39 protein-coding genes, 2 tRNA genes and 1 riboswitch are annotated in these 46,004 nt (G+C 58.2%); of the genes, 16 read left to right on the forward strand and 25 right to left on the reverse strand.

From position 1 onward, the window contains the following. Positions 1-120: 120 nt before the first annotated feature. The 6 genes from D8U18_RS17035 to ltaE all read right to left on the reverse strand — a co-directional run bounded on the left by D8U18_RS17035 (position 121) and on the right by ltaE (position 5,938). Positions 121-197 (reverse strand) — tRNA-Arg (locus tag D8U18_RS17035). A 107-nt stretch (positions 198-304) separates the two neighbouring features. Further along, positions 305-395: transfer RNA gene (locus tag D8U18_RS17040), tRNA-Ser, on the reverse strand. 62 nt (positions 396-457) lie between these two features. Beyond that, on the reverse strand, positions 458-646 hold the full coding sequence (gene csrA / locus D8U18_RS17045; RefSeq protein ID WP_002554426.1) for a carbon storage regulator CsrA: 189 nt from the start codon (positions 644-646) through the stop codon (positions 458-460). A gap of 186 nt (positions 647-832) precedes the next feature. Further along, entirely contained in the window at positions 833-2,074 is a 1,242-nt protein-coding gene (locus tag D8U18_RS17050) for an aspartate kinase (RefSeq protein WP_056852735.1), read from the reverse strand. A gap of 91 nt (positions 2,075-2,165) precedes the next feature. Continuing rightward, positions 2,166-4,787 carry an alanine--tRNA ligase gene (gene alaS / locus D8U18_RS17055; RefSeq protein ID WP_131108057.1) on the reverse strand — a complete coding sequence of 874 codons (2,622 nt, stop codon included), beginning with the start codon at positions 4,785-4,787 and terminating at the stop codon, positions 2,166-2,168. A 146-nt stretch (positions 4,788-4,933) separates the two neighbouring features. Then, complete coding sequence (gene ltaE / locus D8U18_RS17060) at positions 4,934-5,938, reverse strand: low-specificity L-threonine aldolase (RefSeq protein WP_130930486.1); 1,005 nt, start codon at positions 5,936-5,938, stop codon at positions 4,934-4,936. Positions 5,939-6,134: 196 nt separating this feature from the next. Continuing rightward, a riboswitch (FMN riboswitch) is annotated at positions 6,135-6,305 on the forward strand. Between the two features lie 102 nt (positions 6,306-6,407). On the opposite strand from ltaE, the gene D8U18_RS17065 reads away from it, so the two are divergent. Continuing rightward, a complete protein-coding gene (locus D8U18_RS17065; RefSeq protein WP_056852552.1) occupies positions 6,408-6,920 on the forward strand; it encodes a 6,7-dimethyl-8-ribityllumazine synthase in 513 nt (170 codons plus the stop codon). A 134-nt stretch (positions 6,921-7,054) separates the two neighbouring features. Here the strand turns inward: D8U18_RS17065 and astE are convergent, their stop codons facing one another. From astE to D8U18_RS17105, 7 genes are all read right to left on the reverse strand, one after another. After that, positions 7,055-8,065, reverse strand: coding sequence for a succinylglutamate desuccinylase (gene astE / locus D8U18_RS17070; protein ID WP_056852553.1), 1,011 nt, complete (start codon positions 8,063-8,065; stop codon positions 7,055-7,057). 12 nt (positions 8,066-8,077) lie between these two features. Beyond that, positions 8,078-8,368 (reverse strand): topoisomerase II, encoded by a 291-nt coding sequence (locus tag D8U18_RS17075; RefSeq protein ID WP_131108058.1) that lies wholly within the window; start codon positions 8,366-8,368, stop codon positions 8,078-8,080. A gap of 61 nt (positions 8,369-8,429) precedes the next feature. Then, complete coding sequence (astB, locus tag D8U18_RS17080; RefSeq protein WP_131108059.1) at positions 8,430-9,776, reverse strand: N-succinylarginine dihydrolase; 1,347 nt, start codon at positions 9,774-9,776, stop codon at positions 8,430-8,432. 160 nt (positions 9,777-9,936) lie between these two features. After that, positions 9,937-11,403, reverse strand: coding sequence for a succinylglutamate-semialdehyde dehydrogenase (gene astD, locus D8U18_RS17085; protein ID WP_131108060.1), 1,467 nt, complete (start codon positions 11,401-11,403; stop codon positions 9,937-9,939). After that, positions 11,400-12,428, reverse strand: a complete 1,029-nt coding sequence (astA, locus tag D8U18_RS17090) for an arginine N-succinyltransferase (protein WP_130907634.1) — start codon at positions 12,426-12,428, stop codon at positions 11,400-11,402. The genes astD and astA overlap by 4 nt, the downstream gene beginning before the upstream one ends. Before the next feature lie 79 nt (positions 12,429-12,507). Beyond that, a complete protein-coding gene (aruF, locus tag D8U18_RS17095; protein WP_056852558.1) occupies positions 12,508-13,527 on the reverse strand; it encodes an arginine/ornithine succinyltransferase subunit alpha in 1,020 nt (339 codons plus the stop codon). A 203-nt stretch (positions 13,528-13,730) separates the two neighbouring features. After that, entirely contained in the window at positions 13,731-14,951 is a 1,221-nt protein-coding gene (locus tag D8U18_RS17105) for an aspartate aminotransferase family protein (RefSeq protein WP_056852559.1), read from the reverse strand. A gap of 468 nt (positions 14,952-15,419) precedes the next feature. Between D8U18_RS17105 and D8U18_RS17110 the strand changes: the two genes are divergently transcribed. Continuing rightward, positions 15,420-20,297 carry a DUF6543 domain-containing protein gene (locus D8U18_RS17110; protein ID WP_241664334.1) on the forward strand — a complete coding sequence of 1,626 codons (4,878 nt, stop codon included), beginning with the start codon at positions 15,420-15,422 and terminating at the stop codon, positions 20,295-20,297. A 48-nt stretch (positions 20,298-20,345) separates the two neighbouring features. Here the strand turns inward: D8U18_RS17110 and argR are convergent, their stop codons facing one another. The 7 genes from argR to acs all read right to left on the reverse strand — a co-directional run bounded on the left by argR (position 20,346) and on the right by acs (position 28,352). After that, positions 20,346-21,326: a transcriptional regulator ArgR gene (gene argR, locus D8U18_RS17115; RefSeq protein ID WP_131108062.1), complete on the reverse strand. Its 981-nt coding sequence runs from the start codon at positions 21,324-21,326 to the stop codon at positions 20,346-20,348. A 245-nt stretch (positions 21,327-21,571) separates the two neighbouring features. Beyond that, positions 21,572-22,336, reverse strand: a complete 765-nt coding sequence (locus D8U18_RS17120; RefSeq protein ID WP_007971015.1) for an ATP-binding cassette domain-containing protein — start codon at positions 22,334-22,336, stop codon at positions 21,572-21,574. A 23-nt stretch (positions 22,337-22,359) separates the two neighbouring features. Next, positions 22,360-23,472 carry a M14 family metallopeptidase gene (locus tag D8U18_RS17125; protein ID WP_131108063.1) on the reverse strand — a complete coding sequence of 371 codons (1,113 nt, stop codon included), beginning with the start codon at positions 23,470-23,472 and terminating at the stop codon, positions 22,360-22,362. Position 23,473: 1 nt separating this feature from the next. Then, positions 23,474-24,172 carry an ABC transporter permease gene (locus D8U18_RS17130; protein WP_056852563.1) on the reverse strand — a complete coding sequence of 233 codons (699 nt, stop codon included), beginning with the start codon at positions 24,170-24,172 and terminating at the stop codon, positions 23,474-23,476. Next, a complete protein-coding gene (locus D8U18_RS17135; RefSeq protein WP_007934894.1) occupies positions 24,169-24,858 on the reverse strand; it encodes an ABC transporter permease in 690 nt (229 codons plus the stop codon). Before D8U18_RS17135 ends, D8U18_RS17130 begins: the two co-directional genes overlap by 4 nt. A 91-nt stretch (positions 24,859-24,949) precedes the next feature. Then, positions 24,950-25,726: an ABC transporter substrate-binding protein gene (locus D8U18_RS17140; RefSeq protein WP_056852564.1), complete on the reverse strand. Its 777-nt coding sequence runs from the start codon at positions 25,724-25,726 to the stop codon at positions 24,950-24,952. A gap of 670 nt (positions 25,727-26,396) precedes the next feature. Continuing rightward, complete coding sequence (acs, locus tag D8U18_RS17145) at positions 26,397-28,352, reverse strand: acetate--CoA ligase (RefSeq protein WP_131108064.1); 1,956 nt, start codon at positions 28,350-28,352, stop codon at positions 26,397-26,399. A 495-nt stretch (positions 28,353-28,847) separates the two neighbouring features. On the opposite strand from acs, the gene D8U18_RS17150 reads away from it, so the two are divergent. From D8U18_RS17150 to D8U18_RS17180, 7 genes are all read left to right on the forward strand, one after another. Beyond that, on the forward strand, positions 28,848-29,111 hold the full coding sequence (locus D8U18_RS17150) for a DUF2790 domain-containing protein (protein WP_131108065.1): 264 nt from the start codon (positions 28,848-28,850) through the stop codon (positions 29,109-29,111). Positions 29,112-29,657: 546 nt separating this feature from the next. Then, positions 29,658-30,905: a ribonucleotide-diphosphate reductase subunit beta gene (locus D8U18_RS17155; RefSeq protein ID WP_007992761.1), complete on the forward strand. Its 1,248-nt coding sequence runs from the start codon at positions 29,658-29,660 to the stop codon at positions 30,903-30,905. Between the two features lie 384 nt (positions 30,906-31,289). Continuing rightward, the gene (locus tag D8U18_RS17160) at positions 31,290-31,823 is read left to right on the forward strand and encodes a Bro-N domain-containing protein (RefSeq protein WP_130905168.1); all 534 of its coding nucleotides are present in this window, start codon (positions 31,290-31,292) and stop codon (positions 31,821-31,823) included. Between the two features lie 113 nt (positions 31,824-31,936). Beyond that, the gene (locus D8U18_RS17165; protein ID WP_130907631.1) at positions 31,937-32,650 is read left to right on the forward strand and encodes an HNH endonuclease; all 714 of its coding nucleotides are present in this window, start codon (positions 31,937-31,939) and stop codon (positions 32,648-32,650) included. 128 nt (positions 32,651-32,778) lie between these two features. Then, positions 32,779-33,981, forward strand: a complete 1,203-nt coding sequence (locus D8U18_RS17170) for an S-type pyocin domain-containing protein (RefSeq protein ID WP_131108066.1) — start codon at positions 32,779-32,781, stop codon at positions 33,979-33,981. Positions 33,982-33,991: 10 nt separating this feature from the next. Next, positions 33,992-34,243: a pyocin S6 family toxin immunity protein gene (locus tag D8U18_RS17175; RefSeq protein ID WP_130905149.1), complete on the forward strand. Its 252-nt coding sequence runs from the start codon at positions 33,992-33,994 to the stop codon at positions 34,241-34,243. A gap of 99 nt (positions 34,244-34,342) precedes the next feature. Beyond that, complete coding sequence (locus D8U18_RS17180) at positions 34,343-35,308, forward strand: hypothetical protein (protein ID WP_131108067.1); 966 nt, start codon at positions 34,343-34,345, stop codon at positions 35,306-35,308. A 1-nt stretch (position 35,309) separates the two neighbouring features. Here D8U18_RS17180 and D8U18_RS17185 read toward each other — a convergent pair whose 3' ends face one another. Next, positions 35,310-35,960, reverse strand: coding sequence for a hypothetical protein (locus D8U18_RS17185; RefSeq protein ID WP_241664335.1), 651 nt, complete (start codon positions 35,958-35,960; stop codon positions 35,310-35,312). Between the two features lie 202 nt (positions 35,961-36,162). On the opposite strand from D8U18_RS17185, the gene D8U18_RS17190 reads away from it, so the two are divergent. From D8U18_RS17190 to D8U18_RS17200, 3 genes are all read left to right on the forward strand, one after another. Next, complete coding sequence (locus D8U18_RS17190; protein WP_130905152.1) at positions 36,163-36,480, forward strand: helix-turn-helix transcriptional regulator; 318 nt, start codon at positions 36,163-36,165, stop codon at positions 36,478-36,480. A gap of 69 nt (positions 36,481-36,549) precedes the next feature. Next, entirely contained in the window at positions 36,550-36,888 is a 339-nt protein-coding gene (locus D8U18_RS17195) for a type II toxin-antitoxin system RelE/ParE family toxin (protein WP_131108069.1), read from the forward strand. Beyond that, positions 36,881-37,204 carry a helix-turn-helix transcriptional regulator gene (locus tag D8U18_RS17200; RefSeq protein WP_131108070.1) on the forward strand — a complete coding sequence of 108 codons (324 nt, stop codon included), beginning with the start codon at positions 36,881-36,883 and terminating at the stop codon, positions 37,202-37,204. The genes D8U18_RS17195 and D8U18_RS17200 overlap by 8 nt, the downstream gene beginning before the upstream one ends. Positions 37,205-37,208: 4 nt before the next feature. Here D8U18_RS17200 and D8U18_RS17205 read toward each other — a convergent pair whose 3' ends face one another. After that, a complete protein-coding gene (locus D8U18_RS17205) occupies positions 37,209-38,762 on the reverse strand; it encodes an amidase family protein (RefSeq protein WP_330219569.1) in 1,554 nt (517 codons plus the stop codon). 98 nt (positions 38,763-38,860) lie between these two features. Continuing rightward, positions 38,861-39,919 carry an MBL fold metallo-hydrolase gene (locus D8U18_RS17210; RefSeq protein WP_131108071.1) on the reverse strand — a complete coding sequence of 353 codons (1,059 nt, stop codon included), beginning with the start codon at positions 39,917-39,919 and terminating at the stop codon, positions 38,861-38,863. 214 nt (positions 39,920-40,133) lie between these two features. Here D8U18_RS17210 and D8U18_RS17215 point away from each other — a divergent pair, with 214 nt between their 5' ends. Then, the gene (locus D8U18_RS17215; protein ID WP_056852580.1) at positions 40,134-40,745 is read left to right on the forward strand and encodes a TetR/AcrR family transcriptional regulator; all 612 of its coding nucleotides are present in this window, start codon (positions 40,134-40,136) and stop codon (positions 40,743-40,745) included. A gap of 57 nt (positions 40,746-40,802) precedes the next feature. On the opposite strand, the gene D8U18_RS17220 is transcribed toward D8U18_RS17215, so the two are convergent. Then, entirely contained in the window at positions 40,803-41,129 is a 327-nt protein-coding gene (locus tag D8U18_RS17220; protein ID WP_056852581.1) for a DUF2025 family protein, read from the reverse strand. Between the two features lie 218 nt (positions 41,130-41,347). On the opposite strand from D8U18_RS17220, the gene D8U18_RS17225 reads away from it, so the two are divergent. Together D8U18_RS17225 and D8U18_RS17230 are read left to right on the forward strand one after the other, a co-directional pair. Beyond that, positions 41,348-42,475, forward strand: a complete 1,128-nt coding sequence (locus tag D8U18_RS17225) for a glycerophosphodiester phosphodiesterase (protein ID WP_130905158.1) — start codon at positions 41,348-41,350, stop codon at positions 42,473-42,475. A 189-nt stretch (positions 42,476-42,664) separates the two neighbouring features. Then, positions 42,665-42,970 (forward strand): PepSY domain-containing protein, encoded by a 306-nt coding sequence (locus D8U18_RS17230; RefSeq protein WP_130905159.1) that lies wholly within the window; start codon positions 42,665-42,667, stop codon positions 42,968-42,970. Between the two features lie 84 nt (positions 42,971-43,054). Here D8U18_RS17230 and D8U18_RS17235 read toward each other — a convergent pair whose 3' ends face one another. Further along, positions 43,055-44,680 (reverse strand): methyl-accepting chemotaxis protein, encoded by a 1,626-nt coding sequence (locus D8U18_RS17235; RefSeq protein ID WP_131108072.1) that lies wholly within the window; start codon positions 44,678-44,680, stop codon positions 43,055-43,057. 272 nt (positions 44,681-44,952) lie between these two features. Between D8U18_RS17235 and D8U18_RS17240 the strand changes: the two genes are divergently transcribed. After that, on the forward strand, positions 44,953-45,975 hold the full coding sequence (locus D8U18_RS17240) for a transporter (RefSeq protein WP_131108073.1): 1,023 nt from the start codon (positions 44,953-44,955) through the stop codon (positions 45,973-45,975). Positions 45,976-46,004 lie beyond the last annotated feature (29 nt).

Below are 46,004 nucleotides of genomic sequence, written 5' to 3' on the forward strand. Positions count from 1 at the left end.
GACCGCTCGGTTCGTAGCCGAGTACTCTATCCAGCTGAGCTACGAGTGCATTTGTGTTTTTATACCAGATCACAACTGGTTGAAGCCAAGTTATTCACATCACTGCAAACAACCCTTAAATGGTGCACTCGACAGGATTCGAACCTGTGACCGCTCGGTTCGTAGCCGAGTACTCTATCCAGCTGAGCTACGAGTGCATTTGTTGCCGCGCATTATAGGCCGTTCAATCTGTTTGTAAAGCGCTTTTTCTAGTAATTTCAACAACTTACCGAAGAAGCCAGATTACAACGTACTACGCAAATAATGGCGGAGAACGGGGGATTCGAACCCCCGACACCCTTTTGAGGTGTACTCCCTTAGCAGGGGAGCGCCTTCGGCCACTCGGCCAGCTCTCCGCAACACGGGGCGTATATTAACCAGCTTCTTCCCCGTTTGCAAACATAAAAAACGATAAAAATTAATGGCTTGGTTCTTCGTCCTTCTCTTTCTTTATACGCAGGTAAATTTCTTCACGGTGCACAGCAACCTCTTTCGGGGCGTTGACCCCAATACGCACTTGATTTCCTTTGACGCCGAGCACCGTCACGGTGATTTCGCCATCACCAATAATCAGGCTTTCTGCGCACCGACGAGTCAGAATCAACATACCTTTCTCCTCACGCCTTACATTTCAGGGACAACAGTCTGCAAAAAAAAGGCACTCGACCTACAACCCAAAACGGTCGTGGCCTACATGCCTGAGTATTGACTAGCGCGAGCAAAAGAACAGCCTCGGGGTCACGCCATTCAAAAAACAAAAGGCGCGGTCAGACCGCGCCTTTTGGCAAACGCATCACTCGCCCTGGCGGGCCGGTGCGTCCAGTTCGAAAGCCGTGTGCAGAGCGCGCACAGCCAGTTCCAGGTATTTCTCTTCGATCACTACGGAGACTTTGATTTCCGAAGTCGAGATCATCTGGATGTTGATGCTTTCCTTGGCCAGAGCTTCGAACATGCGACTGGCGACGCCCGCATGAGAGCGCATGCCAACGCCGACAATCGACACCTTGGCGATCTTGGTGTCGCCGATGACTTCACGGGCACCGATCTCGGCAGCGGTCTTTTCCAGTACGGTTTGCGCCGCCTGGTAGTCGTTGCGGTGTACGGTGAAGGTGAAGTCGGTGGTGTTATCGTGCGCTACGTTCTGCACGATCATGTCGACTTCGATGTTCGCGGCACTGATCGGGCCGAGAATCTTGAACGCCACGCCCGGGGTGTCTGGCACGCCACGGATGGTCAGCTTGGCTTCATCGCGGTTGAAAGCGATGCCGGAAATGATCGGCTGTTCCATGGTTTCCTCTTCATCAATAGTAATGAGGGTGCCCGGACCCTCCTTGAAGCTGTGCAGTACGCGCAGCGGAACGTTGTACTTGCCGGCGAATTCCACCGCACGGATCTGCAACACCTTGGAACCGAGGCTGGCCATTTCCAGCATCTCTTCAAAGGTGATCTTGTCCAGGCGCTGAGCCACGGAGACCACGCGCGGATCGGTGGTGTAGACGCCGTCGACGTCGGTGTAGATCTGGCATTCGTCAGCCTTCAAGGCTGCTGCCAGTGCCACGCCGGTGGTATCGGAACCGCCACGACCGAGGGTGGTAATGTTGCCGTGCTCATCGACGCCCTGGAAACCGGCGACAACCACCACACGACCGGCTTTCAGATCACCGCGGATCTTCTGGTCATCAATCTGCAAGATACGCGCTTTGTTGTGCGCGCTATCCGTGAGAATCCGCACCTGGTTGCCGGTATAGGACACCGCAGGCACACCGCGCTTGATCAATGCCATGGCCAACAGGGCAATCGTCACCTGCTCACCGGTGGAAACGATCACATCCAGCTCGCGCGGAACCGGTTGATCGCCGCCACTGATTTGCTTGGCCAGATCGATCAGACGGTTGGTTTCGCCGCTCATTGCAGACAGCACAACCACCAGGTCATCGCCGGCATCGCGGAATTTCTTAACCTTGTCGGCGACCTGCTCGATTCTCTCGACAGTGCCGACCGAGGTGCCTCCAAATTTCTGTACGATCAAAGCCATTTCAAAGCCGCCTCTGCCCATGAAGGGCGCCCAAATAATCACTCAAACAGCGTTCCGGCCCGCCACTAGACTGCGAGCCGGAGGCGCTGCCTTATAGACCCTGCTCTACAAACGGAACGGTCAGAGCCAGTGCCGCATCCAGAGCGCCGGCGTCGGTACCGCCGCCTTGCGCCATATCCGGACGACCACCACCCTTCCCGCCCACTGCCGCAGCGGCTTGCTTCATCAAATCACCGGCTTTGAGTTGGCCAGTCAGGTCTTTGGTTACGCCTGCAACCAGAACGACCTTTTCCTCATGGACACTGCCGAGCAGGATCACTGCGCGGCCGAGTTTGTTTTTCAGCTGATCGACCAGCGCCAGCAGCGCTTTGCCGTCCTGACCGTCCAAACGCACGGACAGCACCTTCACGCCTTTGACATCCAGAGCCGAAGCCGACAGATCGTCGCCTGCCGCGCTGGCTGCCTTGGCCTGCAACTGCTCGAGTTGCTTTTCCAGCTGACGGTTGCGCTCCAGCACAGCCGACAGCTTGTCGATCAGGTTGTCGCGGCTGCCCTTGACCAGGTTGGCCGCTTCCTTGAGTTGTTCTTCTGCCGCGTTCAAGTAGGCCAGCGCCGCAGCACCGGTGACTGCCTCGATACGACGTACACCAGACGCAACACCGCCCTCGCTGATGATTTTCAGCAGGCCGATGTCGCCGGTACGGTTGGCGTGGATACCGCCGCACAGCTCGACGGAGAAATCACCCATGCTCAGCACGCGAACGTTGTCGCCGTACTTCTCGCCGAACAACGCCATGGCGCCTTTCTGCTTGGCGGTTTCGATGTCGGTTTCTTCGGTTTCAACGGCGGAGTTCTTGCGAATCTCGGCGTTGACGATTTCTTCCAGCGCTTTCAGCTGTTCAGGCTTGATCGCTTCGAAGTGGCTGAAGTCGAAGCGCAGGCGCTGACTGTCGACCAACGAACCTTTCTGCTGAACGTGATCGCCCAGCACTTGACGCAGCGCGGCGTGCAGCAAGTGAGTGGCCGAGTGGTTCAGCGAAGTCGCGTGACGCACTTCGGCGTCGACATGAGTCTCCACCGGAGCGCCCACGATCAGGCTGCCCGAATCCAGCACGCCGTGGTGCAGGAACGCACCGCCGGTCTTGGTGGTGTCGCGCACGTCGAAACGCGCAGCGCCAGCCTGGAGGAAGCCGCAATCACCAATCTGACCACCGGATTCCGCATAGAACGGCGTCTGATTGAGAACGACCACGCCCTCTTCGCCTTCGCTCAGTACGTCAACCGATTGCCCGTCTTTATAGATAGCAACGATTTTGGCGGAACCGCTGTGAGCGGTATAACCGGTGAACTCGGTATCGACATCAACCTTGACCAGGCTGTTGTAGTCCATGCCGAAGGAACTGGCGGAACGCGCACGCACGCGCTGGGCTTCCATTTCACGCTCGAAACCTGCCTCGTCGAGGGTCAGGTTGCGCTCACGGGCGATGTCGCCGGTCAGGTCCATCGGGAAACCGTAGGTGTCGTAGAGTTTGAACACCACATCGCCCGGCACCACGTCGCCTTTGAGTTCAGCCAGATCCTGTTCAAGGATTTTCAGGCCCTGTTCCAGGGTCTTGGCGAATTGCTCTTCTTCGGCTTTCAGCACGCGCTCGATGTGCGCCTGCTGGGATTTCAGTTCCGGGAACGCTTCGCCCATCTCGGCGACCAGGGCCGCAACGATCTGGTAGAAGAAGCTGCCCTTGGCGCCCAGCTTGTTGCCGTGACGGCAAGCGCGACGGATGATCCGGCGAAGTACATAACCACGACCTTCGTTGGACGGCAATACGCCATCAGCGATCAGGAAACCGCAGGAACGGATGTGGTCAGCCACCACTTTCAACGAAGCCTGGGCGTCGTTGGTGCAGCCGATGGCCTTGGCCGAAGCGCTCAGCAGGCTCTGGAACAGGTCGATTTCATAGTTCGAGTGAACGTGCTGCAGTACGGCACTGATCCGCTCCAGGCCCATGCCGGTGTCCACCGACGGTGCTGGCAGCGGGTGCAACACGCCATCGGCGGTGCGGTTGAACTGCATGAACACGTTGTTCCAGATTTCAATGTAGCGGTCGCCGTCTTCTTCCGGCGAGCCCGGTGGGCCGCCCCAGATGTCGGCACCGTGATCGTAGAAAATCTCGGTGCAAGGACCGCACGGGCCGGTATCGCCCATGGTCCAGAAGTTGTCGGAAGCGTACGGCGCGCCCTTGTTGTCGCCGATGCGCACCATGCGCTCGGCCGGAACGCCGATTTCCTTGGTCCAGATGTCGTACGCCTCGTCATCGCTGGCGTAGACGGTGACCCAAAGCTTTTCCTTGGGCAGGTTCAGCCATTTGTCGGATGTCAGGAAGTTCCAGGCGTAAGTGATGGCGTCACGCTTGAAGTAGTCACCGAAGCTGAAGTTGCCCAGCATTTCGAAGAACGTGTGGTGACGGGCGGTATAACCGACGTTTTCCAGGTCGTTGTGCTTGCCGCCGGCGCGCACGCATTTCTGGCTGGATACCGCGCGGGTGTACGCGCGCTTTTCCTGGCCCAGGAAGCAGTCCTTGAACTGGTTCATCCCCGCGTTAGTGAACAGCAGGGTTGGGTCGTTGCCCGGAATCAAAGAGCTGGAGGCTACACGGGTGTGGCCTTGCTCTTCGAAGAAGCGAAGGAAGGCTTCACGGATTTCTGCGCTTTTCATTAGGTTCTTCCACGGAGGCTGCGGCCAAAGGCCTGTTCGAAACGTCAACAGACGAAGCGACGGCAAAGGGCCGCATTATATCGGCCCTGCGCGCGGGGTACAGCGTGTTTATACGATAGAAACAGTCAATTGGAGCGCTAACGCTATCACTTACGGGAAAAGTCGACGAATGTCGCGACGACCTGCTCGATTTGCGCCTGGCTGATATCCATGTGCGTGACCATGCGCAGACGTGCGGCGGCACTGAGCTTGATACCTCGCTCAGCAGCAAAAGACTTGATCACCTCGGCCTTGTCGCCCATCGATACGTAAACCATGTTGGTCTGAACCGGCTCGACTTCGTAACCTGCCGCGCGCAGGCCTTCGGCCAGCCATTGCGCATTGGCGTGATCGTCAGCCAAGCGCTGAACGTTGTGATCCAGGGCATACAGGCCTGCTGCCGCCAGAATCCCGGCCTGACGCATCCCGCCACCGACCATCTTGCGCAGGCGCCGGGCCTTGCCGATCAACTCGACCGAGCCGCACAACACCGAACCGACCGGCGCCCCCAAGCCTTTGGACAGGCAGACGGAGACGGAGTCGAAATGCTGAGCGATTTCCCGGGCGTCGACGCCGAGTTTGACCGCTGCGTTGTACAACCGCGCTCCGTCCAGATGCAGTTGCAGCCCATGCTCACGGGTAAAACGGCGAGCCCGAGCCAGATACTCCAGAGGCAGCACCTTGCCCTGCATGGTGTTTTCCAGCGCCAGCAAGCGAGTACGGGCGAAGTGGAAATCATCGGGTTTGATGGCGGCGGCGACCTGATTCAGATCCAGCGAGCCATCGGCCTGCACTTCCAGCGGTTGCGGCTGGATCGAACCGAGCACGGCTGCACCGCCTCCTTCGTACTTATAGGTATGGGCCTGCTGTCCGACGATGTATTCGTCGCCGCGCTCGCAATGGGCCATCAGGCCCAACAGATTGCTCATGGTGCCGGTCGGCACAAACAGGGCTGCGGCAAAACCGAGGCGCTGGGCCAGTTCGGCTTCAAGACGGTTGACGGTCGGATCTTCACCATAAACGTCATCCCCCGTGGCGGCAGTGGCCATCGCGTCGAGCATGCCGGCGGTGGGTTGGGTGACTGTGTCGCTGCGAAGATCAATAACGCTCATGAATCTGGCCTCGGTAAGCAGGGGAAATCCCTTTCAGAAAGAATTACTGCGGTCATGCCAATGAATATTCAACCCTGGCGCAAGGATATTGCCCACTAATACAGCGAAATACTCGATAACAATCATCCAAAAGCACCGATGCGCACGCAGGAAATATGTGTTAAAAACGCTGCGCCGCCAAACTTTACGGCGGCAAAAACGTTCTCAGGGCGGGGTGCAACTCCCCACCGGCGGTAATTGCGCGCAACGCGCATAGCCCGCGAGCGCTTGATGGCAGCACGGCTTCGGCGGTGCCTGTCAGCAAGGTCAGCAGACCCGGTGTGATCCCGGGGCCGACGGTCATAGTCCGGATGAAGAGAGAACGGGATTGGCGCCATAGGGCTGCCCGCAGACACTCACGTCGGCGCGCATACCCTTAAATCCCATTCGATTCATATGCCCTGTTTTTTACACAAACAGGAGTCAGAACATGCAACCCACCGCAATCGATAGCAAGAGCAAACACCATCAGGGCGAGCGCGTAGCGTTCATCCAGGCCTGCTGGCACAAGGATATTGTTGATCAGAGCCGTAAAGGCTTCGTCGCCGAAATGATTGCCCAGGGTTATCAGGAATCCGATATCGACTTCTTTGAAGTCGGCGGTGCGTTTGAAATGCCCCTGCACGCCAAATTGCTGGCCAAGACCGGTCGTTATGCTGGCATCGTTGCCGCAGCCCTGGTGGTCGATGGCGGGATCTATCGCCACGAGTTCGTTGCCCAGTCGGTGGTCAGCGGCCTGATGCAGGTTCAACTGGAAACCGAAGTGCCGGTCTTCTCCGTTTCCCTGACCCCGCACCACTTCCATGCCGGTGAAGAACTGCATCACAAGTTCTTCTTCGAGCATTTTGTGCACAAAGGCCAGGAAGCGGCGAAGACGTGTGCCGACACGTTGAGCAAGATCCGTGCATTGCGTCGTACTGAGCCGCGTGCGGTAGCTGTTTAAAGGCTAAATTGATCGTTCCTGCGCTCTGCGTGGGAATGCAGCCCGTGACGCTCCGCGTCACATGCAATGGCGGACGCAGAGCGTCCATTGAGGCATTCCCACGCGGGAGCGTGGGAACGATCATTGCGCGAACGTCAGGCGAGGTTTTCGTCGCTGGTCGGCACGATCAGGATGCCGGCGCGCAGCCCGTTCTTCACCTTGGGGTTCGGGAAGATGATCCGGGCGCCCTCTTCTTCGATGATCCAACGGGTGTTGGCGATGTCTTCGGCCAACAGGTAACCCACTTCCAGTTCCGAAAAATTCTCGATATCCGCTGGCAGGTTAAGCCGGAAGCTGTCGCTGTGCTTGATGATTTCCCGTGCCACGCTGAACAGCTGCAAACCGTCCAGCACCTGCCCCGCCAAATCAGGCTCGGTGCCTTCGATGATCTGTTTGAGACGGGTTTCCAGCCGGGAGACGTTCACCCCGTCGTTCTGCCCGAACGGCCGAGCCTTGCCCAGTTCAAGGGTGAAGGACTCGGCACCGAGTTTGTCGTAGGTATAGGAGCTGAAGACGATGGACGGCTTGTTCTGCAACAGCACCGCTTCCATGCCGGCGGCACGCAGCCGGGCCAGTTCCTGGCGCGAATGCTGGCGATCTTCCTTCCACGGATACAAGGCAAACTGCTCGATTTTCGAACCGCGAATCGCAGTGTGCAGGTCGTAGTGCAGGCGCTGGCGGTCAGGCAGGCTGAAGAAACTTGCCGCCAGCCGTTCGAGCTCACAGGCGCGCAGCGCTTCGGAGCCGCTGCTTTGTTCGTGACGACCGTTGAACAGTCGATTGACGTCCTGCTCGACGAAACGCTCGCCCTTGCGAATCGCTTCCGGGTTGCCGAACAGGAACAGAATTCTTGCACGCGGCTTTAGGTCGCCGCGGGCAATGTCGTGCAACAGGCGATCGAGCAACTCGATCGGCGCTGTTTCGTTGCCATGGATCCCCGCCGACAGCAACAGGTCCAGGCCGTTGTCGCGAGCTTCAGGGGGCCGGACTTCCAGCGCCCCTTCGCTCAGCCAGCGCATGCGCACGCCTTCGACAGTCAGTTGAGTCTTCTCCGCCGGTTCGCGGCCGGCGAGGGTCAGTTCAAGCAGTTTGCCGAGGGCGAGCATAGAGCTGTTTCCTTAGTGGTCGTGATTGCAATCCGGGCCGTGAACATGATCCTCGTCGTCGCCAGGTTCAGCCGGTTCCATTTCCAGTTGCAGACTTACCAGATTAGTCGCCAATGGGCGCAGCAGCAGGTTGGCGTATTCAGCGTCACCTTCTTCGACGTCCACGCCGATCAGCAACTGGCCGCGGCCGTCCTGCTGGATCCACAGCTCTTTGCCTTGCCACATGACCGCGACGCGGGTGCAGGAAGTTTCCAGTTGCGTGCCGTCGGTGTCTTCAAGGATCAGCTGCAGGGTATCGCTCATGTGTTTTCGCTCTCGTTTGAGATGAAGCGGCGCGCCGTCATGCGCGGCAGCGCGCCGTCGATCAATTGATCTGGAATGGATAAACCGCGCCCAGTTTAAGGATTTGCGTCAGTTCATCCAGTGCCGTCCGGCACTCAAGCAGCAATTGCGGGTCCGCCAGATCGTTTTCGGTCATGCGGTCGCGGTAGTGCTTCTCGACCCATTCGGTCAGAGTGCCGTACAACGGTGCCGTCATGATAACGCCTGGATTGACCGCCGCCAGTTCGGTTTCGTTGAGTGCGACACGCAACCTCAGGCAAGCAGGGCCACCACCGTTCTGCATGCTTTGCTTGAGATCGAAGACTTTTACTTCGCGGATCAGGCCGCCGGAGCTGGTCAAACCCTGCAAGTACTGCCAGACGCGCTCATTGCCACGGCATTCTTCCGGCACGATCAACAGCATCGAGCCGTCAGGTCGCGACAGCAGTTGGCTATTGAACAGGTAGGACCGAACGGCGTCTTCCACGGTTACTGCGGAACGCGGAACACACACGGACTGAAATTTCCCACCGACTTTGGCGAGTTTGCTCTGCAATTCGGCGAGCATCTTGTCCGTCTCGAGGAACGCGTCCTCGTGATAGAACAGCACTTCGCCGTTGCCTACGGCGATCACGTCGTTGTGGAACACGCCCTGGTCGATCACCGATGGATTCTGCTGGGCATACACCACGCCGTCATCGCTCAAGCCATGCAAGCGGGCCACGGCCTGGGACGCTTCGAGCGTCTGGCGTGCCGGGTATTTCTGCGGTGCCGGGTAGCGGGTATCGAACGCACTGCGGCCGAACACGAAGAACTCGACGCCGGCTTCGCCGTACTCGCGGCAGAAACGCGTGTGGTTGGCCGCGCCTTCGTCACCGAACTGCGCCACGGCCGGCAACGCGGCGTGATGAGCGAAGTGGTTCTGGTCGGCGAACATCGCACCCAGCACGCGGCTGGTGGTCGGGTGTTCGATGCTGCGGTGATATTTGCAGTTGAGGTTGGCGGCGGTGAAATGCACACGACCGTCAGCCGTGTCGGCGCTCGGGCTGACGGTGGCGGCGTTGGCTACCCACATGCTCGACGCCGAGCAACTGGCGACCAGCAATGGCATGGCTTCCTTCGCAGCACGCTCAATGACCTGGGCGTCGGTACCGGCAAAACCCAGGCGACGCAATGCCGCCACGTCCGGGCGCTCTTGTGGCGCCAGCACGCCCTGCTGGAAACCCATTTCCATCAGCGCTTTCATCTTCGCCAGGCCTTGCAGCGCGGCTTCCTTGGGATTGGAAGACTGCTGGCTGTTGCTCTGGGACGCGACGTTGCCGTAGGACAGGCCGCCGTAGTTATGGGTCGGCCCCACTAGACCGTCAAAATTGACTTCATAGGATTTCATCAGCGAGGCTCCACGAGAATCTGTTGTTATGGCTTCAGTACATTCTTTGAGACCGAGGTGTGGCCATCGCTGGCAAGCCAGCTCCCACAGTGACTGCGTCGTACACAAGATGTGTGAACGCCACCGAACTTGTGGGAGCGGGCTTGCCCGCGATTGGGCGTTACACCATCTTCACGCCAGGCGTGAGAGCGGCAGGCAACACCAGGCTCGGGGTTTCCAGCGAGGCCACCGGGAACGCGCAGTAATCCGCCGCGTAATAGGCGCTCGCGCGGTGGTTGCCCGAGGCGCCGACGCCGCCGAATGGCGCGCTGCTCGCGGCGCCGGTCAGTTGCTTGTTCCAGTTGACGATACCGGCGCGGCTTTCCAGCCAGAACTGCTGGTAACGCGCTTCGGAGTCCGACAACAGGCCGGCGGCCAGACCGTAGGCGGTGTCGTTGGCTTCAGCGATCGCCGCTTCAAAATCAGCGTAGCGGATCACTTGCAGCAACGGGCCAAACAGCTCTTCGTCAGGACGATCGGCCACAGCGCTCACATCGAGGATGCCGGGGGTCAACAACGCCGACTGCGCCTGTGGCTGAGTCATTTCCAACAGTGCCACGGCGCCATTGGCCAGCAGATGTTCTTGTGCATCCATCAACGCTTTCGCGGCAGCGAGGGAAACCACCGAGCCCATGAATGGCGCCGGTTGCTGATCGAATGCGCCGACTTCAATCGTCGAACTGACGGCCACCAGGCGCGCCAGCAACGAGTCGCCCCAGGCGCTTTGCGGCACCAGCAAGCGGCGCGCGCAGGTGCAGCGTTGACCGGCGGAAATGAAAGCCGATTGAATGATGGTGTACACCGCAGCATCGAGGTCGGCGACCTGATCAACCACCAGCGGGTTGTTGCCGCCCATTTCCAGCGCAAGAATCTTGTCCGGACGACCGGCGAATTGCTGATGCAGGTGATTGCCGGTGCGGCTGGAACCGGTGAAGAACAGCCCGTCGATGCCCGGGTTCGCCGCCAGGGCGATACCGGTTTCGCGTGCGCCTTGCAGCAGGTTCAACACGCCGGCCGGCAAACCGGCCTCGATCCAGCACTTGACCGTCAGTTCGGCGACTTTAGGGGTCAGTTCGCTTGGCTTGAACAGCACCGTGTTACCGGCCAGCAGCGCCGGCACGATGTGACCATTGGGCAAGTGACCGGGGAAGTTGTAAGGACCGAACACCGCCACCACACCGTGTGGCTTGTGACGCAGTACAGCGGTGGCATCGCCCAGCGGGCCGCTCTTTTCGCCAGTGCGCTCGCGATAGCTCTGCACCGAGATCGCGATCTTGTTGACCATGCTGGTGACTTCGGTCGCGGCTTCCCACAGCGGTTTGCCGGTTTCTTCACCGATGGTGCGCGCGAGTTCGTCGGCGTTGTTTTTCAACGCAGCGGCGAAGGCTTCCAGCACCGAGATACGTTCCTGCAACGTGCGACGCGCCCAATCCGGGAACGCCTGACGTGCGGCTTGCACGGCCGATTCCACTTGATCAACGGTGGCGCTGCTGCCCGACCACAGCACTTGCTGGGTCACCGGGTTGAGCGACTCAAAGGTTTCCCCCTGGCCTGCCAGCCATTCACCTGCGATGTATAGCGACTTCATTGTTTCGACTCCCGGGCAGCGGACAACGCCACGGCGCGCACTTGATCGCCTGCGTTGAGTTGAAGACGTTTGGCGGTCTGCGGATCGACCACCAGCGTACCGGCGGCCAGACGTGCCGGCGCGGCCGTGATCCGACAGTCTTCGCGTTTGCGGTTGTGAATGATGAACGGCGTGGCGTCGTCACCCGGCGTGCCGATGGCCAGCACCAGCGCCTGGCTGTCGCGCACGGCGCGGATCTTGCCGGTTTCGCATTCGATGGCCGGGCCGGCGTCGAAGATGTCGACGTAGCCCTGGTAGCTGAAACCTTCGCTCTTGAGCATCGACAATGCAGGCTCGGTGTCGGGGTGAACCTGACCGATCACGTTGCGCGCATCCGGCGACAGGAAGCAGGTGTACAGCGGGAATTTCGGCATCAGTTCGGCGATGAACGCTTTGTTGCCCACGCCGGTCAGGTAGTCCGCCTGGCTGAACTCCATTTTGAAGAAGTGTCGACCCAGGCTTTCCCAGAACGGCGAACGCCCGGCTTCATCGGAAACGCCACGCATCTCGGCGATGATCTTGTTGCCGAACAGTTGCGGGAATTCGGCGATGAACAGCATCCGCGCCTTGGACAGCATGCGACCGTTGAGGCCACTGCGGTAATCGGCGTGCAGGAACAGCGAGCACAGCTCGGAGTTACCCGTCAGGTCGTTGGCCAGGAACAACGTCGGGATCTCACGATAGATGTTCAGCTCTTGCGAGGCGCTCACCGTCAGACCGACGCGGAAGTTGTACCACGGCTCGCGCAGACCGACGGCACCGGCGATGGCGGAAATACCCACCACGCGGCCGTCGTCGTCTTCGAGCACGAACAGGTAGTCCGCATCGCCCCGCCCTGCTTCGCCGCGGAACGTCTTTTCGGCCCAGCCGACACGATGGGCCAGACGTTCTTCGTTGGCCGGCAAAGTGGTCAGGCCGGTGCCAGTGCTGCGGGCCAGGTCGATCAGAGCGGGTAAATCGCTGCTGCGTACGGGACGAACGATCATGCTATCTCCTCAAACGGGCCGCTTGCGCCACCCGTGAAACTTCGCTGCTTTTCTTGCAAGCATTCAGGCCAGGCAGGCGTTAAACCGCCACCAGGCGCACGCTCGCACCTTCGCCGACGCCCAGGGCTTCGGCCGCTTCCAGATCCAGGGTCACGGGTTTGCCCGGCGCGTAGTCGAGCTCGAGCATCACGGCGCGGTAATCCTGCAACTGGGCATTGGCCACCAGGTACTGACGACCGACACCTTTGACCGGCTCGCCGATTTTCACCGGCACGACGCGGCTCTGGGCGATCGAACGGATCCCCGAGACGCGGGCATGCAGGGTCGGGCCGCCGTCGAAAATGTCGATGTAGTGATCGGTCTCGAAGCCTTCGCGCATCAGGATGTCGAAGGTGATCTGCGCCCGTGGGTGCACCTGGCCCATCGCTTCTTGCGCGGAGTCCGGCAGCAGCGGCACATAGATCGGGTAATGCGGCATCAGTTCGGCGAGGAACGTACGGCTCTTCAAGCCGCACAAGCGCTCGGCCTCAGCGTAGTTGAGGTCGAAGAAGTTGCGACCGATGGCGTCCCAGAATGGCGAGTCGCCGTTTTCATCGCTGTAACCGACGATTTCGGTTACCACTGAATCGGCAAAACGCTCCGGGTGACTGGCGACAAACAGCAAGCGGCCACGGGAATTGAGCTCGGCCCAAGGCGAACCCACCAGTTCACGCTGCACGTAGAAACTGGTCAGCAAGCTGTTGCCGGTCAGGTCGTGGCACTGCGAGAGCACATGGATCTTGTTGTGGATCTTCAGCTCGCGAGAGGCGTGTACGAACGTTTCGTTGCGGAAGCTGTAGAACGGCTCGGAATAACCGGCCGAAGCCACGATGGCCGAGCAGCCGACCAGTTTTGCGGTGGCACTGTCTTCGAGAACGAAGAAATAGCTTTCTTCACCGTTGAAGCTCACTTCGGCAGCGAACGAGGCTTCGCTCGCGGCGATCTTGTCGCTCAGGCGTTCAACGTCATCCGGCAAGGAAGTGACACCAATCGGGCTGTCCGCAGCCAGACGCTGTACCTCGCCCAGATCAGCCATTTGCGCGGGGCGCATCACCAGCATGGTGTCACTCCTTTTCTCTTAAGATATCTATAGAAAACATGCCCGAATCCTGTGGGAGCGGGCTTGCCCGCGATGGCGTCCTGTCAGATAACAATGAAGTCGGCTGCCAGGCCCTCATCGCGGGCAAGCCCGCTCCCACAGGGAATGTGCCCGGCATATAAAATTGGGTTCGACGCCTGAATCGTCAGGCGTCGAAGGGTCTATCAGGCTTGCGTCAGTTTTGCCGCGGCACGTTCGAAGCGGTCCAGGCCGGCATCGATATCGGCGTCTTCGACCACCAGGCTCGGGGCGAAACGCACCACGTCCGGGCCGGCTTGCAGGACCATCAGGCCTTCTTGTTCAGCGGCGTTGAAAATGTCCTTGGCCTTGCCTTTCCAGGCATCGCTCAGCACGCAACCGATCAACAGGCCCATGCCGCGGACTTTGGTGAACAGGCCGTACTTTTCGCCGATCTGTTCAAGGCGTGCCTTGAACTTGTCGTGCTTGGCCTTGACGCCGGCCAGCACTTGCGGGGTGTTGATCACGTCGATCACCGCTTCCGCGACAGCGCAAGCCAGCGGGTTACCGCCGTAAGTGGTGCCGTGGGTGCCGACAACCAAGTGTTTGGCCAGGTCTTCGGTGGTCAGCATGGCCGCGATCGGGAACCCGCCGCCCAGGCTCTTGGCGCTGGTGAGGATGTCCGGAATCACGCCGTAATGCTGGTAGGCGAACAGGTGGCCAGTACGGCCCATGCCGGTTTGCACTTCGTCAAAGATCAGCAGTGCGTTATGCGCGGTGCAGAGGTCGCGGGCACCTTGCAGGTATTCGAGTTCGGCCGGGATCACACCGCTCTCGCCCTGGATCGGCTCCAGCACCACAGCGCAAGTCTTGTCGGAAATGGCGGCTTTCAGCGCCGCCAAATCGTTGTACGGCACATGGGTGATACCGGTGATTTTCGGACCGAACCCGTCGGAGTACTTCGACTGGCCACCGACGTTAACGGTGAACAGGGTACGGCCGTGGAAGCTGTTGAGCGCGGCGATGATTTCGTACTTCTCGCTGCCGAAACGGTCGAAACCGACACGACGGGCCAGCTTGAAGGCGGCCTCGTTGGCTTCGGCGCCCGAGTTGCAGAAGAAAGCACGCTCGGCAAATGTGGCGTTGACCAACTTATGGGCCAGGCGCAGGGCCGGCTCATTGGTGAACACGTTGGACACGTGCCACAGTTTGTTCGCCTGCTCGGTCAAGGCACCGACCAGCGCCGGGTGCGCATGGCCCAATACGTTCACGGCAATCCCGCCGGCGAAGTCGATCAGCTCGCGACCGGACTGGTCCCAAACGCGGGAACCGGCGCCACGCACAGGAATGAATGCGGCAGGCGCATAGTTGGGAACCATTACCTGATCGAAATCGGCGCGTTGTACCGCAGCGTGCTCAACGGACATCGGAGTCTCCTGAAGAGAAAACACTCGCCTGAAACTGGCGAGCTTGGTGAGGATTGTAAGGACAGTTTTCAGCCCGGCCTTGCCGCCAAGCGACAACTTCTTATAGCGCAAACCCCGGATTTTCCCGGGTTTACGGCAATGCGACATATAGGGTCGCAAAGGCGCAGTTTAAACTGCTGGCGCCGATTTGCGGCAGGCTTGGCGAGAGATGAATGCCTGCGCAATAAATATGTACCGCACCGGGAACGATGCAGCCTGTTTCCCTTGACGCTCTTTGAGCGCTAATGGACCTGCAAGATGCAATTACCCGACGAGCAAACGCGGACAGCCTCAGCTGACGCAACGTATATCGCCCACACCGACACTCACTACCCGCCTCTCACTCATACGATTCCCCACTGGCTCGGGAACGCATCATCGGCCAGACGCCTGGCGCTGAAGAGCGCACGCCCGATACTGACGAGTGGTTTGCGCGCGGCGCCGGCTGCGCAACACGCTGAACTCGGACGGCTGAATGCCGCGCACTGGACCGCACAAAACCGAGTCGACCGCACACTGGAAAACCTGCAGGACGCCTACGCTTTTGCTGAACCACTGCTCAAAAACGCTCTGAAAGCGCGATTCGGCCTGGACGTGGACGTCAAAGGCACGTTCTTGCGCCTGTACATTCCCGCGACCATTCCCTGGTTTCCGATCAAGTCAGGCGCCGCTCGCACCTGGACCGTGTCGCTGTTGAATGCGGCACTGCATAACTTTGAAGAACAGGAAACCCACAAGGATGCCTACGAGCCCGACTCGACGTTCATCACTGAGCCGTCCTCGACCGGGCAGTTCGATACCTTGCCCGCGCTCAAGCAGACGATCACGGTGCAGGCCTTTACCCGGTTATGCCGTGAACTGGACATCGGCGGCCAATACCGCACCTACCTTGAGGATAATCTTGGGGTTTCCAACCCGCTGGCGGCGACTGTGCTGCGCTCCAGGGTCGAGGCCAGCCAGAAAGCCGCATTGAAGGCCGCGCTGCATCTGGCTCGCATGAACGGCGACATTCAGGACGACTTCTTTCAACTGATCCAGGCGCTGGCTGAAGGCAAGCAAGGTATCAAACTTGGAAACGAGCCCCTGCTGTGCCACGACTTGACGATCATGTCCGCCAGGCTGACCGGCATCGTCGTGTTTGCACCTAACCTTGAACGCGCACGCAATGTCGCACGGGTCGTGGCCTACATCCCCGATGACCCGGAGCACCCGATCAAGGAGTACACCTCGACGGCCGAGCTGATGCAAACCCTCACTCGTCAACTGCGCACCCCGGATTACCAACAATTTTTCAGTCGTTTTGTCGCTCACGAAGACCGCGGATATTTCTTTGGCAACCTGGCCGATCGCCTGAGCCATGTGACCTGGCATCAACGCCACTACGGTGAAGCGCTGCCATCATGGCGTGAAACGCCGACAGAGCGGCCCAATCTGCAATTTTCTGTCACGCCGATCCATCGCGGCCCATGGCCCCATCTCTACCGCGCGCAGTTGAACAAAATTCTCAACGACGCCCGGGTCATCGCGGTGTCTACCGCAATGGCGGACCAAAAGGCTCGCTGGGCACTCTGGGACTCCTTTACCGGCGTGCTGTCCGCCATTGTGCAGCTCGCCGCTTTCGTCGCCCTGCCTTTTGTGCCGTTTGTGGGCGAATTGATGCTGGCTTACATGGCTTATCAATTGGTCAACGATGCCTTTGAAGGGATTATCGACTGGGCGCAAGGGCAGACCACCGAAGCCTTCGAGCACCTGATGACAGTGGTTGAGACATTGATCCAGTTGGGGGCCTTCGCCGCAGGTGGGGTCGTTGCCGCAGGCGAGTTTCGCAAGGCACTGCCCGCAGAGGTCATCGCCTTCATTGACCGGTTCAAACCGGTGCAGGCAGCCAATGGAAAGACCCTTTACTGGAAACCCGACCTGAGCCCTTATGAACAGGCCGCGCCGCTGCCCCGGCAATCGGTTCCCGACACGTCAGGCCTGCATCAACACAACGGCAAAACCATCGCCCGCATCGAGGGCAAACGCTTCGCCGTCAGACAGGAGCCAACCGGCGACTACCGTATCGAGCATCCCAGCCGCCCCGATGCCTACAGCCCCGCGCTCAAGCACAACGGCAGCGGCGCCTGGCAGACAGAACTCGACCGACCACTGGAGTGGGACAAAAACACCCTATTGCAGCGCTTGGGTCACCTGAGCGAAAAGCTGTCTCCCGCCGAACGCGAACGCGCACTCAAGGCCAGCGGTTTACATGAGAACACCCTGCGCAGAATGCATGTCGAGCACGAACCCATTCCGTCCTTGCTGGCCGATACCCTCAAGCGCCTCAACCTCGATAAGGACCTGCAAACGTTTATCGACCGCCTCAACAGCGGGCGTCACGAACAGTATTCAAAGGCTGATTCCCAAACCCAACTGCAATTGCTCACCGAGCATTTCCTGTGGCCCGACAGCATAGGCATCAGCCTGCTCGATGCCCGGGGCAACATCGTCTGGGAAACCACAACGGCGGCACGCTCAGGCATTGAGGTTCAGGAAGGTCGCTTGATCGAGGGTGACGTGCTCAAAAGCGTGCTTGCCCAACTGAATGAAAGCGAGCAAAAAACCCTTCTGGAAGAACATCGACATGCGCCCTCTCTCTCGCTTGACGCACGCGCCACTTCATTGAGACAGAAACTCGCCCAGACCGCCGCCCGACAACGAGCATCACTGTTCGACAGTCGATACCGCGCTCTTGAACGCCCCCAGAATGCCTTGATTCAAAAACTGATCGACACCACCACGGGGCTGCCGCTGAGCGTGGCGAGCGAATTGATCGATAGCGCCACGAGCCCCGAACTGCAACTGCTGAAAACCGGCGAAGTACCCAAACGCCTCAAGGACCTTGCCCGCTGGGCGATGCAAGAAGTACGGCTGACGCGAGCCTACGAAGGACTTGATCTGCCATCGCTTGATAATCCTGACACCGATCTGCTGCGCCTCCATTCACTTGAGCGCCTGCCAGGCTGGACATCCGAAATCCGTATAGACATTCAGGACTACGCCTATAACGGCCGCACCCGCACCCGCATTGGCAAACAGGACGCCGCCATCCGCAAAGTGCTGGTACGGCGCGAAGATGGTCGATACGAAGCCTACGACGACGAGGGCTTGAGCCTGAGCGGCGCAACAGAACTGAGTCGGGCCATTCTTCATGCCCTGCCCGACGCGGAGCGCAACGCACTGAAGATCAACATCCATCAAGGCGAAAAACTTGAACACGCGCTGCGCGAACATTCGCTGGAGCGCGGCGAATTACGCAACATTCTGGAGGACAATCCAATACTCAAACCGGCCTATGACCCGGCGACCATGCGCCTGCTCGGTGGCGCCGACGGCTACGATCAACTCCCGTCGGGCCAGCCGGATCTGGTACGCAGGGTTCGCCAACTCTGGCCGGCACTCAACCCGCAAGAAGTGCTGGAAGTCATCGATTACCTGCACACCCGCCCCGCCGGTGCTCATGCGGAACTCGCCCGCCTGCAAGGTGAGTACGGGCAACTGAACAATGATTTGCAGGACTGGGTCAATCAGGCGCCCCACCTCGACCCTCAAACCGGTAACAGGTTGAGCGTCGCGCAGCTGGCGGAAAACCGGGAGAACCGTGCCGCGTTCAGGTATGAGCTGCAGAGAGGCTGGCGACGGCAGATCACTGCCAGCATTACCGACGACCCTGCCGACGTCGAATATCTGTTGAGTTTCGTCAAGCCGATCGTGGGAGAACTGCCGACCATCAGCGCAGATTTCAGCCGCATTTCAACGCTATCGATGACCAACAGCGGCGCGCCGCAAGGCATCATGGGTTTCCTCCAACACTTCACCGGGCTTGCCCGCCTCGAACTCAGAAACGTTGCCCTGGGCGAACTCCCGCCAGCGCTGTCCAGCATGCCCAGGCTCAATCAACTACTGCTGAGCGACTGCGGCATCGTACTGACGCCGGATACACAAGCGACACTATCTTCCCTCAGCAACCTGGTGACACTGGATCTCTACGGCAACCCTCTGGGTCTTGCCCCCCGATTGCAGGGGATGCCTGAGCTCGACTACATCGATCTTTCCAATACGGGTATCAGCAACGTTCCGGAAGGTTTGCTGGGACATCAGTCACTGCGCACTGCAATCCTCAATGACAACCAGATAACCGATCTTGACCCGGCCTTTTTCAATCTCCCCTCGCGCATCAGCAAGGGCATGGACTTTGGCAATAATCCACTCACATTGGCGATTCGCGAACAGATCAAGAGCTATTTCCAACGGACCCTCCAGGACTTCGGTGTCATGGCCGCCCCGGCTGATATCGATCGAGTCCAAGCTTTATACCCACTTCTGGACAGGGAGGAAGCCAGCGATTTCATCTACCTGCAACCCGGCAACCTGGAGGCCGGCCGCACTGAACTGACGCGCCTGGAAACCGAGTACACCACGTTGCGCAACGATCTGGCCGCATGGACCTCAGACCTGCCCGCCGTGCATCCGCAAACAGGTCAGCCTTTTACCAACGCACAGCTGACAGAAGAACACTTGGCCCGCGACGCGTTCAAGGAAACCGTAGAGCAGTGCTGGCGTCGTGAATCCGATATGGAAGGCGTGAATGCGGCAGGTGAACCGCACTATGAGCTGTACACCGACGAGGTCATCAATGGCGACCTGCCCCAACTGAGCGCGCAATTCAAACACGTCTCACGCCTGCAAATGGACGGCGAAAACAAAGCGACATCGCGTCCCGAGGGCTTTTTACGCTGCTTCCCCAACTTGCAGAACCTGACCATCAGCGACTTTGCCCTGAGCACGGTTCCCAGCCCTGTATTCAATATGAGCGAGCTGAAGACACTGGTGCTGACCGATTGCCTGATCACGCTGACCTCGCAAACACAGGCGGCACTGGCGGGCATGGAGAACATCGAACATCTGGTTCTGGGCGGCAACCCTCTGGGCCTACCTGCCGACATCAGTCAAATGCCGAGACTGAAGACCCTGATGCTGTATGACACAGGTATCAGCGAAATTCCGCCGGGCCTGCTGACTCGTACAACGTTGCAAGTGGCGAACCTTACTGACAACGCGATCAGTGAGATCCCCAGCGACATTCTCGAACTGCCTGTGGGGGTCGCCAGGAAAATCAAGCTCGGCGGGAACCCCTTCTCCGAAGAAAGCCTGCAACGATTCATCGCGTACTACCGACGAACCGGCGAGTCTTTTGGCATTGATGGAGTCGTCGACCGCGCCGAAATAGAGACGTCCTCTTCTGGCGAGAGTGAGGTCGAGGAGTGACAGCGCGATCGCGCCCGGACAAATCGGCCAGGCATCGATGTGAACGTGTCACCCGCGCTCTGAAGGCACCGACGACAATTCGAACGGGCTGCTGCTGCGCCGCTGGTTGCGATCTTCCCGCGGCGTGGCGCCAAAGAAGTTGCGGTAGGCGCTGGAGAAATGCGGGCCGGAGGAGAAGCCGCACGACAGGCCGATCTGGATGATCGACTTGCTGGTTTGCATCAACATTTGCCGGGCCTTGTTCAGGCGCAGCTCCAGGTAATACTGGCTTGGTACGCGATTGAGGTATTGCTTGAAAATCCGCTCCAACTGCCGACGGGACACGCACACGTGCTGGGCGATTTCGTCGGTGGTCAGCGGCTCTTCGATGTTGGCTTCCATCAGCAACACCGCCTGGGTGAGCTTCGGATGGCTGGAACCGAGGCGGTTTTGCAACGGAATGCGCTGGCGTTCTCCACCCTCGCGAATGCGTTCGACCACCAGTTCTTCCGACACCGCACCGGCCAGTTCAGCACCGTGGTCACGGGCCAGCACCGCCAGCAGCAGATCAAGCACCGACATGCCGCCACACGCGGTCAGGCGATCGCGATCCCAGTCAAACAAATGACTGGTGGCGATGACCTTCGGGAAACGCTCGGCAAAATCGTCTTGCCAGCGCCAGTGCACGGCCGCGCGGTAACCATCGAGCAAACCCAGTTGCGCCAACGGATAAACACCGGCCGAGAGACCGCCAATCACGCAACCGGCACGCACCAGTTGCTTGAGCGCGCTGCTGAGCGCCGGCGCCAGGGTGGTCGGCGGCTCGTCAGCGAGCAGGAACAGTTTCTGAAAGTTTTCGAGCTTGCCGGTCCAGGCTTCGCCGGGCAATTGCCATTGGCCTTCGACCGGCGGTTCGGCTTGCAGGAACGACAGTTCGTAGACGACGTCCGGATGCACACGCTGAGCAACGCGCAAGGCCTCCTCAGCCAGCGCAAGCGTCAGTGCTTTAGTGCTGGGCCAAATCAGGAAACCAATTCGATGGGCAGTCATGGCGGGCAATCCGAAACGAAGAACAGTGATGAAGGCATGGGCCAATGCTAGCCCGTAAATGAACGCAAATCTCGAAACCGACACAGATCAAACTGTGGGAGCTGGCTTGCCAGCGATGACGGTGTGTCTGTGCCAGAGATGCAAACTGACTCACCGCTATCGCTGGCAAGCCAGCTCCCACAGGGGTCGGGGCCAGCGTTGGATCGCGAAGCATGCACTATCGCGGTGCACAACGGCAGCTCCGATTACTTCAGGCTGCCCGACAGGAACTGCTGCAGACGTTCGGATTGCGGATTCACCAGCACTTCGCGCGGGTTGCCACTTTCTTCAACCACACCTTTGTGCAGGAACACCAACTGGTTCGACACTTCACGGGCAAAGCCCATTTCGTGGGTCACCACGACCATGGTCCGGCCTTCCTGGGCCAGGGCCTGCATGACCTTCAACACGTCGCCCACCAGTTCCGGGTCGAGCGCCGAAGTCGGCTCGTCGAACAGCATCACTTCCGGTTCCATCGCCAGCGCACGGGCAATCGCCACGCGCTGCTGCTCACCGCCCGACATGTGGCCCGGGTAAGCGTCTTTACGATGGGCCACGCCGACCTTGTTCAGGTAATGCTCGGCTTTTTCCCGGGCCTCGGCTTTCGACACGCCGAGTACATGCACCGGCGCTTCCATGATGTTTTCCAGTGCGGTCATGTGCGACCACAGGTTGAAATGCTGGAACACCATCGACAGGCGCGAACGCATGCGTTGCAGTTGTTTCGGGTCGGCGGCTTTCAACGCGCCGTCCTTGTTCGCCACCAGCTTCAACTCTTCGTTGTTAAGCAGGATCTTGCCCGCGTGCGGCTGCTCCAGCAGGTTGATGCAACGCAGGAAGGTACTTTTGCCGGAGCCACTGGAGCCGATGATGCTGATCACATCGCCAGCCGCCGCCTTCAGGGACACGCCCTTGAGCACTTCGTGACTGCCATAGCGTTTATGCAGGTCTTGGACTTCAAGTTTGTACATGCGGTCGGTTCTCACAAAAACAGTCAGTCGTTGAGCAAGCGCCCGTGACGCAGCGCTTCGCGCCCCGCCACCTTGGCCAGCCAGAAACCGGGTTGGGCATAACGCAGCCGTTCAATGGCAAACAGCACCCCGGACGTACCAGCACACACCGTGCTGACCCGATCCGCCAGCGGATCGATCACTTCAAAAATTTCATCACCCGCCTCAACCCATTCGCCGGGCTGACGCAGAAAACTCACCACACCGGGGTGCGGTGCGAACAACAATTCGGTGCCTTCGAACGGCAGGCCTTCGCATGCGTCCTGCACAGGTTTCGGCCAGTCGCCGCTGATCAGCCCTTGCTCGGCGAGGAACGCCAGAATGCCTTCGGCGTAAGCCTCGGTTTCGACGCGACCGGTATCCGCCTGACCACCCAGTTCAAGGGTAGTCGCCAGGCACGCCAGAGGAATCTGCGCATCCGGGAACAACCGCGACAGTCGCAGCCACGGCAGCGAACAGGCTTCGTCGAAGGAGCTGCCACCGGAATCTTCAGCCAGCAGCCCCACCCGCACGTTCAAATGCGCAGCCAGCGAACGCCACTGCGGCCAATGCTGCGGCAAGGCGTACATGTGCAACGCCGCGTCGGTATCGCAATGCAGGTCCAGCACCACATCCGCGGTGCACGCATGACTGAGCAAGATGCGCTGCATGCCCTGCAACTGGCTGCTGGCCGGTGGCAGCGCGGCCAGATGATCAGCCATCGCCTGGCGGATCAAACGGATGTTGGCGTGCGGATCATCACCGAGATGGCCATCGAGTTGTGCGGCGACAGGCGCGCTCAACTCGACGAAATCGCGATTGAAGTTCTTGCCGCTGCCCGCTTCGAAACGTCCTTGATGATTGCCTTGCAGCAACTGACCGAGGCCCAGTGGATTGGCCACCGGCACCAGTTCGATCACGCCGTTCAACAGGCCCTGGGCTTCGAGTTCGGCCAGGCGCTGTTTCAGCGCCCAGGCGGTGCGCATCCCCGGCAGTTCATCGGCGTGGAGGCTGGCCTGGATGTAGGCCTTGCGCTCGCCATTACCGAAACGGAACACCGAAATCTGGCGCTCGCTGCCCAAATGGCTCCACGGCAGTGAATGGTCGATGCGTTCCATATCAGTGCTTCCGCGGGGCCAGGTAGCCCAGCCAGCGGCGCTCGGCCAGTTTGAACAGTTTCACCAGGATGAAGGTCAGGCACAGGTAGAACACGCCGGCCGTGATGTACGCCTCGAACGGCAGGTAGAACTGGGCGTTGACCGTGCGCGCGGCACCGGTGATGTCGATCAGGGTCACGATGGACGCCAGACTGGTGGTCTGCAGCATCATGATCACTTCGTTGCTGTACTGCGGCAGCGCCCGGCGCAAGGCCGACGGCAGCAGGATGCGCTTGTACATCTTGAACCGCGACATGCCCATGGCCTTGGCCGCTTCGATCTCGCCGTTCGGCGTGGCGCGCAAGCTGCCGGCGATGATTTCCGCGGTGTAGGCGCTGGTGTTGATCGCGAACGCCAGACACGCACAGAACGTTGCGCTCGATAGCCATGGCCAGAGGAAGCTTTCGCGTACCGCTTCGAACTGCGCCAGACCGTAGTAGATCAGGAACAGCTGCACCAGCATCGGCGTGCCGCGAATCACGTAGGTGTAGAGCCAGGCTGTCATGTTGACGACCGGGTTCTTCGAGACGCGCATCAGGCCCAGCGGCAACGCACACAGCAGGCCGAAGAACAGCGACAGCGCGAGCAGTTTGAGGGTGGTTACCAGGCCACCGAAGTACAGCGGCAAGGCCTCCCAAATGACGTTGTAGTCGAAGATCATAGCTCAGCCGCCCTTACGCCTACCGAGTAGCGCTTCTCGAGGTGACGCAATGCCAGCAACGAAACACTGGTGATCACCAGGTACATCGCCGCCACTGCGAGGAAGAAGGTGAAAGGTTCGCGGGTGGCGTCTGCCGCCTGCTTGGCCTTGAACATCATGTCTTGCAGACCCACCACGGAAATCAGTGCGGTGGCCTTGGTCAGTACCAGCCAGTTGTTGGTGAAGCCCGGAATCGCCAGGCGAATCATCTGAGGCACCAACACCCGGAAGAACACCTGAAAACTGCTCATGCCATAAGCCATGCCCGCTTCAGCCTGCCCCTTGGGGATCGCCATGAACGCACCGCGGAACGTTTCCGACAGGTACGCGCCGAAGATGAAACCCAGGGTGCCGATACCGGCGGCCAACGGGTTCAGGTCGATGTAGTCGTCGTATCCGAGCATTGGCGCGACGCGGTTGAGCAAATCCTGACCGCCGTAGAAAATCAGCAGGATCAACACCAGGTCGGGAATGCCGCGAATCACGGTGGAGTACAGATCGCCCAGCCAGGCCAGCCAGCGAACCGGCGACAGACGCAGTGCCACGCCGATCAGGCCCAGGACAATGGCCAGGGCCATGGATGACAAGGCGAGCTGAAGCGTCAGCCAAGCGCCATCGAGGATGACAGCCCCGTAGCCTTTCAACATGATTCAGGTCCTCGAAAGTTGGGATGAAAAAATGGCGCAAACCTCAGAGATCCTGTTGCTTGCGCCATTTCGGACTTGTCGCCGGGACGTATTACTTGCCGTAGATATCGAAGGCGAAGTATTTGTCCTGGATTTGCTTGTACTTGCCGTTCTCGCGAATGGCAGTGATCGCGGTGTTGATCTTGTCTTTCAGTGCGTCACCCTTGCGAACCGCGATACCTACGCCGTCGCCGAAGTATTTGACGTCGGTGAACGCCGGACCGACGAACGCGAAGCCTTTACCGGCGTCGGTTTTCAGGAAACCGTCATCCAGCAGCGTAGCGTCTGCCACGGTGCCGTCGAGGCGGCCGGCGGCTACGTCGAGGTAAATTTCGTTCTGCGAACCGTAAGGCTTGATCTCGGCACCCAGCGGGGCCAGGACTTCGCGGGCGAAACGCTCGTGGATCGAACCACGTTGCACGCCGATGTTCTTGCCCTTGAGCTCGCTCAGGTTGTCGCTGACCTGAGTGCCGGCCTTCATCACCAGGCGAGCCGGGGTGTTGTAGTACTTGTTGGTGAAGTCCACGGATTTCTTGCGGTCTTCAGTGATCGACATCGACGACAGGATCGCGTCGATCTTGCGCACCTTGAGTGCCGGGATCAGGCCGTCGAACTCTTGCTCGACCCACACGCACTTGACCTTCATCTCTTCACAGAGGGCGTTGCCGATGTCGTAGTCAAAACCAACGATGCTGCCATCCGGTGCTTTCGAAGCGAACGGAGGGTAAGCCGCTTCAATACCGATTTTCACAGGCTTTTCATCGGCGAAGGTTGGCAGGGACAGCACGCTGGCAAATGCCAGGGCGCCAAGCAGCACGAGTTTCTTCATGTTGGGACTCCATCGGTAAAGGGCTAAAACGGCAGAGTGAGCGACAGCCCAATATGCGAATGAGTGGAACCGCAAAACAGTGCTGCGTCCTGAGAAGCCGATGTTGAAAAATCAACACCAGCAACGACGAGCGAGTGATCGGCATTCTAACGACAGGCCCGAAGCCGATATTTCTTCAATGCGACAACTAATTACAGAAGCACCGAGAAAGCCGCTTGGGCACGTTGACAGCCCTGCAAATTCATGCAGATGCAAAAGACAGTGAACCGATCCATGCTGCAAATTGCGGGCCTATTATTGGCAAAGCCTTCTAATCCGGCAAGTGTAGCGTTGGGTCTTATTTTTTATGACCGATTCAGAGGTGTTGAAACGAGGCTTTGCGTTTCCCAATGCCTCGTTATTGGACGCACGGTTACACATTCAGTTACTTGAACGGTGACGGGTAACATAGGGAAACACCCTACAGACGAAACCGATAATTATTGGCTCCTCCGTCGATCGTTCCCACGCTCAGCGTGGGAATGCATCCCGTGACGCTCTGCGTCACAAGGTCAACGGCGGACGCGGAGCGTCCATGGCGGCATTCCCACGCAGAGCGTAGGAACGATCGATACGAAAAAGCCCCGCCAGGCAATGCCGGGTGGGGCTTCGGTGACTCAGGAACGGCGGGTTAAGCGACGTTCATCGTCTTGTGCGTATCAATCAAATGCTGCACCACACCCGGATCCGCCAGGGTCGAGATATCCCCAAGGCCTTCATATTCAGCGGTGGCAATCTTGCGCAGAATCCGCCGCATGATCTTGCCCGAACGGGTTTTCGGCAGGCCTGGCGCCCACTGGATGACATCCGGCGAAGCGATCGGACCGATCTCCTTGCGCACCCAGTTTTTCAGCTCCAGACGCAGTTGCTCGCTCGGCTCTTCGCCGTTTTTCAAGGTGACATAGACATAGATGCCCTGCCCCTTGATGTCGTGCGGCACACCGACCACAGCGGCTTCGGCGACTTTCGGGTGGGCGACCATCGCGCTTTCGATCTCGGCGGTGCCCATGCGGTGGCCGGAGACGTTGAGCACGTCGTCGACGCGACCGGTGATCCAGTAGTAACCATCGGCGTCGCGACGTGCGCCGTCACCGGTGAAGTACATGCCACGGAAAGTCTTGAAGTAGGTGTCGACGAAGCGGTCGTGATCACCATACAGCGTGCGCGCCTGGCCTGGCCACGAATCGAGAATCACCAGGTTGCCCTCGGCCTCGCCTTCGATGATGTTGCCCAGGTTATCCACCAAAGCCGGCACCACACCGAAGAACGGACGCGCCGCCGAACCCGGCTTGAGTGCGTGAGCGCCCGGCAGCGGGCTCATCATGTTGCCGCCGGTTTCGGTCTGCCACCAGGTATCGACGATCGGGCAACGGGACTTGCCGACATTCTTGTAGTACCAGTCCCAGGCTTCCGGGTTGATCGGCTCGCCCACCGAACCGAGCAAGCGCAGGCTACTGCCATCGGCGCCTTCCACGGCGGCGGTGCCCGACGCCATCATCGCGCGGATCGCGGTCGGTGCGGTGTAGAGAATGTTGACCTTGTGCTTGTCGACGATCTTCGCCACCCGGGTGATGTCCGGATAGCTCGGCACGCCTTCGAACAGCAACGTGGTCGCGCCATTGGCCAGCGGGCCGTAGACGATGTAACTGTGGCCGGTGACCCAGCCGACGTCGGCGGTGCACCAGTAGATTTCGCCCGGGCGATAGTCGAACACGCGCTCGTGGGTCATGGCCGCGTACAACAAGTAGCCGCCGGTGGTGTGCTGCACGCCCTTTGGCTTGCCGGTGGAACCCGAGGTGTAGAGGATGAACAGCGCTTCTTCAGCGCCCATCTCTTTCGGCGCGCAAACGGTGCCGGCCACTTTCATCAGGTCTTCGTACCAGATGTCGCGATGCTGGTTCCACTTGATGTCGCCACCGGTGCGCTGGCACACGATGACTTTCTGGATGCTGCTGGTTTCCGGGTTGGTCAGGGCGTCGTCGACGTTGGCCTTGAGCGGGATTTTCTTGCCGGCACGAATGCCTTCGTCGGCGGTGATCACCACTTTCGAGCGGCAGTCGATGATGCGACCGGCCAGGGCTTCAGGCGAGAAACCACCGAACACTACCGAGTGAATCGCACCGATCCGGGTGCAGGCCAGCATGGCGACCACGGCTTCAGGGATCATCGGCATATAGATCGTCACCACGTCGCCGCGATGGACATCCTGGCCGCGCAGGGCGTTGGCGAATTTGCACACTTGCTCGTGCAGTTCGCGGTAGGTGATGTTGCGGCTTTCGGAAGGATCATCGCCCTCCCAAATGATCGCCACTTGATCGCCGCGCTCGGCCAGATGACGGTCGAGGCAGTTGTAGGAAACGTTCAGGGTACCGTCGGCGAACCACTTGATGTCGACATGGTGATCGTCGAAGGAAGTCTGCTTCACCGTGGTGAAAGGCTTGATCCAGTCGAGGCGCTTGGCTTGCTCGCGCCAGAAGCCGTCCGGGTTGACGACCGACTGCTGGTACATGGCCTTGTAGGTCGCCTCGTCGGTCAACGTATTGGCCAGAACCTCGGGACGAACGGGATACAGGGAAGCCGCACTCATCTTTCTTACCTCGGTGGAATAGTTGTTTTTGTATGGCACCGTTGTAGCCCGGGCCGGGCCTATAGAACCATTCGACGATGGTAGTAACAAGCCCACACATTTTGTCGTGAATAGCGACTCAGCCTGCCAAGCCAGAGGTAATTCGTCCTACTCCAGACGAGCTAGATTCCCCATTACCTGTGGGAGCTGGCTTGCCAGCGATGACGCTATGCCCGACACACCGCGTCGCCAATTTCGCCAACAAGCCGGCCCCTACATAGCCGTACACAAAGGTTTCGAAGGATTGTTACGAAAACCACCAAAAGTGTTTATCAAAACCACGCCTATATGAATTCCACCCTGCTCCCTAAAATCCACCTCGCCAACCCGGCAACCTGAGTTAACCACGTTACAGCCCCCACGAAGGCAGTTAACCCAAACCCAAGTTGTAAAGATTCACACGCAATCCCAAAAAGATTGCGTGCCCCCTCTCGCCTCAAGAAAGGTAAAACTTAAATGAAAGCTTTATTGGTTCTGGCCCTCAGCAGTCTGTGCGCAACCGCCATGGCAGACGAGGTTCAGACTGATGTCGCGCAGCATCAACCGGCTATCGAGGAATACACTTACTCGATGCACCTGGACATCGCCAAAGTTGTTTCCATGAGCGAAGTCCCCAATGTGTGTGAAGTTGTCCCGATGAAAATGGAATACGACGACTCCAAAGGCCAACGGCATATCTTGCGTTACAGCGTCATGGGCAATGGCTGCTCCAGCGGCTGAGTAACTGCACCGAATCGGATCATTTCAGCGATTGCTGAAGGTCGATTTCAGCCCGGCTTCGGTCGGGCTCAGTTGTGTTTGGAGCTCTCGAAAAGCATCCAGAAACACAAGATGTAGTGAAAAAAGCCTTTTTTTGATTACTTTTTGAGCAAACTCAGATTTGCCAAAAAAAATTTTGCCATCGCCAATCTCAGCCAAAGCCCTGTAAACCCTCGCTCCGACCGAAAAACCCTGCTTCTCGACCGCTCCATGCGCGGATTCGCCCCACCACGCCGGTGAAAATTTCCCTATAATGCCGCCTTAAACGGGCCTGCAATATCCCCTTACAGGGATCAATAGCCAGTCTGAAGCCCCGCAACAGCATTCGATGCTGATTGCGCCCATCAGAGGCTCTCGGAACCCCGTACAAAATTCTGTTTTATTGCCTGCCTTGGCGAGTGCAAAAAACGATTCCTTTAGATCCAACGCGGCCAGTACGGCCGTGTGAAATACCGACTCATCCATTTCACACGGGCAATCTGGCCCTCACGCAGGAGACGACACGTCATGCTGAGCTGGGACGAATTCGACAAAGAAGACACGGAAGTAGCAGTCAAGAGCGCTAACGCTGGCCACGCCACCGAAGCCAACATGGACCGTCTCGACAGCGCCGGCGGTGCCGCCGCGCTGGAAGCCCGCGCCGTGACCGCCAGTGACTCCGCCGCCGTGGCCCGCGCCAAGGCTGCCCTGGATTCCCTCGACGTCGCCGAAGGCCTCGCCGAACTCGAAGGCGCCTCCGCCCGTGTCGCCGTTGACGAAAAGCGCATGATCAACTGCCGCGCCGACCTCAACCAACTCGTGCCATTCAAGTACGACTGGGCCTGGCAGAAGTACCTGGACGGCTGCGCAAACCACTGGATGCCGCAAGAAGTCAACATGACCGCCGACATCGCCCTCTGGAAAAACCCGGAAGGCCTGACCGACGACGAACGCCGTATCGTGATGCGCAACCTCGGCTTCTTCTCCACCGCCGACTCCCTGGTTGCCAACAACCTGGTCCTGGCCGTGTACCGCCTGATCACCAACCCGGAATGCCGCCAGTACATCCTGCGCCAGGCCTTCGAAGAGGCGATCCACACCCACGCCTACCAGTACTGCATCGAATCGCTGGCCATGGATGAAGGCGAAATCTTCAACATGTACCACGAGATCCCATCGGTCGCGAAAAAAGCCACCTGGGGCCTGAAATACACCCGTTCGATCTCCGATCCGAAGTTCGAAACCGGCACCGTCGAAACCGACAAAGAGCTGCTGCGCAACCTGATCGCCTACTACTGCGTTCTGGAAGGCATCTTCTTCTACTGCGGCTTCACCCAAATCCTCTCCATGGGCCGCCGCAACAAAATGACCGGCGTCGCCGAGCAGTTCCAGTACATCCTGCGCGACGAATCCATGCACCTGAACTTCGGCATCGACGTGATCAACCAGATCAAAATCGAAAACCCACACCTGTGGGACGCCGAGATGAAGGAAGAAGCCTCGCAAATGATCCTGCAAGGCACCCAACTGGAAATCGAATACGCCCGCGACACCATGCCTCGCGGCGTACTGGGCATGAACGCGGCGATGATGGAGGACTACCTCAAGTTCATCGCCAACCGTCGCCTGTCGCAGATCGGTTTGAAGGAAGAGTACCCAGGGACCACTAACCCGTTCCCTTGGATGAGCGAGATCATGGACTTGAAGAAAGAGAAGAATTTCTTTGAGACGAGAGTGATTGAGTATCAGACGGGTGGGGCGTTGAGCTGGGATTGATTCCTGAGCTAGCCGCGATTTGACGAGTTGAATCGGCAAATCAAAAAATCAAAAAGCCCCGATCTGATCGGGGCTTTTTGTTGGGTAGGAAAACGCCTACTCGCAATCTCAGTAGCAGCTAAACCTCCTACAGCAAATCCAGCCCCTTTCTTATTGATAGACGATCAAAGCACTTCTAAGCTCCATTGCAGGTGCCTAAGAAACGCCCAACGTAGAAGCTACTTGCTCACACTGAACGCATGCTGGTATCAGCCTTATATGCGGACCCTTGTGAGAGAAAGAGCCTGTTGGGATTTCTTAAGTCCTCTACGTCGGGTTCCGGCCCCCCTTCATACCTACGTAGAGGTAATGGCTATGCCTGCAGGAACTCAACACCGATCCGTAATACCTGATACCTACACTCCGACAGTTTTCACCCGCCATAACCTTTTCCTTCACGCTCTACTCCTTGAAAACCAGCCATGGTTCTGTGCCCGCGATATCGGTCGATTGATGGGTGTCCATTTGAGTGATCGTATGGTCAACAAGCTGGACAAGGATCAGCGACGCGTTCTATGTATTGAGTATTTCCGGCAACCAGAAAAACAGCTGATGCTGAGTGAATCTGGCGTTTATGCGCTGCTGGTTTATCACTACGTTCCAGGGAATCGCTTGTTGCGTGAGTGGTTGACTCATCAGGTGGTATCGGCGTTACGCGATGCGAAGCAACCTGAAAGTTCGGATCGGCCGATGCTGAGTTTGTTGGATTGGCCGCAGATGTCATTGAGTTTGCTGCATTGGCAGGATGAAGGTTGGATTCGACTTCGGGATATGCCGTATCTGTTGAGCGATCAGACCCAACGACGCGTTAAGGTGGCAAAACCATGGTGGCGAAGGGTTGCGCAAATATTTCAGTCGTCAAAGCACTCGATGGGTTAGCGATGTGTTTGTAGGATCATGCGAGATCCGTTTCTATTTTCTGTAGGAAATTTCGTAGACAGTTGTAGTGGCCACTCAGTATCGTCCGGGAGTATTTAACTCTCGGCGATTGTATGGATACGGAGAACAGCAACGGCGATTGGAGTGAGGTGGAGATTCGGGCGGCCGTCGATGCCTATCTCAGCATGCTTTCTCGCGAGCAGAATGGTCAGGCGATCAACAAAGCTCATGAAAATCGCGTCCTGCGCGAGGGTGCTTTGGTTGGTCGCACCAAAGGTTCTGTTGAGTTTCGGATGCAGAACATTTCTACGGTTATGGTCGAGCTGGGTCGAAAACCTATCAAGGGATACAAGCCTGCCAAAAATGTCGGTGCCAATGTTGCGAAGAGCATTCGCGAAGCACTCAATGCTCCTGGCCCTGTAACCCCTGAAGACTTTGCCCCGACAGCCGACGAGGCAACGCTGGAGCGGCGAGCTGCAAAGCTTGAGCGACAACCGATTAAAGTGGTGCCGAAGGGAATTGAGAAACCCGCGCAGACTCATTCCAGTGGAAAGTCTTTTTTACGCGATCCGGTAGTAAGAGCGTGGGTTCGCCAGCAGGCTGAAGGTAAGTGCGAAGGATGTGGCGAGCCGGCTCCATTTGAGAAGTCGGGCATGCCGTTCCTTGAGGTTCATCACGTTAAGCATTTGGCACAAGAAGGTTCAGATCGCCCAAGCAATGCTGTTGCGTTATGCCCAAACTGTCATCGACGTTGTCATCATTCGAGTGATCGGGATGAGTTCACAGCTTTGCTTTATACAAAGGTGAAACGGTTGAAACCTGAGTAACCGAGCACGAACACAGACAATTCCTGCCGTCATCCCAGAAACATCCTACTGCCACAGTCCCTCTGGTTCGTTAACGTCGCGCAGCCCTGCCCTAGGGCCACCGATGCACGAATGCACAAGGACAGTCAGTGGCTGGCAACAAGGACATTCCCCAGGTAAAAAACCCGCCGTCAGGTGACGGGCATCACGTCACCTATCGCTTGATGACGCCCAGCGAACTGGCCGAGCGCGAGGCCCGGCAGTCAGCCTACGAGGCGATGCTCGCCCGACAGCAAGCATTCGAAGATCGGCTCGGGGTGGTTCCGATAAAAAATGAAGTGCCCCGCGTCGGATGCGTGTTCGCCAAATCCTGCAAGTTGCCGGACGCGGTCATCAACTACTCCAATCCTTCAGGAATGGTGCCGACTGACAGCCTAGAAGACTATGGCGACATCGTCTTGCTGGGTGCCAGGGAGGTCAATGACGACGGTCTGCTTGATTTGCAGACCATCAGCGGCTCCACGGTTGCGCTGGGCATTGGTCAACTGGCACTTCGTGCCCCCGCGCTCATGGCCCCGGTCATAGGCGCCGGGGTAGCGCTTGGCACGGCGACAACGGCGGCGTTGACCGGTGTGGTCGCGCTGTTCTGGGCACCCACTCTCGGCGACAGCGCTCTCTACAGCGAAGACCAACTGCGCGCTCTCGAACAGGCCCGCACGCGGGTTCGCCTGAACATCGAGCAGCAAGATGACGGCAGCCTCAAGGGTTACGGCTTTTACACCGGCAAGAACCGCGATTGGGAAATGGTCGATGTCGTGCAGGTGGCTTTGCGCGGTAGCCAGTACGTTGCCGATCTTGGGGAAGGCATCGAACTGATCTGGACGCCCGCCGAAGACGGCTCGGACATTCTCGGCATTCCCAAACTGGAAGCCGCCCCGCAGGCACCGCATATCTGGGTTTATCCGCCGACGGAACAGGCTGACGGCATCATCGTCAATCCGATTTATCCGCCTGAGTACAAGGATTTTATTCTTGTGTTTCCGGTGGGGGCTTTGGTGAAGCCCGTTTATATTGTTATTAGCCAAATGGGAGATCATTCGTATTATGACCACCCGAAAACGCTACCCGCTTTCCCCGATGCAGTCCGAGTAAAATCAAAGTCATCTGTTCAAGGAGGTGGAAAGAAACGCGCCCGTTGGGTTGACCGTAAGGGACGAATTTATGAATGGGACTACAAAAGTAATGCCGTAGAAAAGTTCGACAAATTGGGGATTCACCTTGGTGAATATAACCACATTACCGGCAAGCAAACAAAACCAGCGAAACCGGGTAGGAAAACCACAAGAAATTAAGGAATAACACATGCGCTACCTATCAATCACTGGCTTTTATCCGGACGAGAAGAAGGACGATTCTTTACAATTCGAACTGGACATCGATGGCATTGAACTCAATGAAAAAGTCGCTCAACTCGTTGAATCAAAGCCCCTCGCTGAAATGGAACCGGGAGAGTTACTTTTGAACGAGTCTCAAGTAATGGCGCTGTCCGAAATTTTAGGCGTTAGATTTCCTGCGGGATTGGAGTACTTCATAGGAACTTGTACCAACCAATGAAACAGGGTGAGCGATTGGATTGAGAATGAAAACAATGAGTGCAACACGCCCCGCCTCCCGCTATTAATACGTCACCCTGCTTCCACGGATCCAAGCCCCATGAAATTCGACCTCGCCTACTGCCTCAGCCTCGACGAAAAGCTGTCGATCTATGACGTGCGCGATCTGAATTTCGACGAGACCATGGCGTTCGACTCCGTCAAGGAGCATTTCCAATGCCCCAACGATGCTTGTCGCCTGGCCTTCGATGTAGCGAACGACTTGGGCACGTTCAACGCCAAGAACGTGAACTACGTGCGAACGCCGCACTTCAAGAATTTACCGAGCACGCGGCATGTCGAGGGGTGTCCTTATGTGAGTCTGAAGACGCCGGCGTTGGGTGTGGAAGAAGCGGAAACGGATGACAGTCGAGAGGAAAATTTCCCGTCCGAATTGTTACTGACCCGGCGTGCGTATGTGCGTAAGCCGTCCAGTGCGGCGGCGTCCGCCGATACGCAAAGGGAAGAGCCTTCAACGCCTTCGGCCGTCGCTGGCGTCGAGCAGCCGAGCCGCGATTCGGCGCCGGACAAGACCAGCGTTTTCGCCCACCCGGTGGAATGTTTCGTATCGAACTTCGACGACAAGGATTTGCTCAAGCGCATGCCGCTGAAGATTGGCGAACATACCGCGCCCTACGCTTCGTTCTTCAAGAAAATCGAATACCTGCAAGACAACAAAGGGCTGATTTACTGGGGCAAGGTCAAGCAGATCAAGGACTACACCCAGAGCTTTCGCATCGATTTCGAGAAGAAGGTCTGGTTCGAGAAGAAGCCTTACTCGGTCAATGTTTACCTGAGCAAGAAGCTCATCGACACCTACCGCAAGCGCAAGGCGTTCCTGGAGGAGATCAAGCACGCCATCGAAAGTGGGCAGGCGTTGTATTGCTTCTTTTATGGCGTGACGCCGGAGTTGAAGCAGGTACCGAGCAAGAAAAACCCCGAGCAGACGTTCGGGGTGTTCAGCGCCAGCATCGAAAATCTGGATCACTTTCTAGTGCGGGAGGCGCCGGGGTTGACCGGACAGTAATTCAATACTGAGCGTCATGCGCCTGTTGCCGCTCAAATTCCCAGATTTCCCGTTTCACTTCCATGCGCCGTTCAAGTGCGGCTTGAACGCTGGGCTCATCAAGGCCAGCGTACCGGCGCAACCAGTGAGCCATCATTTCCTCATCCGGGTAGTAAAAGTCCTTGTGCCCTTTGCTCCCTCGAGGCGTGTCGTTCATATCGCCATCGAAGCGTCCGGCAGAAAACTCGTCAGTGGGCAAAGCCCCCCATTCGGCGGCGCAATCCTCGAAAACCCAGGCGATCTCATTGATATGCTTTTGCGCCCCTCGATGGCCGCGTTTGTAAAACGCATAATCGCGGCAACTCTCCTCGAAACCCTCCATCATCTGCTCGGCGTCAACCCAGCGAAGCATGTCATGTTGCCCGGCATGACGGATCAGGCCCTCTATCCAACGGTCGACGAAACGCCTAAGGAACCCGTCGACATCCGCCTTTTTCGCGTCGGCGAAAATCATGCAATAACGGGTCTGCACATGGATGACATACAGCACGTGTTTGCGTTGCACGGTGGTCGCATGGACCAGCCACTGTTCGGCAAGCTCATCGCTCCCATCGTCTTCAATAACGGGCGACGGAGGTTTAGCCAGCGGGGTAATTTTTTTACCCTTGTGCACGCGGCTGAAGAAATTGCTGGCTGCTTCGGCGCAGTTGAAGATCAGCGCCGATGAGCAACCTGTGGTTTGTTCGCCACGCTGACGCTTGCCACCTGTCAGGTGGAAGCGTGTGAACTGAAAATTCGATTTGATTCGGGCTCAAAACAACTGTACAAAAACACAGTACATTTTGGATCAACACTCTCGAGCCCGGAGAATACCCATGGCCTCTCAAGCGATGAAAATCACCCTGGAACGTATCGCCCTTTTCCAATTCACCCCTACCCACTGCGCCCAGGCCCGAGCAATGCTGGGCTGGAGCGTGGAAGAGTTGTCGCGGGAAGCGTCGGTTTCTGTCGAGGCCATACAGCGCTTCGAAGCGCAACAGGACGTGCTGGATGTCACTCGGTTGGCCTTGGCTTACCGGTTTGAATCGGAAGGTTTGGTGTTCTTCCCCGGTTTTGCACCAGGGCGTGGGATGAATCTGAGAGGGTCTACGCCGAATCCGGTTGGGCGAGCGGATTTTGCAATGGTGGAGTGAGTAAAGGCAACGATTGACGTTTATTCCCATATAGGTATATTTTCGCATGAGTACAAGGAAGACACTCCTGTGGGTTACAGCAGCAAAAAGGACCTCAAGCAGTTACCCGCAGATGTACAGGATGTTTTTGGTCACGCTCTCGATTTAGCGCAAAACGGCAAGAGGCATCCAGATGCCAAGCATCTCAAGAGCTTTGGAGGTGCCGGGGTCCTTGAGTTGATTGAGGACTTCGATACGAACACTTACCGCGCCGTTTATACCGTTCGCTTCAGGAGCGCTATCTACGTTCTGCACTGTTTTCAGAAAAAGTCGGTTTCAGGCATTAAAACTGCGCAGTGCGATATCGACTTGATCAGAAAAAGGCTACAAGCAGCGCAGGATCACGCGAAAGGATTGGAAAATGATTGAAATCGAAGAGAGCAGCGGCAACGTTTACGAAGACCTTGGTATACCCCACTCCAATGAAATGCGAGTCAAGTCGCAGTTGGCGGCAAAAATTGGGGAAATCATCAAGGCTCGCCATTTGACCCAGATTCAGGCTTCAGAAATTCTGGGGCTTTCACAACCCAAGCTTTCTGAAATGCTGCGAGGCAAGTTTCGCGGGATCAGCGAAGCCAAGATGATGGAGTGTCTGTTGTTGCTCGGGCGCGACGTGCAAATCGTCGTCAAGTCGGCCCCCCGATCGAGAAAAGAGGGCCGGCTTGAGGTGGTCTTTGCCGAGTGAATGTCTACGGTTTGAAAGCAGGGGTCTGCCGCGCGTGTGCGGCTTGTTCATAGCCGTAAGCCAGTGCCAGAAGCTTGGCTTCACTCCATGGAGCGCCGTAGAAGAACACCGAGGTCGGTACGCCGTCTGCGTCCACTCCCGACGGCATCATGATGCCGGGGTAGCCTGCCAACGGGATGACATTCAAACCGGGGGAGCCGACATCCAGCACCAAGGCGTCGAGTTGATGGGTGTTCAGCAAGTCGTCGATGACAGAAGCGTTTTCATGGCGGATTTTTTGCCATAGCGCATTGTAAGTGCGCTCATCGAAATCGATGCTGTTGGCCGCGCTCAGGACGCTTTGCCCGTAAGCCGGATCACCTGGCGTGGCCTCGTTAAAGCGCACGATTGCGTCCAGCGTGGGAGCAGACATTGCGGTTCGCGTTGCCAGATACCTCGGCAAGTCACGCTTGATACCCATCCATAGCGCCTCATCTACCTGCTCCGATAACGGATCGGTAAGTTCCACGGGAACCAGGATGGCGCCGGCAGCCTGCATCACTTCCAGAGCCCTGGAAAATTGCGGATCGCTTTCAAGCCCCTCGGCGCTGGTGCCGAACTTCAATGGAAAGCCGATACGGCGTCCCGCCAGTGCATCAGTGCGCAGTAAAGCGGTGTAATCCGTTGCATCAATGACAGATGGCTTGTTGATCGGGTCATTTGGATCGCTGCCACGCATGGCGTTCAACAACAATGCAGCATCACGAACTGTGCGAGCCATCGGCCCCGGCGTATCGAGTTTGTAGGTCACGGGAACCATGCCACTGCGACTGAGCAAGCCCACCGTGGGTTTGATACCGACCACGCCATTGAGTGATGCAGGACAGATGATCGAACCGATCGTCTCCGTTCCAACCGTCAGCGGTGCGAAACCCGCCGCGAGCGCTGCGCCCGAACCGGCGCTGGAGCCGCATGGCGTTACGCTTAACACGTGGGGATTTCTGGTTTGCCCGCCTCGCCCGCTCCAGCCATCGGGAACGGCCGGATCGCGGAAGTTAGCCCATTCGCTAAGGTTGGTCTTTGCGAGAATGACCGCTCCGGCATCCCTCAGGCGCTGCACGATAAAGGCGTCCTGCGCTGCAGGTTGCCCAACCAGAGCCAATGAACCGGCGCTGGTCTGCATTGAATCGGAGGTATCGATGTTGTCTTTGAGCAGCACAGGAATGCCATGCAATGGACCGCGAACATGCCCACCTTGGCGTTCCTTATCGAGGACTTGTGCAATGTCCAGTGCGTCGGGGTTCAGTTCGATGATCGCGTTGATTGCCGGCCCCTGTTTGTCCAGCCTTTCGATCCGTTGCAATAAGTGCCTGACCAGCATGACGGAGCTCAGTTGACCACGCTCCATCCTCTGGTTGAGCTCATCGACACCTAAATATTCCAGCCTGGTTTCGGATATCAGGTTATGCGCATAGGCTGCGCTGGCTGCCATCGATAACACGACAATGCTGGCTAGCCGCGTCATGCGGCCATTAAAAGATACATCCATGTACAAATCCTCTGACTGATTGCGGGTCAATGACCTCACCCGCGAATCAGCCTAAAGAATCAGTCAGATTTATCCGTCGTCTTAAATCACCAGGGCTCGTACGAAAGTTCGTCGCGAGCCGTAGCCGCTCATCCGACGCTCTGTTGCTCCTCAAACATCCGCTGTTCCACCTCCTGCCACCAGGCCCCGCCCCGTTGCGGATGCCTCAGGGAGAAGGCCTCCCCCATTTGCGGCGTGGTAATCGAAATACTGCGCTCCCAGGCCAACTCCAGGATGCGGTCGAAGGGTTCGTACCAGGCGTGGGTCGACAGGTCGAAGGTGCCGTTGTGGATGGGCAGCAGCCAGCGGCCCTTGAGGTCAATGTGGGCCTGCAGGGTTTGTTCGGGTTGCATGTGCACGTGTGGCCAATCGACGTTGTAGGCGCCGGTTTCCATCAACGTCAGGTCGAACGGGCCGTACTGTTCGCCGATTCGTTTGAAACCATCGAAATAGCCGCTGTCACCACTGAAGAAGATGCGCGTGTCGCCGTCGATCATCACCCACGAAGCCCAAAGGGTGCTGTTGCCGTCGAACAGGCCGCGGCCGGAAAAGTGCTGCGAGGGGGTGGCGATGAACTGGATGCCGTCGATTTCCGTGCCTTGCCACCAGTCCCGTTGGCGGACTTTGCTGGCGTCGATACCCCATCTGATCAGCGTGTCGCCCACGCCCAGCGGAGTGAGGAAATAGTTGGCTTTGTCCGCCAGTTTGAGCACAGTCTGGTAATCCAGGTGGTCGTAGTGATCGTGGGACAGGATCACGGCTTCAATCGGCGGTAGCTCTTCCAGGCTGATGGGTGGCTGGTGAAAGCGCTTGGGGCCAGCCCATTGCACAGGCGAGGCACGTTCGGCGAAAACCGGGTCGGTGATCCAGAACTTGTCCCGCAGTTTGAGCAACAACGTGGAGTGGCCGAGGCGATAGACGCTGTGGTTCGGCGCGGCAATCAGTGCCGCTTGCGTCAGCGCTTGCACGGGGACGGGTGCCGTCGGGCGGGTGTCGCGCGGTTTGTGGAACATCGCGTTCCACAAGATGCGCAGGGTTTTGCCGATGCTTAAACGCTGTATCGGCGTGTGGTTCTGGAATTGCCCTCGAGCCTGTCGAGAGGCATCAAGGGTAGACGCGTTATTCGCCGGGGAAACTGAATTGGCCATAACTGAATGACTCCAGAAAAACCGCGCGTTGGCGATTTTCCGCTTGGGACGATAAATGGCCAAGGCACGCACGCATTAGCCGAACACTCTAGTTTTTACCGCGCAGGATTAACAAAACATTACACTGCACAGTGTAGTTTCAAGGTTGCATCAATCCCGCCCACAAGTAAACTACCGAGTGTAATTTTCCTTTTCTCTCTGCCGAAGCGGATTTATGACAGTTGCACAGCGCCTGACCGACCGAAAACGCGAAGCCATCATTCAAGCCGCGATTGCTGAGTTCCGTGCCAACGGTTTCGACATCACCAGCATGGACAAGATTGCCGCCACCGCTGGCGTGTCGAAGCGCACGGTGTATAACCATTTTCCGAGCAAGGAAGAGTTGTTCGCCGAAATTCTTAATCAATTATGGACTCGGGTGACGGCGGAGCAGGAAATGTCCTACCACCCACAACAGCCATTACGCGAGCAGATGCGCGTGATGCTGATGGCCAAGTTGCAGATGCTGGGTGATGAAAACTTTCTCGATTTGGCGCGGGTGGCCATCGCTGCCACCATCCATTCCCCCGAGCGCGCACAGAACATGGTCGCCAGAATGGGTGAGCGGGAAGAAAGCCTGACCGTGTGGATTCGCGCTGCGCAGGCCGATGGCCGATTGAAACAAGTCGACCCGGCATTTGCCGCGCAGCAGATTCAGGGAATGCTCAAATCCTTCGCGTTCTGGCCGCAAGTTTCCATGGGTCTGCCAAGTCTTTCGCCCGAAATGCAGACCACCGTCGCAGAGTCGGCGCTGGACATGTTTCTGGCCTGCTACGAGTTGCCATGAATACCGAGTCGAAGCGGGTTATGGGTTCAGCTCTGAAGCCCAGTCGACATGAAAACCTCAACCACGAACCAAACTCCGCAGCGCCGAAATCTCCGGCACCTCTCGCCGTTTCATGTAAACCCGCAGCGGTTCGGTGATGTTGATCCGCTCGTCGATGTTCTGATCGAGCAGCAATTGAATCAGCTCGCGTTTGAGGATCATGGTGCCCTCGAAGCCGGGCGCCCAGACGAATTCACTGGCGGGAATGATGCCGTCATCCGCCACGTCCCTGCCGAAAGAGTCTTCGCTGAAGCGCACGAGATAATGGCCGGTCTTGCGGTTGAGGCCTACGAAGCCTTTGAGTTGGTCAGCGGCCTGGCAGATGAGTTGGGACGTGATGCGCATGGTAAACCTCACAGTGTTTATTGTCGGTTTACACACAGGGCGAGCAATGGCTGTTTCCCTCTGCAGGGGAAATTGCCGCCAAGCGTACTGCAAACGAGCGCACAAAAACGCTGACGAAAATCAGCTTTCAATACGTTTGTGTCGGTCTTGCGATAGCGTTGATGACGCCCAGTTGTTAAAAGGGACTTCTTTGAAACCATCGCGAAAGGATCTCGAGCATGCCTGCAACCTTCACCAAAAGCGCCCTGCTGCTGAGTCTTTGGCTCGGCCTGGGGCAGGTCCAAGCCGCCAGCGAGCCCGGTCCCACAGCATTGGCCACGCGCCTGGGCATCCCGCACCCGGCGGTGATCGCCCACCGTGGCGCCTCGTTCGACGCACCGGAGTCCACGGTTGCCGCCTACAAGCTGGCCCGTGACCTGGGCGCCGATTACCTGGAACTGGACCTGCAACGCAGCAAGGACGGTGTGCTGTTCGCCCTGCACGACAACAACCTGCAACGCACCACCGATGTCGCCAGCAAATTCCCCGAGCGCAAAGACAGCCCCGCCAATGCGTTTACCATGGCCGAACTGAAAACCCTGGATGCCGGCAGTTGGTTCAACACCGCGTACCCCGATCGCGCGCGTCCATCCTATGCAGGCCTGAAAATTCTGACGCTCGATGAGATCATCGACATCGCCCAGGGCAACCCGCTGCACAAGCCAGGCCTGTACATCGAAACCAAGGAGCCCAAGCAGTTTCCCGGCATCGAACGCGATCTCAAGGACAAACTCCATGACCGCGGCTGGCTGAGCCCGGCCGGATCGAAACTGGCGAAGAGCGAGCTGGCGGTCGGTCAGGGTAAAGGCAAGGTGATCCTGCAAACGTTCGAGAAGAGCAGCCTGGAACTGCTGCAAAAGGAAATGCCCCAAGTACCGAAAATCCTTCTGCTGTGGGTGGGCGAAGGCAGCATCGAACCGAAATCCAAAGTGCCGTTTGCCGAATCCGGCGAGAAAGACAAAGCCGCTTACTACGCCAGCCAGGCACCCAAGGACAAAGCCGAATTCCAGCGCTGGGTCGACTACGCCAAAGCCCAGGGTGCGATCGGCACCGGTCCTTCCGCGACACTGACCAAGGGTGGCGATCAGAGTTACTCGGACCTGGTGCAACCGTGGATGAACCAGTACACCCACGATCAGGGACTGTTGGTGCACGTCTATACCGTCGACGATGCGGTGGATTTTCAGAAGGTCATGGATGCCGGTGTCGACGGCATTTTTACCAACCGCGCCAGCGAGTTGTTGAAGTTCTATAAACGCCCGGCCGCCGCGAGTGTCGATCAGCTGTTGAAGAATATTGGGTATTAAACCTGTGCGTGGCTTGCCCGCGATAGCCGTGTCGTCATTCAACGTTGATGTTGAAGCTGACGGCCCCATCGCGGGCAAGCCACCCTCCCACAGTGATTGAAGCAAGACATCAAAGGGAATTTTAAGGGTGGATTAAGTTACCAAAGTTAACCTGATCCCACTTAAACAGCTCACACAAGGAATGAACTCATGAAGACGCTGACTGCTCTGTTCACCGCTGCCGCCCTGACGCTCACCGCCGGTTTGGCCCAGGCTGATGTTCCTGTCGACCAGATTCCTCAGTTGGTAAAGGATGGCAAGATCAAGCCACTGGAAGAGTTGAACCAGATCGTTCTGAAACTGCATCCGGGTGCGACAATTACCGACAGTGACCTGGATAACCACTTCAACGGTTACGAGTACGAAGTCGAGTTGCGCGACGCGAAAAACGTTGAATGGGACGTGGATCTGAACGCCGCCACCGGCGAAGTCCTGAAGAACAAAAAAGACGACTGATGCGCGCCGCGAAGAGCCGCACGATTTGACGATCGTGCGGCTTTTTTGCGTCTGAATGATTGCTCGGGCTGACGGGCCTTTTCGTTATGCACTCAGCCGTGACGTCACCTCATTCAATTCTCCCGACAAGCCGTGCAAATTGTTGCTCGCCGCTTCCGTGCGCTGCACGTTATCCAGGTTGGTGCTGGCGATGCTGGTGATTTCGGTGAGGTTGCGCGAGATGTCCTCCGCCACCGACGTTTGTTCTTCAGCCGCCGTGGCGATCTGGCGATTCATGTCGCGGATGGCTTCCACGGCCAGCGTGATGCGCTCCAGCATGGCCCCGGCCTGGGTGACTTGCTCGACGCTTTCATCACTGCGCGCCTGGCCGCTTTCAATCGCTTGCGCCGCATCGATCGCACCGGTCTGCACGGTTTGAATGATCTGGTTGATCTCGATGATCGACGCCGCCGTGCGTTGCGCCAGGCTGCGTACTTCATCGGCGACCACCGCGAAACCGCGCCCGGCTTCACCGGCACGGGCCGCTTCGATGGCGGCGTTGAGGGCCAGCAGGTTAGTCTGCTCGGCGATGCCGCGGATCACTTCCAGCACCTTGCCGATACGTCCGCTGTCGGTTTCCAGTTGGCGAATAACGGTGGCGGTGTTGGCGATTTCGCCGCGCATTTGGGTGATGGTGTGAATGGTGCCCTGCATGACTTTTTCACCCTGCTGCGCCGACTGGTCGGCATCATCAGCCGCGCGTGCTGCATCGGCGGCATGGCGGGCGACTTCCTGGGCGGTGGTGGACATTTCGTTCATCGCCGTGGCCACTTGATCGGTGCGGTTGAATTGCTCGTTGGTGCCGCCAGCCATCAAAGTGGCAATCGAATTCAGTTCGCCGCTGGCACTGTCCAGGTCCGAGGCACTGCGCTGCAAACGGCTGAAGGTTTCGGCGAGGAAATCACGCAGGGTGTTGGCGGCCATCGCCAGTTTGCCCAGTTCATCCTGACGGGTGCTGGCCACTCGCTGGGCGAAACGCCCCTGGCTGAGTTGTGCCACATACTCGATCAACTGGCGAATCGGCTCGACCAGTTTACGGTTCACCAGCCACAGACTCAGCAAACCGATCATCAGCCCCGAGGCGAGCATGATGATCAGCCCCAGCCACACGGTGCGATCTGCTGCGGCGCTGATCAACTTCGATTGCTCGTTACCCTGCTTGCGCAGTTCGCTGACCAGTTCGCTCATCTGCTCGCTGGTTGCTCGGTCGACGCCTTTGACCGCGGCGTCGCCCGCCGCCGGGTCGGCACCGGCCGCGATGTAGGCATCACGGCCCTTCTGGTAAGCGGCGCCCAACTGACGGTGCTCGTCGCGCAAGCGTTCGATGCGGGTTTTGAGCGACGTCTCGATGCCCTTCTGTCCTGCCAGTTCGCCGAGGATATTTTGCACATCACGCTGACGGTCTTCGAATTGCGACCAGTACTTGTTCAGGTCTGCCGGTTGCTTGCCACGCAGCAGGACGTTTTTCCACTCCTGCACCTGCACCTTGAATTGTAAATTGGCCTCATCGATTAACTGTGAAGTGTGCAGCGGCCCTTCGATCAGGTTGGTGTAACTCTGCACGCCGCTGGAGAGAAAGTGAAAACAGGCCAGGGCGATCAGCAACATCGCGCAAAGACTGCCGCTCAACAAGGCGAGAATTTGCGCTCTCAGGGACTTTTGCAAAAACATCGGAAAGTACTCATGGCAGGAATGAGACACGCCCCGGTAGGCGTGAAAGGTGTCCGGACATCCCTGTCTGCGACCTTGGCGAATGGTCAAGGGCGCGCAACTTAACCCAAGCGTGATCGGCGTGCCAGAGCGGTTCTTGAGTAAAATCCGACCGCCGGCACGGCAATCGTTTGCGCTGTATGACTGTCACAAAAACGTCATCCAGCCTTGCGATGATGCGGCTCACGTGAACCTGTAAAACCCGCGACGGGCGCCTCTCTTTGCGAGCTCTCATGAACCACAGCATCGATCAAAGCCATCGCGATCCGGATCTGTTCGGCCTGCTTTACGGTTTCAGTTTTCGCCCTGGCGAGCGCGGTCAGGAAATCGACTCCGCCAACGCCTTGCGCTGCCTGCAACAACCGGAGGACGACGAGCAGTTCCTCTGGCTGCACCTGAACCTCGCCCATGCTGCGTGTGAGCGCTGGATGAAAAGCCATCTGGAATTGCCCGGTGAGTTTTTCGAAGCCTTGCATGAAGGCTCACGGTCGACGCGCATTGAGCATGTCGACTCGGCGTTGCTGGCGGTAGTCAACGATGTGGTGTTCAACCTCAGCAGCATGGTCTCCTCGGACGTCTCGACGCTCTGGGTCTGCGCGCGCAGTCGGTTGATCATCAGCGCGCGCCTGCAACCACTGCACTCGGTGGACAAGTTGCGTTCCTCGGTGAAGGCCGGCGAACGCTTTCGCTCGCCCCTTGAATTGCTGGTGCACCTGTTGCGCGATCAGGGCGAAGTGCTGACACAGATCGTGCGCAAGACCAGCCAGAGTGTGGATCAGATCGAAGACGAATTACTGTCGTCACGCCTGTCGACCAACCGCGCCGAACTGGGCGCCAACCGTCGCGTGCTGGTACGTCTGCAACGCTTGCTGGCGCTGGAACCGGGATCGTTGTTGCGCCTGCTCAATCGCCCGCCGCCATGGTTGCAAAAGGAGGACGTCAAAGAGCTGCGCAAATCCACCGAGGAATTCGCACTGATCATCAACGACCTGACGGCGTTGGGTGAGCGAATCAAGCTGTTGCAGGAAGAAATCGCCGCCAACCTCAACGAACAGAGCAACCGCACGCTGTTCACCCTGACGGTGGTAACGGTACTGGCGTTGCCGATCAACATCATTGCCGGTTTTTTCGGCATGAACGTCGGCGGAGTGCCGCTTTCCCAGGACCCGGAAGGGTTCTGGATTCTGGTGGCGCTGGTGGCGACGTTTACCGTGATCGCGGGGCGCTGGGCGTTCCGCAAACGGCGGGATTATTAAGCGCCACTTCTGTAGATGGGCGTCGCGCT

The sequence above is a fragment of the Pseudomonas sp. Sample_10 genome, from assembly GCF_004321495.1.
In the GTDB taxonomy this organism is placed as follows: domain Bacteria; phylum Pseudomonadota; class Gammaproteobacteria; order Pseudomonadales; family Pseudomonadaceae; genus Aquipseudomonas.

Coding starts and splice junctions, on each gene's coding strand:
- csrA (WP_002554426.1), bottom strand. CDS start 646: ATGTTGATTCTGACTCGTCGGTGCGCAGAAAGCCTGATTATTGGTGAT.
- D8U18_RS17050 (WP_056852735.1), bottom strand. CDS start 2,074: ATGGCTTTGATCGTACAGAAATTTGGAGGCACCTCGGTCGGCACTGTC.
- alaS (WP_131108057.1), bottom strand. CDS start 4,787: ATGAAAAGCGCAGAAATCCGTGAAGCCTTCCTTCGCTTCTTCGAAGAG.
- ltaE (WP_130930486.1), bottom strand. CDS start 5,938: ATGAGCGTTATTGATCTTCGCAGCGACACAGTCACCCAACCCACCGCC.
- D8U18_RS17065 (WP_056852552.1), top strand. CDS start 6,408: ATGCAACCCACCGCAATCGATAGCAAGAGCAAACACCATCAGGGCGAG.
- astE (WP_056852553.1), bottom strand. CDS start 8,065: ATGCTCGCCCTCGGCAAACTGCTTGAACTGACCCTCGCCGGCCGCGAA.
- D8U18_RS17075 (WP_131108058.1), bottom strand. CDS start 8,368: ATGAGCGATACCCTGCAGCTGATCCTTGAAGACACCGACGGCACGCAA.
- astB (WP_131108059.1), bottom strand. CDS start 9,776: ATGAAATCCTATGAAGTCAATTTTGACGGTCTAGTGGGGCCGACCCAT.
- astD (WP_131108060.1), bottom strand. CDS start 11,403: ATGAAGTCGCTATACATCGCAGGTGAATGGCTGGCAGGCCAGGGGGAA.
- astA (WP_130907634.1), bottom strand. CDS start 12,428: ATGATCGTTCGTCCCGTACGCAGCAGCGATTTACCCGCTCTGATCGAC.
- aruF (WP_056852558.1), bottom strand. CDS start 13,527: ATGCTGGTGATGCGCCCCGCGCAAATGGCTGATCTGGGCGAGGTACAG.
- D8U18_RS17105 (WP_056852559.1), bottom strand. CDS start 14,951: ATGTCCGTTGAGCACGCTGCGGTACAACGCGCCGATTTCGATCAGGTA.
- argR (WP_131108062.1), bottom strand. CDS start 21,326: ATGACTGCCCATCGAATTGGTTTCCTGATTTGGCCCAGCACTAAAGCA.
- D8U18_RS17120 (WP_007971015.1), bottom strand. CDS start 22,336: ATGTACAAACTTGAAGTCCAAGACCTGCATAAACGCTATGGCAGTCAC.
- D8U18_RS17125 (WP_131108063.1), bottom strand. CDS start 23,472: ATGGAACGCATCGACCATTCACTGCCGTGGAGCCATTTGGGCAGCGAG.
- D8U18_RS17130 (WP_056852563.1), bottom strand. CDS start 24,172: ATGATCTTCGACTACAACGTCATTTGGGAGGCCTTGCCGCTGTACTTC.
- D8U18_RS17135 (WP_007934894.1), bottom strand. CDS start 24,858: ATGTTGAAAGGCTACGGGGCTGTCATCCTCGATGGCGCTTGGCTGACG.
- D8U18_RS17140 (WP_056852564.1), bottom strand. CDS start 25,726: ATGAAGAAACTCGTGCTGCTTGGCGCCCTGGCATTTGCCAGCGTGCTG.
- acs (WP_131108064.1), bottom strand. CDS start 28,352: ATGAGTGCGGCTTCCCTGTATCCCGTTCGTCCCGAGGTTCTGGCCAAT.
- D8U18_RS17150 (WP_131108065.1), top strand. CDS start 28,848: ATGAAAGCTTTATTGGTTCTGGCCCTCAGCAGTCTGTGCGCAACCGCC.
- D8U18_RS17155 (WP_007992761.1), top strand. CDS start 29,658: ATGCTGAGCTGGGACGAATTCGACAAAGAAGACACGGAAGTAGCAGTC.
- D8U18_RS17165 (WP_130907631.1), top strand. CDS start 31,937: ATGGATACGGAGAACAGCAACGGCGATTGGAGTGAGGTGGAGATTCGG.
- D8U18_RS17175 (WP_130905149.1), top strand. CDS start 33,992: ATGCGCTACCTATCAATCACTGGCTTTTATCCGGACGAGAAGAAGGAC.
- D8U18_RS17180 (WP_131108067.1), top strand. CDS start 34,343: ATGAAATTCGACCTCGCCTACTGCCTCAGCCTCGACGAAAAGCTGTCG.
- D8U18_RS17190 (WP_130905152.1), top strand. CDS start 36,163: ATGGCCTCTCAAGCGATGAAAATCACCCTGGAACGTATCGCCCTTTTC.
- D8U18_RS17200 (WP_131108070.1), top strand. CDS start 36,881: ATGATTGAAATCGAAGAGAGCAGCGGCAACGTTTACGAAGACCTTGGT.
- D8U18_RS17210 (WP_131108071.1), bottom strand. CDS start 39,919: ATGGCCAATTCAGTTTCCCCGGCGAATAACGCGTCTACCCTTGATGCC.
- D8U18_RS17215 (WP_056852580.1), top strand. CDS start 40,134: ATGACAGTTGCACAGCGCCTGACCGACCGAAAACGCGAAGCCATCATT.
- D8U18_RS17220 (WP_056852581.1), bottom strand. CDS start 41,129: ATGCGCATCACGTCCCAACTCATCTGCCAGGCCGCTGACCAACTCAAA.
- D8U18_RS17225 (WP_130905158.1), top strand. CDS start 41,348: ATGCCTGCAACCTTCACCAAAAGCGCCCTGCTGCTGAGTCTTTGGCTC.
- D8U18_RS17230 (WP_130905159.1), top strand. CDS start 42,665: ATGAAGACGCTGACTGCTCTGTTCACCGCTGCCGCCCTGACGCTCACC.
- D8U18_RS17235 (WP_131108072.1), bottom strand. CDS start 44,680: ATGTTTTTGCAAAAGTCCCTGAGAGCGCAAATTCTCGCCTTGTTGAGC.
- D8U18_RS17240 (WP_131108073.1), top strand. CDS start 44,953: ATGAACCACAGCATCGATCAAAGCCATCGCGATCCGGATCTGTTCGGC.